The following is a 55,981-nucleotide window of genomic DNA, read 5'->3' as shown; positions in this document are numbered from 1 at the left end:
TGCCTTGCTGCGTGCCTTTGGCCTCAATGCTGAGCGAACTGCGCTGCTGCGTTCCGGCAGCCGTGCTGCTGGCCGCCGAGGCGGATTTTTCGCTGCGCACGGTGCCGTTGATGTTTTTCAGCAGGGCCGTCTGCATGGCGGGCAGGGCTGCTTGCGCCTGTTCTGCGCTGTCGAGCACGGCGCTGCCGATGGCGAAGGTATTGCCATCGACTTCGCTGGCCGTCATGGTCAGGCTGACTTTCTTGCCATCGAGATCGACCTCCCGCGTCAGCACGGCGGGCTTGCCTGGAAACAAGGCCGTGAACTGGGCGTCGGGGCTGCGATAGTCGCGCCAGTCGAACTTCGGGCTGCAGGCGGACAGGACGCTGGCGGCCGCGAGCGTAGCCAGAAAGAGGGCAATTGATGGTTTTTTCATCAGCAGATGGTAGCAGCGCCGCCCATCACGCGCAATCGTGCACGCGTGGCGTTCGCTGGCTGCCTTATATTTCACGCAGCACGCGCCGGTACTGGATCGCTTCGGCGACATGCGCCTGCGTGATGCCGGGGCTGTCCGCCAGGTCCGCGATACTGCGCGCCACGCGCAATACCCGGTGATAGGTGCGCGCCGACCAGTGCAGTCGCGCCATGGCGCCATGCAGCAGCTGTTCACCATGCGTTTCCAGGCGACAATGTTGTTCGATTTCCGTGCTGCTCAGGCGCTGGTTCGCTTTGCCCTGGCGTGCCAGCTGCAGGGCAAAGGCTGCCGCGACCCGCGTGGCAATAGCTTGCGTGCTTTCGCCGGCGCCTGCGTGCCGCCCCAGCGCCGCCGGCGGCATGGCGGCCACTTCAACCTGCAGGTCGATACGGTCGAGTAGCGGACCGGACAGGCGGCTGTGATAACGGAGCACGGCGTCCGGCGTGCAGCGGCAGCGTCCCGAAGCATGGCCCAGATAACCGCAGGGGCAGGGATTCATGGCGGCGATCAACTGGAAGCGAGCAGGAAACTCGGCCTGGCGGGCCGCGCGTGAAATGCTGATCACGCCCGATTCCATGGGCTGGCGCAGCACATCGAGCACCCGGCGCTGGAATTCGGCGATTTCATCGAGAAACAGCACGCCGCAGTGGGCCAGCGAGATTTCTCCCGGGCGCGGCACGTTGCCGCCGCCCACCAGGGCCACGCCGGATGCCGTCTGGTGCGGGGCACGGTAGGGGCGCCGTTTCCAGTGTTCCACCTTGAAGAGGCCGCCCAGCGAATGCACGGCGGCCGATTCCAGCGCCTCTTCGTCGCTCATGGGCGGCAGCACGCCGGGGAAGCGGCTGGCCAGCATGGTCTTGCCCGCGCCCGGCGGCCCCACCATCAGGACGTTATGGCCACCCGCGGCCGCCACTTCCAGTGCGCGGCGCGCCTGCTGCTGTCCTTGCACGTCGGCAAAGTCCGGATACGCAAAATCGGGTACGGCCAGCATGGGCTGGTGGCGTTGCAGGACGGTCCGGCTGGCGTGCGCGGCAAAATGCGCGCAGACCTCGAGCAGGCTGTGGGCAGGATAGATGCAGGCATCGCTGACGAGAGCCGCTTCGTCTGCGTTCGCCTGCGGCAGGATGAAGGCGCGTGGCGCGCCCGGCTGGCTGCGCTGCATGGCAAAGGTCATTGCCAGCGCGCCGCGGATAGGGCGCAACTGGCCCGACAGCGACAGTTCGCCCGCGAATTCGTAGTGGTGTAATTGGTCGCCCGGCAACTGGCCGGACGCGGCCAGGATGCCCAGCGCGATGGGCAGGTCGAAGCGCCCCGATTCCTTGGGCAAGTCCGCCGGCGCCAGATTGGCCGTGATGCGCCGCGCCGGCATTTCAAAGCCGCAGTTTTGCAGCGCGGCACGGACGCGGTCGCGCGATTCCTTCACTTCCGTATCCGGCAGGCCGACAATCGTAAACGAAGGCAAGCCATTGGCAAGGTGGACTTCAACACTTACCTCGGGCGCTTCCATGCCGGCCAGGGCGCGGCTTTTCAGGACGGCCAGACTCATCAGACTCCCCTGTGGCGCGGGCGCGGGCAGGATCAGTCTAGCGCGTGAAACGCCGTCAAGCTTGAGCTATGCCAGCAAGGCCGTCAATAACGGAGCCTTGCTGGCCGCACTTTACGCCTTGGTGTCGTTCAGGCGCGTTTCCAGCTCGATCAGGCGCAGTTCCAGTGCGTCCAGCTTGGCGCGGGTCTTGGCCAGCACTTGCGCCTGGATATCGAATTCCTCGCGCGTGACGAGGTCGAGGCGGGCGAAGCCCTGGGTCATCATCGATTTCACGTTTTTCTCGATATCCTTGGCAGGCGAGTTTTCGATGGCTTGATGGATCTTGCCTTGCAAGTCGTTAAAGAAGGTATTCATGTCCATGGTCAGTCCTTTTATGGTGCGGCCTGTGCATCGCACCATTGCGGTGCACAGCGGCGTTAATCTGGTGCGAAACTGGGCAAATTCACAATGCTTCAGCAGCCCGTACCCGCATGCCCAGAGGCTTGCAGGGTATGTATGGCCGGAAACGCACCTGTCAAGGTGGCAAGAGAGCTGGCACGTATTCTGCTAAAGAAGGTATGAACGCTTTGTGATCTCCAGCCAAGATTTTAAACCTCAACCGCTTTAAAAGTTCAATAAAAGGGAATCGCCATGAAGAATCTGTCCAAGAACATGACTTTAGCTGCAGCGTTGACGCTGGCCATGGCCGCCTTGTGCGGTAGCGCCATGGCCCAGGATGCAGTGGCGGCGCCTGCTGCAGCCGAAGCCGTACCTGATAACGTGGTGAGCTACAACGTGGCGCTGACCAGCGACTACCGTTACCGCGGCATCTCGCAAAGCCGCTTGAAACCGGCCATCAGCGGCGGTGCCGACTATACCCACAACCCGACGGGTTTGTACGTCGGCACCTGGCTGTCGAGCATCAAATGGATCAAGGACGGCGGCGGCGATACCAACCTGGAATGGGACATCTACGGCGGCAAACGGGGCGAGATCAGCAAGGATTTTACCTATGACGTAGGCGGCCTGTACTACTTCTATCCCTCGAATGGGCTGAGCACCAATGCCAACACCTTCGAGCTGTATGGCCAGCTCGGCTATGGCCCGGCCTACATCAAGTACTCGCACTCGACCACCAATCTGTTCGGCGTGGCCGACAGCAAGAACAGCGGCTACCTCGACGTGGGCGCGAATATCGATGTGCACGAAGGCTATCTGCTGAACCTGCATGTGGGCCGCCAGAAAGTCGAGCACAACGATTCCCTCAGCTACACCGATTACAAACTGGGCGTCACCAAGGATTTTGGCATGGCAACAGTCGCCCTGGCCTATGTCAAAGCCAACATCACGTCGCTGGCACCGAATGGCAAGAATCTGGCGAAATCCGGTCTCGTGCTGACCGTATCCAAAACCTTTTAAGCGAGACTGCCATGAAAATGATTACTGCAATCATTAAACCGTTCAAACTGGACGAAGTACGCGAAGCCTTGTCGGCTATCAATGTGCAAGGCATTACCGTTACCGAAGTCAAAGGTTTCGGCCGCCAGAAAGGTCACACGGAACTCTACCGTGGAGCCGAGTATGTCGTCGACTTCTTGCCAAAAACCAAAATCGAAGCGGCCGTCGATGACGCCATTGTCGACCAGGCCATCGAAGCGATCGAAGGTGCCGCGCGTACCGGTAAAATCGGCGATGGCAAGATTTTCGTCTACAACCTGGAACAAGTCATCCGCATCCGTACCGGTGAAACCGGCAACGAAGCGCTCTAAGGGGAATATTGATGCGTAAAAATATAACAAAATTGCTAGCTGGGTTTGCCTGTCTGTGTGCGTTTGGCGTCGCCGCGCCGAGCTTTGCCGATGCCCCCGCCAAGACGGAGGCGGCCACGACTTCGGCCGTCGCCGCTCCCGCCGTCACGCCGGTGCCTGACGCAGCAGCTCCGGCCGCCGCTCCGGCCCCGGCCGCCGCCGCGCCAGCCGCCGCGCCCGTTGCCAACAAGGGCGATACCAGCTTCATGATGATCAGCACCCTGCTGGTGATCCTGATGACCATCCCCGGCCTGGCCCTGTTCTACGGCGGCCTGGTGCGCTCGAAGAACATGCTGTCGGTGCTGATGCAAGTGTTCATGGTGTTCGCGCTGGTCATCGTGCTGTGGTGTATCTACGGCTACTCGATCGCCTTCACGGAAAAAACCGCCTTCTTCGGTGGCTTCGACCGCCTGTTCCTGAACGGTATCTGGGATCCGGCCAAGGGCACGTTTGCCGCCGCCGCCACCTTCAGCAAGGGCGTCGTCATTCCCGAGTTCGTCTTTGTCGCCTTCCAGGGCACGTTTGCCGCCATCACCTGCGCGCTGATCGTCGGCGCCTTTGCCGAGCGCGCCAAGTTTTCCGCCGTGCTGGCCTTCGTCGTGCTGTGGTTCACGTTCGCCTACCTGCCAGCGGCCCACATGGTGTGGTTCTGGACCGGTCCTGACCTGATCACCAACGCCGCCACTTCGGCCAGCGAAGCCCTGAAGGCTGGCTGGATCTGGCAAAAAGGCGCGCTGGACTTCGCCGGCGGCACCGTGGTGCACATCAATGCCGCCGTCGCCGGTCTGGTGGGCGCGATCATGATCGGCAAGCGCGTCGGCTACGGCCGCGAATCGATGGCGCCGCACTCGCTGACCATGACCATGATCGGTGCGTCGCTGCTGTGGGTGGGCTGGTTCGGTTTCAATGCCGGTTCCTCGCTGGAAGCGGGCGACGTGGCTGCGCTGGCCTTCGTCAATACGCTGTTGGCCACTGCCGCCGCTACCCTGTCGTGGGTATTTGGCGAGTGGATCAGCAAAGGCAAGCCATCGATGCTCGGTGGCGCATCGGGTGCCGTGGCCGGCCTGGTGGCGATCACCCCGGCGGCCGGCTTTGTCGGCCCGATGGGCGGCCTGGTCATCGGCTTGCTGGCCGGTGTCGTCTGCCTGTGGGGCGTGAACGGCCTGAAACGCCTGATCGGCGCTGACGATTCGCTCGACGTGTTCGGCGTGCATGGCGTGGGCGGTATCCTCGGTGCCTTGCTGACGGGCGTGTTTGCTGCACCACAATTGGGCGGCCAGGGCATCTTCGACTATGTCACCAACAAGATGTCGGCGGATCCGTACTCGATCGGCCACCAGGTGTGGGTGCAAGCGCAAGCGGTCGGCACCACCATCCTCTGGTCTGCCATCATTTCCGTCATCGCCTATAAACTGGTCGACATCGTCATCGGCCTGCGCGTACCGGAAGAAGAAGAGCGCGAAGGCCTCGATATCACCAGCCACGGCGAGCAAGCGTATCATGGCTAAATAATCACTATCTGGCATGCCAGCGTCCCGGCGCGGCATGTCCGGTGGAAAAGGCGCCTCATTGAGGTGCCTTTTTTTCGTTGTGGGATTGTAAAAGGTCTTTAAAACAAGGCTTTTGCCCCGATTTGGGGTACTTACACGGTAATATAGTCGGCAGTTCTGTGTGCTTTTTTGAATACTGCACATAATTTAAGGATGTAACTATGGTTCCCCATCTCGTCACGGCCCTGACCGGACCGCTGCTCGACCTCGAAAAAAAGATTCTGGCCGCGACGCCGGCCATTGAGCGCTGGTTTCGCATGGAGTGGCAAGAGCACACGCCGCCCTTCTATTGCTCGGTAGACTTGCGTAACGCCGGCTACAAGCTGGCGCCCGTCGATACCAATCTGTTCCCTGGCGGTTTTCATAACCTGGCCACGGAAATGCTGCCCCTGTCCGTGCAAGCGGCCATGGCCGCCATCGACAAGTATTGCCCGGACGCCCGCAACCTGCTGATCGTGCCGGAATTACACAACACCACGCCGCAGTATCTGCAAAACGTGGCGCGATTGATGCAGATCTTCCGCCAGACGGGGCTGCACGTGCGCTTCGGCTCCTGGTCGCCCGAGATTACCCAGCCGACACCGTTGGCGTTGCCAGATGGCAACATGCTCGTCATCGAGCCCCTCGTGCGCCTGAACAATGGCCGCCGCCTGGGCTTGAAGGATTTCGACCCTTGCACGATTCTGCTGAATAACGACTTGTCGGATGGCATCCCCGATATCTTGCAAAATATTCATGAGCAAAGCTTGCTGCCACCCTTGCATGCGGGCTGGGCCTTGCGCCGCAAGAGCAACCACTACACGGCTTACGATGAAGTGGTGAAAAAATTCGGCAAGATGATCGATGTCGACCCGTGGATGCTCAACCCCTTCCACGCCAAGTGCAGCGATGTGAATTTTCAGGAAGGCGAGGGCGAAGATGCGCTGGCCGCCAGCGTCGACGTGCTGCTGGCCAAGATCCGCAAGAAATACAAGGAATACGGCATCAAGGAAAAGCCGTTCGTCATCGTCAAGCCCGATGCGGGCACGTATGGCACGGGCATCATGACGGTGCGCGACGCCAGCGAAGTGCGCGACCTGTCGCGCAAGCAGCGCGAAAAAATGTCCATCGTCAAGGATGGCCAGCTGGTGACCGACGTGATCATCCAGGAAGGCGTGCCCACGTTTGAAAGCATCAAGGATGCCGTGGCCGAGCCCGTCGTCTACATGATCGACCGTTACGTGGTGGGCGGCTTCTACCGCGTGCATGCTGAAAAAGGCGTGGACCAGAACCTGAACGCGCCCGGCTCGCAGTACGTGCCGCTGGCGTTTGCCCAGCAGCATGCCGTGCCGGATTTGAAGGCCAAGCCGGGCACGGCCGCGCCGAACCGCTTTTATGTGTATGGCGTGGTGGCGCGCCTGGCCTTGCTGGCAGCGTCGCTGGAAATGGAGCGCACGGACCCGAATCCCGAGGTGTATTGATCCGTCAACGAGACTTGCCGGGCGCGGCGACTACCGCGCCTGGCGATCTCGGCTAGAATCAAGCATTCCTTATCCAGGCTCCCCGATTGGACGCACCATGAAAATTGCATTCCTTGCCGACCCGCTGGCAGGCTTCAAGACTTACAAAGACTCCACCTTCGCCATGATGCGCGAGGCGGCCAAACGCGGCCATGCCGTGTATGCCTTCGAACAGAAGGATATGGCGCTGGAAGAGGGCATCGTCACGGCACGGGTCAAACACATCGAGCTGACCGGCGACGAGCACGACTGGTACAAGGTGGTCTCCACCGAAGAAGTGCGCCTGTCTACCTTGGACGCCATCATCGAGCGCAAGGACCCGCCGTTCGACATGGAATACGTGTACGGCACATATCTGCTGGAACTGGCGGAAAAGCAGGGCGCTTGCGTCTTCAACAAGCCGTCCGCCATCCGCGACAACAATGAAAAGCTGGCCATTGCGCAGTTTTCCGAATTCACGTCGCCGACCCTGGTGACGTCGGACGAAGCGCGCCTGCGCGCCTTCCACGCCAAGCACCAGGATGTCATCTTCAAGCCGCTCGACGGCATGGGCGGCACGGGCATCTTCCGCGTCAAGGCCGATGGCCTGAATTTGGGCGCCATCATCGAGACGCTGACGGACAACGGCGCGCAGACCATCATGGCGCAGCGTTTCATCGCCGACATCGTCAAGGGCGACAAGCGCATCCTCGTCATCGGCGGCAAGCCGGTGCCGTTTTCGCTGGCGCGCATCCCGCAGGCGGGCGAAGTGCGGGGCAACCTGGCCGCCGGCGGCACGGGCGTGGCGCAGCCATTGACGGCGCGCGACCTGGAAATCGCAGAAAAGCTGGGCCCGATCCTGGCCGCGCGCGGCCTGATGCTGGTAGGATTGGACGTGATCGGCGACTATCTGACGGAAGTCAATGTCACCAGCCCGACCTGCTTCCAGGAAATCATGCAGCAAACGGGTTTTGACGTGGCGGCCATGTTTGTCGACGCCGTCGAGCATGGCGTTGCGCAAGCGCGGTAGCGCTAGAAGGTGAAATGACTATGGTAGGGATTTTGCTCATGACACATGCACCGCTGGGACAGGCGTTCATCGCCGCCTGCGCGCATGTGTTCCGGGGGCCAACGGAACGGTTTGAAGCCATCGACGTCGTCGCCGACCAGGACCTGATGGAAGTGCAGAAACTGGCGTCGGACGCCATCTGCCGCCTCGACGACGGTTCCGGCGTGCTGGTGATTACCGACGTGAAGGGCGGCACGCCGTCGAACTGCTGCAACAAGCTGGCCGATGCGGGCAGGGTGGAAGTCATCGCCGGCATCAGCCTGCCGATGCTGCTGCGCGCGATCACGTATCGCCGCGACACGCTCGACGTGGTGGTGGAGATGGCGCTGGCCGGTGCGCAAAGCGGCGCCGTGCGCGTCGATAACCGTATTCGCGTGGGCGAGTAGAGAGTGACATGGCCGCCGCCCTGAAGGCGGCGGGTTTTATAGCAGGGCTGGCAACAATGCAGTGCATTCAGGGATAGAGACCATACAAAAATGATTCAAAGAGAACTCGAAATCATCAACAAGCTGGGACTGCACGCACGCGCCTCCGCCAAATTTACCCAGCTCGCCGCCAAGTTCAAGAGCGACGTCTGGCTGACCCGCAACGCGCGCCGCATCAACGCCAAGTCCATCATGGGCGTGATGATGCTGGCCGCCGGCAAGGGCGCGAAAGTGACCCTGGAAGCAGAGGGCGATGATGAGCAGGCATGTGTCGATGCGTTGACCGCCCTGATTAATGACAGGTTTGGCGAAGGCGAGTAATGCCCGCCGAACGCAGCCGCAGCCGCATTCCGACAGGTCAACCCATGGCATCTTTCACGCTCCACGGCATCCCGGTTTCCCGCGGCATCGCCATTGGCCGCGCGCATCTGCTGGCGCCGGCCGCCCTTGACGTCAAACATTACCTGGTCGCCCAGGAGCAGATCGAAGCCGAAGTGCAGCGCCTGCAAAGCGCCATCGCCACCGTCCACAAGGAACTGCAAACCCTGTGGAACGAGCTGCCCAAGGATGCGCCCACGGAGCTGGGCGCCTTCATCGACGTGCATGCGCTCATCTTGTCCGATCCGATGATTTCCGAAGCGCCGCTCGACATCATCCGCAAGCGCCACTACAACGCCGAATGGGCGCTGCTGACGCAGATCGATGAATTGTCGGCCCAGTTCGACGAAATCGAAGACCCGTACCTGCGCGAACGCAAGGCGGACATCCAGCAGGTGGCCGAACGCGTCTTGAAAGTCTTGCTGGGCACGGAGCAGCTGCTGCCCAAGGCCGCGGCCGAAGACGAATTGATGGCGCAGATGATCGTCGTCGCCCACGACATCTCGCCGGCCGACATGCTGCAGTTCCGCGACCGCTCCTTCATCGGTTTCATTACCGACGTGGGCGGACAGAACTCGCACACGGCCATCGTCGCGCGCAGCCTCGATATTCCCGCCGCCGTCGGCATGTCGCAGGCATCGATGCTGATCGACCAGGACGACTGGCTGATCATCGACGGCGACGCCGGCGTGGTCATCGCCAACCCCAGCGCGCTGGTGCTGGAACAGTACCGCGAGCGCCAGGTGGCCATGCAGCGCGCGCGCAAGAAGCTGGGCAAGCTGAAAAAGACGCCGGCCGTGACCAAATGCGGCACGCCCGTCACCCTGCTGGCGAATATCGAATTGCCCGAGGATTGCCCGTTTGCGCTGGAATCGGGCGCCAGCGGCGTGGGCCTGTTCCGTTCCGAATTCCTGTTCATGGGCCGCGCCCACAAGATTCCCACCGAGGACGAGCAGTTCGAGGCCTACCGCAACACGGTGCAGTCGATGAAGGGCCGCGTGGTGACCATCCGCACGCTCGATATCGGCGCCGACAAGCCGCTCGACCAGGCCGACCATACGGCCTTGAATCCCGCGCTGGGCCTGCGCGCCATCCGTTACTGCCTGGCCGAGCCGCAATTGTTCCTGACTCAGCTGCGCGCCATTTTGCGCGCCTCCGCCTTCGGCAAGGTGCGCATCCTGATCCCGATGCTCGCGCATGCGTTCGAGATCGACCAGTCGCTGGCCATGATCGCGCAAGCGAAGGCCAGCCTGCGCGAGGAGGGCATCAAGTTCGACGACGAAGTCGAAGTGGGCGCCATGATCGAGATTCCCGCCGCCGCGCTGGCCTTGCCCATGTTCGTCAAGCGCATGGATTTCCTGTCGATCGGCACGAATGATCTGATCCAGTACACTTTGGCCATCGACCGGGTCGACTACGAAGTGGCGCATTTGTACAATCCGCTGCACCCGGCCGTGCTGCAACTGATCTCCATGACGATCGCCGCCGGCCACAAGGCGGGTATCGACGTGGCCGTCTGCGGCGAAATGGCGGGCGACGTGAAGCTCACGCGCCTGTTGCTGGGCATGGGGCTGCGCGAGTTTTCCATGCATCCGGCCCAGCTGTTGGCGGTCAAGCAAGAGATCCTCAACAGCGACCTGGGCCTGATTGCGCCACAAATGCGCAAAATTATGCGTTCCATGGAACCAAATGTGATCGCGGAAGCCGTCCAGCAGCTGCAGCTCATGTAAACTGTCACCTATCAGCATCAGGATACGTCGCGCGCGGCAAGAGGTGTCCTGATGCTAAAGTTGCAGCACCTATCATCGCGGTGCTGCATCGACCATGGCCCGTGGGGCCGCCCCCCTTTTATAAACCGACACACATGTCATCCATTGGAATCGTTTCGCCGCAAACCATGTATTTTGCGCAACCCCTGCAGCTGCAAAGCGGAGCATCGCTGCGGGACTATATGTTGATGTATGAAACCTACGGCACCCTGAACGCCGACAAATCGAACGCGGTGCTGGTCTGCCACGCCCTGAACGCCTCGCACCACGTGGCAGGCGTGTACGCGGACCAGCCGAAGAGCGCAGGCTGGTGGGACAATATGGTCGGTCCCGGCAAGCCGCTCGACACGGACAAATTCTTCGTCATCGGCGTCAACAACCTCGGCTCCTGCTTCGGTTCGACGGGCCCCATGCATACCAATCCCGCCACCGGCAAGCCGTATGGCGCCGCCTTCCCCGTCGTCACGGTGGAAGACTGGGTCAGCGCGCAAGCGCGCCTGGCCGATGAACTGGGCATCACCGAGTTCGCTGCCGTGATGGGGGGATCCCTGGGCGGCATGCAGGCGCTGGCGTGGAGCATCATGTTCCCCGAACGGCTGCGCCACTGCGTGGTGATCGCCTCGACGGCCAAGCTGTCGGCGCAAAACATCGCCTTCAATGACGTGGCGCGCCAGGCCATCCTGTCGGACCCCGATTACCATGGTGGCGACTTCTATGCGCACGGCGTGGTGCCAAAGAACGGCTTGCGCGTGGCGCGCATGGTGGGCCATATCACCTATCTGTCGAATGACGACATGGCGGAAAAATTCGGCCGCAAGCTGCGCGATGCGGCGCAGACGGGCGACTACAAGTTCGGCTTTGGCATCGACTTCGAGATCGAATCGTACCTGCGCTACCAGGGCGACAAGTTCTCCGAATACTTTGACGCCAACACGTATCTCTTGATTACCAAGGCGCTCGATTATTTCGATCCGGCGCGCGCGCATGGCGGCGACCTGGCCAAGGCCCTGTCGGGCACGAAGGCCAAGTTCTTCCTCGCCTCGTTTTCCACCGACTGGCGTTTTTCGCCCGAGCGCAGCCGCGAAATCGTCGAGGCGCTCGTCTGCAACCGCCGCCAGGTCACGTATGCCGAGATCGACGCGCCGCACGGCCACGACGCCTTTTTGCTGGAAGACGCGCGCTACATGAACATGGTGCGCGCCTATTATGGCCAGGTTTGGAACGACATCGGGGCGGGCGCGCCTGCCGCCGTACAGAACACCGCCGTCCGCCAGGGCGCGAAGGAGACCGCATGACTTTTGACGAATTGAGCGCGCTGCGCCCCGACCTGGCATTCATCGCCCACTGGGTGCCGAACAACGCGCACGTGCTGGACGTGGGCTGCGGCGAAGGCGTGATGCTGCAGTACCTGCAAAGCGACAAGGAATGCAGCGGCTACGGCATCGAGATCGCCGACGACAAGGTGCTGACCAGCACCCGCCGTGGCGTGAACGTGATCCAGCAGGACATGGAAAAGGGCCTGTCGATTTTTGGCGACAACAGCTTCGACACGGTGCTGTGCCTGTCGTCGCTGCAGATGATGAAGCAGGTCGAGCCGCTGCTGCGCGACATCGTGCGCGTGGGCGCCGAGGCCATCGTCTCCTTCCCCAACTTCGCCTACTGGCCGCACCGCGTGGCGCTGCTCAAAGGCCGCATGCCCGTGTCGAAATCGCTGCCGTACCAGTGGTACGACACGCCGAACGTGCGCTGCGCCACCATCAACGACTTCCGCGAACTGGCCGAGGAATGCGGCCTGGAAGTGATCGAATGCGTGGCCCTGGCCGAAGGCAAGATGGTCTCCGTGCTGCCGAACCTGCGCGGCGACCTGGCCGTCTTCCGCCTGCGTAAAAAAGCGGTGCATTGATGAGCAAAAGCCCGGCGCCTGGCTGGCGTTCCTATGCCAACGGCCGCATGCTGGCCGTGCTGGTGCTGGGCTTCAGTTCCGGCCTGCCCCTGTTCATCCTGCTGTACCTGCTGCAGGCATGGCTGGCCAAGTCGGGCTTGAACGTCAAGGCGCTGGGGCTGTTTGCGCTGGTGCAGTTCCCGTACATCTGGAAATTCCTGTGGGCGCCCCTGATGGACCGCTACCGCATCCTGGGACTGGGACGGCGGCGCGGCTGGATGGCGCTGACGCAAGTGGCGCTGTTCTTTGCCATCGGCGGCATGGGCATGCTGGACCCGCTCACGCAGATCGGCCTGATCGCGGCGGCTGCCGGCGGCGTGGCCTTCCTGTCTGCCAGCCAGGACATCGTCATCGACGCCTACCGGCGTGAAATCCTCAGTGACAACGAGCAGGGCCTGGGCGCCGCCGTCATCGTCAACGCGTATAAAGTGGCGGGCATGGTGCCGGGCGCGCTGTCGCTGATCCTGGCCGACCGCATGCCGTGGCAACCCGTCTTCTGGATCACGGCCGCCTTCATGCTGCCGGGGTTTGTCTGCACCCTGCTGATCAAGGAGCCGACCGTGTACGGCTCGCCGCCGAAGACCATGCGCGAAGCGATCATTCTGCCGTTCCAGGAATTCATCGCGCGCGATGGCTGGCGTAACGCAATGTGGATACTCGCCTTCGTACTACTCTACAAAATCGGCGACAGCATGGCCACGGCGCTGGCGACGAAGTTCTATCTGGACCTGGGTTTTTCCATGACGCAGATCGGCCTGGCCGCCAACACCACGGGTTTCTGGGCCAGCCTGGCCGGTGGCGTGGTCGGCGGCATATGGATGCTCAAGCTGGGCATCAACCGGGGCCTGTGGGTGTTTGGCGCGCTGCAGGCGGTCGCCATTCTCGGATTCGCCTGGCTGGCGCAGGTGGGGCCGAATACCATGCTGCTCAGCGCCGTGATCGGTTTTGAAGCCTTTGCCAGCCTGGGCCTGGGCGCGGCTGCCTTTGTCGCGTTCCTGTCGCGCAGCACGGACCCGCGCTACACTGCCACGCAATATGCCTTGTTTTCCAGCCTCAGCGCCGTGCCGCGCACCCTGATCAATGCCTCGGTGGGCTTTCTGGTCGCCGAGCTGGGCTGGTTCTCGTTTTTCATCGTGTGCTTCTTCCTGGCCTTCCCGGCCATGATGATGCTGCCTAAAATCGCTCCATGGAGGTCTGCCAATGGCACCAATATCCCTTAAACGTTACGCCGTCCTGGCCAGCCTGTGCGCGGCCACCGCGCTGTCGTCCCTGTCCGCCCACGCCCAGCAGGCGACGGTCCAGGATGGCATCAAGGTACGCCCCCTGTCGACTTCGCGCATCTTTGCCGGCGGCGCCGACTTCAATGAACAATCGAAGCAGCAATATACGCAGCTGGTCAACGAGGCGAAGGAAAAAAATGCGCTGGTGCCCGACAGCGATCCGCAAGTGAAACGCCTGCGTGCCATCGCCCAGCGCATTATCCCGTTCGCCACGCGCTGGAACGAGGCGTCGGCCAACTGGAACTGGCAGGTCAACCTGCTCAATTCCGACCAGGTCAATGCCTTTTGCATGCCGGGCGGGCAGATCGCTTTTTACAGCGGCATCATCACCAAGCTGAATCTGACCGACGACGAAGTGGCCATCGTCATGGGCCATGAGATTTCGCACGCCTTGCGCGAGCACTCGCAGGCGCAGGCCGGCAAGGGCAACCTGGCCGCCGTCGGTGCCAAGCTGGCCGGTGCCGGCCTGTCGGCCTGGCTCGGCGTCGATCCGAGCATCACCAGTACCGCCACGAATATGGCGGCGCAGGGCGTGATGCTGAAATTTTCGCGCGACGATGAACGCGAGGCGGACCTGATCGGCATGGACCTGGCCGCGCGCGCCGGCTTCGACCCGCGCGCCGGCGTCATCCTGTGGCAGAAAATGGCGGCCGTGAGCAAGGGCGCGCCGCCGGAATTCCTCTCGACGCACCCGTCGGGCAAGGACCGGATCTCGCAGATGAACAGCCACATGGCGCAAGTGCTGCCGCTGTACGCGCGCAGCAAGGGCGTCAGCGTCGACGCTTTGCCGCCTTACCGCAGCAACGCCATCGCGCAGCGCTAGGATGCCGGCCCGTCACGCCGCCGCACCCTTGCCCATGCGCGACGGCGTGGCGCCCAGCTATCTGTGGCTGCCCGAAGGGCAGTGGCCGGACATGCTGTCCTTCCTGCTCGAGCGCTATCCGCAGATCAGCGCCGCGCAATGGCTGGACCGCATGGCGCGCGGCGAAGTGGTCGATGGTGACGGCGCCGTGCTGGGCCCCGGCAGCGCGTACAAGCGTGGCATGCGCATTTTTTACTACCGCGAGCTGGAACGCGAAACGCCGATCCCCTTCCAGGAAGAGATCCTGTTCCAGGACGAACACCTGGTGGTGGTCGACAAGCCGCACTTCCTGCCCATGACGCCGGGCGGGCGCTTCGTGCAGGAGACCTTGCTGACGCGCCTGAAGAAAAAGCTGGACTGCGCCGAGCTGACGCCGATCCACCGTCTCGACCGCGAGACGGCCGGCGTGGTGATTTTTTCGCGCCAGGTAGCCAGCCGCGGCGCCTATCAGTCGCTGTTCCAGCGCCGCGAAGTGCGCAAGACGTACGAGGCGCTGGCGCCTGTGCTGGCGGGCCGCGATTTTCCATTTACCTACCGCAGCCGCATGGTCGAGGGCGCGCAGTTTTTCCTCATGCGCGAGGAGGTGGGCGAGCCGAATTCGGAAACCATCATCGAGTTGATCGAAGAGCGCGGCGGTGTGGCCCTGTACCGGCTGCAGCCGCACACGGGCCGCAAGCACCAGCTGCGTGTGCACCTGGCCGCGCTGGGCATCCCCATCGTCAACGATGCGTTTTATCCCGTGGCCCTGCCGTGCAAGGAAGACGACATGTCGCAGCCCTTGCAACTGCTGGCGCGGGCCATCGATTTTACTGACCCGCTAACGGGCGAGATGCGCCATTTCGAAAGCCGGCGCATGCTCGGGTAAGCCGACGCCACCACTGGCGACGCCAACAATGTTGCCGGATGACGGCCCTGCGGCCCTCGGCGACCCCACCTGATCCGACCTGCGGCTGTTTGTGCCCGGGTGGCGATGTCGGAGCAACTTAGGTCGGGTTAGCGCGAAGCGCGTAAGCCGACATTGCCAATGACGCGCCAACGATGTTGTCGGATTACGGCCCTGCGGACCTAATCCGACCTACGGCAGATTCGGTGCAGGCCGACGCACGTCGGCGTAGGTCGGCTTAGCGCGCAGCGCGTAAGCCGACACCACCCGCGACGTGTCAAAGATCAGCCCTTGATCGTGTAATCGATGATCAACGGCGCGTGGTCGGAAAAACGCTCGTCCTTGTAGACGCTGACCGTATGCGCCTGGGCTGCGATGCCGGGGGTGGCGACGTGGTAGTCGATGCGCCAGCCCACGTTTTTCGCGTAGGCTTGTCCGCGGTTGCTCCACCACGTGTACTGGTCTTCGCGCTTGTCCAGGCCGCGGTGCACGTCGACAAAGCCCACTTCGTCGAAGACGCGCGTCAGCCATGCCCGTTCCTCGGGCAGGAAGCCGGAGTTCTTCTTGTTGCCCTTCCAGTTCTTCAAGTCGATTTCATGGTGGGCGATGTTCCAGTCGCCGCAGATGACCACTTCGCGGCCCAGCGCCTTCAATTCGAGCAAATGCGGCAGGAACAGTTCCATGAAGCGGAACTTGGCTTCCTGGCGTTCGGGGCCGGACGAGCCGGACGGGCAGTACACGGAAATGACGGAGAGGTTGCCAAAATCGCAGCGTACGTAGCGGCCTTCGGCATCGAATTCAGGGCTGCCGAAACCGATGTGCACGGCGTCCGGTTCGACCTTGCTATACACGCCCGTGCCCGAATAGCCTTTTTTCTCGGCATAGTGGAAATGGCCATGGTAGCCGTGCGGGTTGAGGAATTCCGGCGTCATGTCGGGCAGCTGCGCCTTCAATTCCTGCACGCAGATGAAATCGGCCGTCTGCGTGCCCATCCAGTTGAAAAAGCCTTTTTTGGCGGCGGAACGGATACCGTTCAGATTGGCGGAAATAATTTTTGGCATAGGTCGAGAGTGAAAGGGCGTTGTACGGGGCCGGCGGGCGCTGCATGGCGATTGTCTCGCCGGTGCGCGCGGATTAAAATACAGGCACTTTTAAAAAATGAGGCTAATGTGAATAATTTACGCCAGCAGTTTATCGCGTTTTCAGTATCCAAGGGAGTCTTGCGGTTCGGCGAGTTCACCACCAAGGCCGGACGTCAGTCGCCGTACTTCTTCAATGCGGGCCTGTTCCATGACGGCGCCACCCTGGCCGAGCTGGCGCAGTTCTACGCACAAACCCTGCTCGACTCGGGCGTGGAATTCGACATGCTGTTCGGCCCCGCCTACAAGGGTATCACCCTGGCGTCGGCCACCGCCGTGGCGCTGGCCGGCAAGGGCCGCAACACCTCGTTCGCCTTCAACCGCAAGGAAGCCAAGGACCATGGCGAAGGCGGCACCATCGTCGGCGCCAAGCTGCATGGCAAAGTCGTCATCATTGACGACGTGATCTCGGCCGGCACTTCGGTGCGCGAATCGGTGGACATGATACGCGCCGCCGGCGCCGAGCCATGCGCCGTGCTGATCGCCCTGGACCGCATGGAGCGTTCCGGCCCGGACGGCCAGCTGTCGCCAAGTTCGGCCGTGCAGGAAGTGTCGAAACAGTATGGCATTCCCGTCATCTCGATCGGCAACCTGGACGATCTGTTCGGCTACCTGAATGGCGCGGGCGCCGATCCGGAACTGCTCAAATATAAAGAGGCTGTTTCCGCGTACCGCAATCGGTATGGTATTTAAGTAGTTCTCTCCAGCAGCGTCCGCAGCCGCGGGTCGCTGCAGGCAGTGGCAGCTTGCGGGTGGCATTGCAACAGCCGCCGCAACAGTGCGCCGCCGATGCCGCGCCGGCGGAATGGCGGTTTCACGAACAGCATGTTCACCGTCACTTCATCGGCGTGTCGGCTGATGTCGAGCATGGCCACCTGCTGGCCGTCGATCCACGCGCACAGCGCGCTGTCTCCTTGCCAGTCGATCTGCATCACGCCAGCCATGGTTTGACCGCCGCATGCAAGCCCAGGGCGAACAGCCCCGCAAAAAAGCACCGCTTGAATACCTGCTGCGCGATGCGCCCGCGCAGCCATTGACCGGCCAGCATGCCGGCCAGCGCGGGCAGCAGCGCATACGCGGAAGCGCCGGCCGCGCCCAGGGTGAAGTCGCCGTGCAGGGCCAGGCTGGCCGCCAGCGCCACGGTCGATGCCGTAAACGCCAGGCCGAGCGCCTGCACCAGCGCATCGCGCGCCAGCCCCAGCCCCTGCAGATACGGTACGGCGGGGATGACGAAGACGCCCGTGGCGGCCGTCACCAGTCCCGTCACTGCGCCCGCCACGGGCCCCAGCCACGCTTCGTGCCGCGCCGGCACGCGCAGCTGCAGCGATAACAATCCCGCCAGCGCATACACCATCAGCGCCACGCCCAGCGCGACGACGGCCCAGGCGCCGCTGTCTTGCGGCAGCAACGCGCCGCCCGCCAGAGTGCCGGCCATGACGGCCGCCAGCATGGGCCATAGACGGCGCAGCAGGGTGCGCAGGCCGGGGCCGGCCGCCAGCTGCCACACGTTCGTCACCATCGATGGCACGATCAGCAGGGCGGCCGCCTGCACGGGCGGCATGACAAGGCTGAGCGTGCCCATGGCCACCGTCGGCAAGCCCAATCCGACTACGCCCTTGACGAAGCCAGCGGCGAGGAAGCTGGCGCCGACGGCCAGCAGGAATGAGGTCTCCATCTTTTTTATCCACAGTGAACTGCGTGGATTCTGCGCTTGCCAGACACTTTCGCCAAGGCGGATTATTTTGAGTCAGCCTTAGTCAAATACGAAGGCTGGTAAGATGGCGAAAAGGAGAGCCGCCATGCGCTTTGATCTCGTCGATTTGCAGCTGTTTGTCAACGTGGTGGAGGCGGGCAGCCTGACGGCGGGCGCCGCGCGCAGCCACCTGGCATTGGCGTCGAGCAGTGCGCGCGTGCGCGGCATGGAAGAGATGCTGGGCATGCCCTTGCTGCTGCGCGGGCGGCGCGGTGTGGAGCCGACACCCGTGGGCCAGACCTTGCTCCATCACGCGCGCCTGGTGCTGCTGCAAATGGAGAAAATGCGCGGCGAACTTGGCGAATTTGCGCGCGGCTTGAAAGGGCAGTTGCGCCTGTTGTGCAATACGGCCGCGCTCAGCGAATTCTTGCCCGAGGCGCTTGGCGCTTTTCTCGACCGCCATCCGAACCTGACCATCGACCTGGAAGAGCGCCTCAGTTACGATATCGTCAAGGCCGTCTCGGAAGGGCTGGCCGACATGGGCATCGTGTCCGACTCGGTCGACATGCGCGGCTTGCAGACGTTTTTGTTCCGCCCCGACCGGCTGGTGGTCATCGCGGCAGCCGATGGCGTGCACCACCGTGCCCTGGGCCAGGATGGCGTGGTCGATTTTGCCAGCGTGCTCGATCACGATTTCATCGGTCTGGCCGACGACAGCGCGATGCAGCAATACCTGGGCATGCATGCGGCGCGCCTGGGGCGCCCATTGAAGGTGCGCGTGCGCCTGCGCAGCTTCGATGCCGTCTGCCGTATGGTGGCCAGCGGCGTGGGCATCAGCGTGGTGCCGCTGGCGGCGGCCAGCCGCTGCCAGCAGACGATGGCGCTGCGCTGCCTGGAATTATCCGATCCCTGGTCGGTACGCAATCTCACGATCTGCGTGCGCCAGTTCAGTGAATTACCCCTGTATGCGCGCCAGTTGATCGATCATCTGAAGGCGTGACAGGGCATGACAGGAGCAACGATGCGTTTTTCGGAAGACAAGATGGCCAGCCTGCTGTGCAGCGACCAGGTCGAGCGGCCGATCCACATCTGGCAGCCCGAGCATCCACGTGCCGTGATCCTGGCGATCCACGGCGGCATGGCGCATGCGGGCGACTACGTCACGCCGGCGCTGACCTTCCGCCAGCACGGTATCGCCACCGTCTGCTTCGACATGGTGGGCCACGATGGCAAGCGCAAGGTGGACATTCCCTCGTTCGACGCCTTCCTCGACGACGAGGAGCTGTTCCTCGCCTGGGTCAAACAGACGTATCCGGGCTTGCCCGTGTTCGTCATGGGCCACTCGATGGGCGGCCTGATCGCCACGCACCTGGGGTTGCGGCGCTTCGCGGGCGATGCGGCCATCAAGGGGTTTGTGATTTCATCGCCGTATTACGTGAATGCGATACCCGTGCCGAAGGTGCTGCAGATACTGTCGGGCTGGCTGGCGCGGCGCTTCCCCACGATGAAGGTGCCGCTGGGGAACCTGACCATGCTGCTCACGCACGATCAAACCATCACCGCGCGCCATTTCCAGGATGAGCGCGACGGCATCCGTGCCAGTGCCGCATCGGTGCGCTTTGCCCATGCCTTGACGTCGGCGCAAAAGGAACTGGCGGGCGGCTTGTCGGACTGGCGCTTCCCCCTGTTCGCCGTGGTGGCGGGCGACGACAAGCTGGCCGACAGCCGCGCCACGGAAAGCCTGCTGCGCAGCGTGCCCGATGGCTTGCTCGACTATCACTACTATCCGGCCAATTATCACGAGAACTTCAATGAAGTGAACCGCGATGTCATCTTCGCCGCCATCCTGGCCTGGATGGAAAAACTGCTGGCACCCGTGCCGGCGTGAGACGCCAGTATCGTTATAATCGGTTTAACTGAATTTACCGCCGGCGCATGCCGGCCCGGTCCCCGCGGCACAGGGGAATACTCAAGGAACGAACGATGCGCTTGCTGATTGCCCTGTTACTCCCGTGGCTGACCTTTTTCACGATCGGTCGCCCGATCGCCGGCATCATTTGCCTGATCCTGCAAATCACCCTGATCGGCTGGCTGCCAGCGACGATCTGGGCCGTATATGCGCTGAGCCAGTACAAGACGGACCAGAAGATCGCCGAGGCCATGCGCCGGCGCTAAGCTAAGACTGGCCTAAGCTGCGCTTCCTATCTTGATTCAACCGACATGAGGAGAGTGAGATGGCACCAGACAGACGCGGTACCTTGACCCTGGCGGCGGCAATGCTGGCCGCCGGGCTGTTGCTGGGAAGTGCGGCGCAGGCCCAAGCCGACAGCGCGCTGCCGCCCGTGCAGAAGAGCGGGACGGTGGAATACCTGAGCGGCGGCATCGGCCTCGATGAATCGACGGCCATCAAGAGCGCCAGCCGGCATTGGCCCTTGAGCCTCGTGTTTTCCGTGCAGGCGGCGGGCAAGGCGGAATTTGCCTCCGACGTGAAGCTGGAAATACGCGACGCCAAGGGCGCGCCGGTGCTGGAAACGACGGCCAGCGGACCGTTCCTGCTGGCGAAACTGGCACCGGGCAGCTACAGCTTGCGTGCCACCCTGGCCGGCAAGACGCTGGAACGCAAGGTGCAGGTCAAGGCAGGCAGTTCCGCGCGGGTGGAGCTGGTCTGGCCGGCGGGAACGAATCAAGGTAAATCCTGATGCCTGGCGACGGCAAGGCGCCTGAACAGGGCTTGTCGGCGCGGGGTTTGTCGGCGCATATACTGCCCACGTCGGCGACGATGGTCGGCGTCTGCATGACGGTGCTGTCGATCGGGCACCTGGCGCCGCGCGGCGAGGTGCGCGTGGCCATCGACAAGCTGCTCGCTGTCGACGCCATCGTCTTTCTCGTCAGCGCCGTGCTGTCGTTCATGTCGCTGCGCCCCGGCCAGTCGCGCTTGCGCTACGAATGGTGGGGCGAGCTGCTGTTCATCTGCGGCCTGGCCCTGCTGGCGCTGGGCGCCGTGGTGCTGGCCTTTGTCATCAACTGAACCCGAGATCAACTGACCTTGAGCACGCGCCCTTCGGCGGCGCTTTGCAGCGCCAGTTCGATCAGGCGTATCGTCGCCGCCGCATCTTCGGCCGCCACAGGCGCCGCTGCGCCGTGGCGGATGGCGTCGGCCATGCCCTGGTAAAAGTCCTGGTAGCGGCCCGCCTGCATGTCGAGGTGTTCACAATGTCCGTCCGGCTGCGTGCCCAGGTGCAGCGCGCCGCGCACGGCATCGACGCCCCAGCCAGGCTGGCCCGGCCTGCCGCCCGCCTTCAGGGCGTCTTCCTGCGGGTCGAGGCCAAACTTCACGAAACTGCCCTTGTCGCCATGCACGGCGAAGCGCGCCGTCGGCGCCTTCACCAGGCAACCCGCTTGCAGCACCACGCGCAGCCGGTCGTAGTACAAAACGATGTGCATGTAGTCGACGGCTTGCGCGCCATCACGCTGCAGGACGATATCGGCGTACAGCTTTTCCGGCTGGCCGAACAGCTGCATGGCCTGGTCCAGCATGTGCGGGCCCAGGTCGTACAGCAAGCCGCCGCCCGGCGCGGCGGACTCGCGCCAGCGCTGGCGGATCTCGGGGCGGAAACGGTCGAAGTGCGATTCGACGCTGGCGATGCGGCCCAGGGTGCCCTGCGCCAGCAGCGTTTTGAGGGTCAGGAAGTCGCCATCCCAACGGCGGTTGTGGTACACGCTGAGCACCAGCTTGCGTTCTTTCGCCAGCGCGATCAGGCTCTGCGCCTCGGCACTGGAAATGGTGAACGGCTTGTCGACCACCACGTGCTTGCCGGCCTGCAGGGCCGCCTGCGCCAGGCTGAAATGCGCTTCGTTGGGCGCGGCGATGACGACCAGTTCGATGGATGGATCGGCAAACAGCTGCGCGGGTTCCGCATACACGGTGGCGTGCGGCCAATCCTTGTGCACGAGTTCCGGCTTGCTCGAGGCGATGGCCGTCAGTTCCAAGGCATCGATGGTGGACAGGACGGGAGCGTGGAAGGTGGAGCCGGCAAAGCCGTAGCCGACGAGGCCGGTTTTGATCTTGTTCATGGCGTGTTCACAGGTGCGTGGAAGAATCCATGATCATACCCGCAAGCGGGCGGCGGCAGCGCTGTTGCGATGTTGCTGCGCTGCCGTCGCCCGGACATTACTTCAGGCGCCAGACGTATTGCACCTTGACGCTGGCGCTGACAGGCTTGCCGCCGGCGAGGGCCGGCTTGAACGTGCACTTGGCGATGCCGCTGCGCGCCGCCTCGTCGAGGGCCGGGTGGCCGCTGCTTTTGACGACGCTCGAACCCGTTACCTTGCCGGCGGCATCCACGTCGAAGGACATGTTGACCGTGCCCTCTTCCTTCGCCTGCCGCGATGAGGCTGGCCAGACCGGTTTGCCGCAGACGCCAAAGTCGACGATGGGGCGGCGCTCGAGCACGGGCGCGCTGTCGGCGGCGACGGCCTGGCCGTAGATGCCGAGGCAGGCGCCGGCCAGGGCCAGCAGCGGCACGGCCGCCTTCCAGTTCAGGGTTTGTGGTGCGGGGCGCAGCAATCGTTTGATACGTGACATGAGATCTCCTCCGTTGGCCGCCTGGGCCAGGTGGTGGGTTGAGAACTGGAGGCGTTCCAGTTCCGAGAGTGCAAGAGCCAGACGCCGCGGTTCGCCCAGTTGTCTTGCTGCGAAATCATCTGCAATATGTTCGCGTTCGAGGCGCACGCCGCGTGAAATCCACCAGACGGCAGGGTGGAAGAACAGCAGCGCCTCGATGGCGTTTTGCAGCAGGTTGATCAGATAATCGTGGCGCCGGATGTGTGCCAGTTCGTGCGCCAGCAGCGCGTCGAGCAGGTGCGGCGGCATGCCGGTCAACAGCGCGGCGGGCACCAGCACCATGGGTCGCCAGATGCCGGCCGTGAGCGGGCTGGCGATGCCGTCGAGCACGCGCAGCCGCACGGGCCGCGTCAAGCCCGCATCGTGCGCCATGCGCGACAGCCTGGTCTGCAGTGGTCCATGCGTGGCACCCGTGTTCCTGGCGCTGCGCTCTATCCACAGCATGCCCAGTGCCATGCGCACGGCCAGCACGGCGGCGCACAGCGCCCACACGCCGACGACGGCGCGCAGCATCAGGTCCAGGTCGGGCAGGCTGTCGGGCGCCAGCAGGGCGGCCGGCAGCAAGGCGCTGGAGTACAAGGCGCCCGTGATATCGCCGCCGGCCAGGCGCAGATACAAGCCCGCCGCCGGCCATGCCAGGCAGGCCAGCAGGGCGCCGCAACCGACGGCGTAGCGCGCTTCAGGACGCGCATTTCGCAGGGCTGTCCACGCCAGCGCCGTGGCGCAGCCGATCAGCAAGCCTTGCCACAGGAAGTGCAGCAGGGTCCAGCCCAGCGCCGGCACGAAGCCGCTCATGACTGATCGTCCTTGAGCATTTTTTCGATCTCCTCGCGTTCGGCACGTGACACGCCCGTGCGCAGCGCCGCCAGCACCAGCGCCTTGGCCGAACCGGCAAAGGCCTTCTGCATCAATTCCTTGAGCAGATTCGTCTGCAGGCTGTCCTGCGCCTGGGCTGGCGCATACACGTGCGAGCGCTGGCTTTCGTCGCGGATCAGCAAGCCCTTGCCGTGCATGATCTGCATCAGGCGCAGCACGGTGCCATACGTGATGGCCGGCTTGGCCATCGCCATCGCCTCGTGCACCTGCTTGGCCGTGGCGGCGCCCAGCGGCCACAGCGCCTGCAGCAGATCGAGTTCGGCTGCCGTCGGTTTCGGGATGTCGTGCGTCTTGGCCATGCGGTTTTCCTCTTGCCTGAAATTCAATATGGCTAGATTAAACCGTGTAGACAAAAATGTATACTTTAATTTTAATAGGCCTTCAAACGCCTTTCAGCGCGGAGGAAAAGTCTAGACAAGGCTGTTTATGCGCGATGTATACAGGCGAAAAAAAAGACGCCGCAGCGTCTTTTTTTTTTGGCAGGTGAATTATCCCGCCAGCTTGGCCTTCAGCAGTTCCGTCAGCTGGGCCGGGTTGGCCTTGCCTTTGGAGGCTTTCATGGCCTGGCCGATCAGCGCGTTGATGGCCGCTTCCTTGCCGGCGCGGTACTGCTCTACCGACTTGGCGTTCGCCGCCAGCACTTCATCGACGATGGCTTCCAGGGCGCCAGTATCCGAAATCTGTTTCAGGCCCTTGGCGTCGATGATGGCGTCGACCAGGTTCTCGTCGCTGGACTTCGCTTCCCACATGCCGGCGAAGACTTCCTTTGCCGCCTTGTTCGAGATCGTGCCGTCGGCGATGCGCTTGAGCATGGCGGCCAGCTGCGCGGCGGAGACGGGTGCGTCGTCCAGGTCCACGCCTTCGCGGTTCAGGGTCGACGACACGTCGCCCATCAGCCAGTTGGCGGCGGCCTTGGCGTTTTCCTTGCCGGCCTTGTCGACCACGGCGACGAAATAGGTGGCCATGGCTTTCGACTGCGTCAGCACCAGCGCATCGTAGTCAGGCAGCGCGTATTCGCTGATGAAACGGGCGCGCATGGCGGCCGGGAGTTCCGGCATCGAGGCCTTGACCGTGGCGATCCACTCTGGCGAGATGACCAGCGGCGGCAAGTCAGGGTCCGGGAAGTAGCGGTAATCCTGCGCGTCTTCCTTGCTGCGCATTTCGCGCGTTTCCTTGCGGTCCGGATCGTACAGGCGCGTCGCTTGCACGACCTTGCCGCCGTCTTCGATCAGCTCGATCTGGCGGCGCACTTCCACGTGCACGGCTTCTTCGATGAAGCGGAAGGAGTTCAGGTTCTTGATTTCGCAGCGGGTGCCGAATTCCTTCTGGCCGACAGGGCGCACGGAGACGTTGACGTCGCAGCGGAACGAGCCTTCCTGCATGTTGCCGTCGCAAACGCCCAGCCACATGACCAGCGAGTGCAGGGCCTTGGCGTAGGCCACGGCTTCGGCGGCGCTGCGGATTTCCGGTTCCGAGACGATTTCCAGCAGCGGCGTGCCGGCGCGGTTCAAGTCGATGCCGCTCATGCCCGCGTAGTCTTCGTGCAGCGATTTGCCGGCGTCTTCTTCCAGGTGGGCGCGCGTCAGGTTGACCGTCTTGGTGACGAATTCGCCATCCTTTTCGTAGCCGAAGGTCAGGGCGCCGCCGATGACGACGGGGTCTTCGAACTGGCTGATCTGATAGCCCTTCGGCGAATCAGGGTAAAAATAGTTTTTGCGCGCGAAGACCGAGTGCGGCGCGACGGTGGCGCCCACGGCCAGGCCGAAGCGGATCGCGCGGTCGACGGCCTGCTTGTTCATCACGGGCAGTACGCCTGGCAGCGCCAGGTCGACGGGGCTCGCTTGTGTGTTGGCGTCGGCGCCGTACTTGATTGGCGAACCGCTGAAAATTTTGGATTCGGTCGTGAGTTGCACGTGGTTCTCAAGACCGATGACGACTTCCCATTGCATAGTGTTCTCGCTTATTTTTTGGTGGCGCCGCCTGGGCGGCGCGTCTGTTCTTATTAAATACCGGCAGGGCTGCGCGTATGCCAGTCCGTCACTTGCTGGAACTGGTGGGCGACGTTCAGCAGCCTGGCTTCGCCAAAATAATTGCCGATGATTTGCAGGCCGACGGGGCGCTTGCTGTTTTTCTCGCCTTCGCCGAAGCCGCAAGGTATCGACATGCCGGGCAGGCCGGCCAGGCTGGTCGACAGGGTGTAGATGTCGGCCAGGTAGTTCGCCACCGGGTCGTCCGTCTTGTCGCCCAGGTCCCAGGCGACGGTCGGCGCGACCGGTCCCATGATGACGTCGCAGACGGCGTTCGGGCCATTCAGGACGGCGTCGAAATCCTGCGCGATCAGGCGGCGGATCTTTTGCGCCTTCAGGTAGTAGGCGTCGTAATAGCCGTGGCACAGCACATAGGTGCCGACCATGATGCGGCGCTGCACTTCCGGGCCGAAGCCCTGGGCGCGCGACTTCTTGTACATGTCCTGCAAGTCCTTGTACTCGGTGGCGCGGTGGCCGTAGCGCACACCATCGTAGCGCGACAGGTTCGACGACGCCTCAGCCGGGGCGATCATGTAGTAGGCGGGAATCGACAGGGCCGTATTCGGCAGCGAGATGTCGACCAGGGTGGCGCCCAGCTTTTCATACTGCGCCAGCGCGCCGCGCACGGCCGCTTCCACGTCCTTGGCCAGTCCTTCGCCGAAGTATTCGCGCGGCACGCCGATGCGCAAGCCGGTGAGCGGTTGATCGAGGTCGCGCGAAAAATCTTCCGCCACGCCGCCTTGTTCCGGCGACAGGCTGGTCGAATCGCGCTCGTCGAAGCCGGCCATGGCACTCAAGAGCAGGGCGCAGTCTTCGGCCGAGCGGGCCATCGGGCCGCCCTGGTCCAGCGACGAGGCAAAGGCGATCATGCCGAAGCGCGAGACGCGGCCATACGTCGGCTTGATGCCGGTGATGCCGCAAAAAGCGGCAGGCTGGCGAATCGAGCCGCCCGTGTCGGTGCCGGTGGCCGCCGGCGTCAGGCCGGCCGCCACGGCGGCGGCCGAGCCGCCCGACGAGCCGCCCGGCACGGCGTGCTTGTCCCACGGATTCTGTACGGCGCCGAAGGCCGAGTTCTCATTGCCGGAGCCCATGGCGAATTCATCGCAATTGACCTTGCCCAAGGTGACCATGCCGGCCGCCTGGAATTTTTCCACCACGGTGGCGTCAAACGGGCTGGCGTAGTTGGCCAGCATTTTCGAGCCGGCCGTCGTGCGCCAGCCTTTTGTGACGAACAAGTCCTTGTGCGCGATCGGCACGCCGGTCAATGGCGTGGCCGTGCCTGCGGCGATGCGTGCATCCGCTTCGGCAGCTTGCGCCAGGGTCAGGGCACGGTCGACGTGCAAAAAAGCGTTCGAGGTGTCCGCTTCGATGCGGTCGAGGAAATGCGTCGCCAGCGCAACGGCGGAAATTTCCTTGTTCTGCAAAAGCGTGGACAGCTGTTTGATGGATTTTGTATGCATGGCGTTTCTATTTTGATATTCGACGGGAAGGCAACAGCATGGAGCGGCGCAGTTACTCGATGACCTTGGGGACGAGATACAGGCCATCCTGTACCTTCGGCGCCACGGCCTGATAGGCGTCGCGGCGGTTCTGTTCCGTGGCCAGGTCTTCGCGCAGGCGCAGGGCGATATTGTCCATGTGGGCGGCCAGCGGGTGGCTCAGGGGCGCCACGCCATCGGTATTGACGGCTTGCATTTGTTCTGCCAGTGCAAAAATCTTGTTCAATTGGGCCAAAGACGTGACGGCCTGGTCGTCGGCCATTTCAAGTTGGGCCAGGTGGGCGATGCGTTTTACGTCGGAGAGTGTCAGGGACATGGCGAATGGCGCGGAGTGCCGCGCATTAGTATTAAGTTGGCGTTTTGATAAAACGCGGGTATTTACTGCTATTTTGCTCACAAAAATCGAGGAATGCCGCGTAACTCGCGGCTGCAAGAGTCGCACTTTTCCATGGTTTTTGAGCAAATCGCATTCAAATTATAAGGTAGAATGGCGGGTTAATGCGTTGCCGGCGCTGATGGACCGCTGCCGCAGCATAGAAAAGATTGCGCAAGCGCCAAGCGAAACCCGAAAAAATCGCCTCCACGGATTTTCAGGGTGCCTGAAAGCGCCCGCTTTGAAACTCCCCATAAACAGCTTTTGCGCAGCTCGATGCGCTACAGGACACTCATGTTTGGTTTTTTACGCAGGTATATCTCCACCGATCTGGCCATTGACTTGGGCACGGCCAACACCCTTATTTATGTACGCGGCCTCGGTATCGTCCTGGACGAGCCATCCGTCGTCGCCATCCGCCAGGAAGGCGGTCCGAATGGCAAGAAGACCATTCAGGCAGTCGGCAAGGAAGCCAAGCAGATGCTGGGCAAGGTGCCGGGCAATATCGAAGCGATTCGTCCGATGAAAGATGGCGTGATCGCCGACTTCACCGTGACCGAGCAAATGCTCAAGCAATTCATCCGCATGGTGCACGACTCGAAATTCTTCCGTCCATCGCCGCGCATCATCATTTGCGTGCCTTGCGGTTCGACCCAGGTCGAACGCCGCGCGATCCGCGAATCGGCCCTGGGCGCCGGCGCCTCGCAGGTGTACCTGATCGAAGAACCGATGGCAGCGGCCATCGGCGCGGGCTTGCCCGTGTCCGAAGCGACCGGCTCGATGGTGGTCGACATCGGCGGCGGCACCACGGAAGTGGGCATCATCTCGCTGGGCGGCATGGTCTACAAGGGTTCCGTGCGCGTGGGCGGCGACAAGTTCGATGAAGCCATCGTCAACTACATCCGCCGCAACTACGGCATGCTGATTGGCGAACAGACGGCCGAAGCCATCAAGAAAGCCATCGGTTCGGCTTTCCCTGGTTCGGAAGTGAAGGAAATGGAAGTCAAGGGCCGCAACCTGTCCGAAGGCATCCCGCGCTCGTTCACCATCTCCAGCAACGAGATCCTCGAAGCGCTGACCGACCCGCTGAACAACATCGTCTCGGCCGTGAAAAACGCGCTGGAACAGACGCCGCCGGAACTGGGCGCCGACATTGCCGAAAAAGGCATGATGCTGACGGGCGGCGGCGCACTGCTGCGCGACCTGGACCGCCTGCTGATGGAGGAAACCGGCCTGCCGGTGCTGGTGGCCGAGGACCCGCTCACCTGCGTGGTGCGCGGTTCCGGGATGGCACTGGAACGTATGGACAAGCTCGGCTCGATCTTCTCCTACGAATAATCTGACAGAAGGGCCGGAAACCAATCCGGCCTTTTTTTGGTTTTGGCGCCGGCGTTTGACCGGGGCCTGCACGTTGGCGCACTGCGCCTGGCCTGATCATTGGAAGTCATGGAATACAGTCCTCCGCCACTTTTCAAACAAGGCGCCTCCGCCCGCGTCAAGATGATGGTGTTCGCCGGCATTTCTATCGCCCTGCTGCTGGTCGATTCGCGCATGCACGCGCTGACGGCCGTGCGCCAGGCAGTCGGCACCGTGCTGTATCCGGTGCAGATGGCGGCGCTGGTGCCGCGTGATGTGGCGCTTGGCGTCGGCAATTACTTTTCTTCGCTGTCCGCCCTGGAAAAACAGGTGCGCGACCTGAAGCACGAACAGATCGCCTCGGCGCAGATACTGCAGCAGGCGCAGCTCAACATCGTTGAAAACAACCACTTGCGCAAGCTGATGGAAGCGCGCGAGCGCGTCCCCGTCAAGACCATGATGGCCGAAGTGCTGTACGACACGCGCGATTCGGCCACGCGCAAGATCGTGCTCGATCGCGGCATCCAGCATGGCGTGGAACTGGGCCGCCCCGTGATCGACAACCTCGGTGTGGTGGGACAGGTCACGCGCGTGTTCCCGTTTACCTCCGAAGTGACCTTGCTGACGGATGAAGAGCAGGCCATTCCCGTGCAGCTGCTGCGCAATGGCGTGCGCAGCGTGGCCATCGGCCGCGGCAAGTCCGGCACCATGGAATTGCGCTTCACGGCCCCCAGCGCCGACATCCAGATCGGCGACATCGTCATTACCTCGGGCCTCGACGGCCTGTACCCGGCTGGCCTAGCCGTGGCGCGCGTGACCCTGGTCGAGCGCAATGCGCATGGCCCGTTCGGCCGCGTCGTGTGCCAGCCGCTGGCCGGCATCGAACGCAACACCCAGCTGCTCATCCTGATGACGTCGCCCGAGATTCCGCCGCGTCCGCCCGCTGAAGATATCAAGACGGGCCGCAAGATCGCCGGCAAGATGGCGCCGATCAAGGACCCTGCCAAGGAGGCTGCCGCCGCGGCAGCGCCTGCCGCCAAGCCGCCTGCCGCCAACGCGGCTGCGCCCGCGCCCGCAAAACCTGCGACGCCAGCGCCCGCACCTGCCGCCGTGCCACCGAAGGAAGCGACACGATGAACCGCCCGCATTACATCCTGCTGCCGGTCAGCCCCCTGTTCATCGGCTTTTCCCTGCTGTGCGCTTTTCTGCTGAACCTGCTGCCATGGGGGCAGTTCGTCGGCGTACCCGATTTCGTCGCGCTGGTGCTGGTCTTCTGGGGCATCCACCAGCCGCGCAAGGTCGGCATCGGCGTGGCCTTCTTCATGGGCCTGATGATGGACGTGCACGACTCGACCCTGCTGGGCGAGAACGCGCTGGCCTACACCTTGCTGTCGTATTTCGCCATCATGATGCACCGGCGCGTGCTGTGGTTCCCCATCATGACGCAGGCGCTGCACGTGCTGCCGCTGCTGCTGCTGACGCAGGCGCTGCAATTGCTGACGCGCTTGATCGTCTCGGGCCGCTTCCCCGGCTGGCTCAATTTCATCGAGAGCTTCGTCGCCGTCGCCCTGTGGCCGATTGTCACGTGGATTCTGCTGGCACCGCAGCGCCGCGCCGTGGACCGCGACCATAACCGGCCGATCTGACGAGCGCCTGCCATGACTGAACTCAAGAACACCGAGCGCGAACTGCATTTTTTCCGCATGCGCCTGACCATTCTGGGCGCGCTCGTCTTCGTCTGCTTTTCGCTGCTGCTGGCGCGCTTCATCTGGCTGCAGGTGATCAAGCACGAAGACTATGCGACCAAGGCTGAAGACAACCGCATCGCCGTGGTGCCCATCGTGCCCACGCGCGGCCTGATCCTCGACCGCAACGGCGTGGTCCTGGCGCGCAATTACTCGGCCTACACCCTAGAAATCACGCCGTCGAAATTGAGCGCCAGCCTCGATTCCGTGATCGACGAGCTGTCGACCCTGGTGCAGATCGACATCAAGGACCGCCGCCGCTTCAAGAAGCTGCTGGAAGAATCGAAGAACTTCGTCAGCGTGCCGCTGCGCACGCGTTTGACGGACGAGGAAGTGGCGCGCTTCACGGCGCAGCGTTTCCGCTTCCCCGGCGTCGAGGTGCAGGCGCGATTGTTCCGCCAGTATCCGATGGGTGAAGTGGCCTCGCACGTGGTGGGCTTCATCGGCCGCATCAACCGCAATGAAGCCAAGGGGCTGGAAGAGGGCGAGGACGCGGCCAACTACAACGGCACCGACCATATCGGCAAGGAAGGCCTGGAAAAAAGCTACGAAAAGCAGCTGCACGGCACCACCGGCTACGAAGAAGTGGAAGTGTCGGCCGGCGGGCGCGCCATGCGCACCTTGTCGCGCACGGCGGCCACCCCCGGCAACAACCTGATCCTGTCGATCGACATCGAACTGCAAAAAGTGGTCGAGGAAGCGTTCGGCGAATGGCGCGGCGCGGCCGTGGCCATCGACCCGGCCACGGGCGACATCCTCGCCTACGTGTCCAAGCCCGGCTACGACCCCAACCTGTTCGTCGACGGCATCGACCAGCAAAGCTGGAACGAACTCAATACCTCGCTGGACCGGCCGATGGTCAACCGTCCCCTGTCCGGTACCTACGCGCCCGGCTCGACTTTCAAGCCTTTCATGGCGCTGGCCGCGCTGGAACTGGGCAAGCGCACGCCGAGCCAGTCGATTTCCGATCCCGGTTTCTTCATGCTGGGCGGGCATATGTTCCGCGACGACAAGGTGGGCGGCCATGGCACGGTCGACATGCACAAATCCATCGTCGTCTCGTGCAACACTTATTATTATCAGCTGGGCCGCGACATGGGCATTGACGCCATTCACGACTTCATGAAGCCGTTCGGTTTCGGCCAGCTGACGGGCATCGACCTGAATAACGAAAAGACGGGCGTGCTGCCGTCGACGGAATGGAAGCGCAACCGCTTCAAGACGCCGCAGCAGAAAAAATGGGTGGGCGGCGACACGATTTCGGTGAGTAACGGCTCCGGCTACAATTCCTATACGCCGCTGCAGATCGCCCACGCGACGGCCAACCTGGCCAACAACGGCGTGGTGATGAAGCCGCATCTGGTGAAGATCATCGAGGATGCCGCCACGCGCGCGCGTACCCTGACGGTGCCCAAGGAAAGCTACCGCATTCCGCTCAAGCAGGAAAACATCGACACCATCAAGCGCGCCATGGTGGGCGTGACGAGCGAGCAGGGCGGCACGGCCGCGCGCATCTTCACCGGCGTGCAGTACACGGTGGGTGGCAAGACGGGTACGGCGCAGGTGGTGGGCATCAAGAAAAACGAGAAGTACAATGCCAAGCTGCTGGCTGAGCGCCTGCGCGACAACGCCCTGTTTACGGCCTTCGCGCCGGCCGACAAGCCGCGTATCGCGATCGCCATCGTGGTGGAAAACGCGGGCTTCGGCGCCGGCGTGGCCGCACCGATCGCGCGCAAGGCGCTCGACTACTACCTGCTGGGCAAGCGTCCGAGCGACAAGGAAAGGGACACCACCAAGGTGCCCAAGGAAGATGTCGACGAAGTGCGCACCCTGGAAGAAATCACGGACGAGCAGGCCGCCCCGGCACCTGCCAGGCAATAAGGAAGCACATGCCCATTAACGAGAGGCGCTCGCTGTGGCGGCGCGCCAAACCCTACCTGGCGGTGTTCGATCCGCCGCTGATGATCATCATCCTGATGCTGCTCAGTACCAGCTTGCTGACCCTGTATTCGGCCAGCATCGGCATTCCCGGCAAGATCGAGGATCACCTGCGCAACATCCTGCTGTGCTTTTTCGTCATGTGGGTGGCGGCCAATGTCACGCCGCAGATGATGATGCGCATCGCCGTGCCCGTGTACACGGTATCGGTGATCCTGCTGGTAGCCGTGGCGCTGTTCGGCACCATCAAGCTCGGTGCGCGGCGCTGGCTGCATATCGGCGTGATCGACATCCAGCCGTCCGAATTCCTGAAGATCGCCACGCCGCTGATGCTGGCCTGGTTCTTCCAGCATAATGCGGGCGCCCTGCGCTGGAAGTCGTTCCTGATGGCGGCCGTGCTGCTGCTGGTGCCCGTCTACCTGATCGCGCGCCAGCCCGACCTGGGCACGGCGCTGCTGGTGGTGGCGGCCGGCTTTACCGTCATCTTCCTGGCCGGCCTGTCGTGGAAGGTGCTGGCCGGCTTGCTGATCACCTTTGTGTCCTGCCTACCGATCGCCTGGTCGCACCTGCATGATTACCAGCGCGACCGCGTGATGATGCTGATCGACCCGACCAAGGACCCGCTGGGCAAGGGTTTCCATATCATCCAGTCCATCATCGCCATCGGTTCCGGCGGCATGACGGGCAAGGGTTGGACGCACGGCACGCAGGCCCACCTGGAATTCGTTCCGGAGCGCACGACCGATTTTATTTTTGCCGTATATTCCGAAGAATTCGGCCTGGTCGGTAACTTGATCCTGATGCTGATGTATTTGCTGCTGGTGGGACGGGGGATGATGATCGCCGCCAACGCCCCCAGTTTTTTCACTCGCCTGCTGGCAGGAGCGATAACTATGATTTTCTTTACGTATGCCTTTGTCAACATGGGCATGGTCAGCGGCATCGTGCCGGTGGTCGGCGTCCCCCTCCCATTCCTCAGCTATGGCGGCACCGCGCTGCTGACCCTGGGCGTGGCAACCGGTATCCTGATGAGTATTCAGCGCCACCGCAAGCTGGTGCAGACCTGATGCGGGCGCCTTTCGACACCTTCGCCATGCGCGGATTGAGCCTGGCGGTCTTGCTGACCCTGGCCGCCTGCGGCACCACGCCGCAAAAGTCCGCATCGAATAACGTGCCGCTGCCGTCCGGCGGCAAGGTCAAGGTGCCCGTGCGCCAGGATCCCACCTTGCCGGTATTGCCGGCGGCCGGCTCCGGGCGCGGCGGCTACTACAAGGATGACGGTCCCGGCGACAATCCGCCGGCCAACCTGCGCGACGTACCCGACGCGGAAGTGCGCAACGAGCCGTATTCGACGCGCTCGAACCGCCCGTATGTCGTCTTCGGCAAGACCTACACGCCGATCACCGACAACGAACCGTTCAAGCAGAAGGGCACGGGCACCTGGTATGGCAAGAAGTTCCATGGCCAGCGCACCTCGTCAGGCGAAATCTACGATATGTACAAGATGACGGCGGCCCACCCGACCTTGCCGATTCCATCGTATGCGCGCGTGACGAGCATCGACAGCGGCGAGCAGGTGATCGTGCGCATCAACGACCGCGGCCCGTTCCACGCCACGCGCGTCATCGACGTGTCCTATACGGCGGCGCTGAAACTGGGTTTCCTGGGCAAGGGCAGCCACCAGGTGGTCGTCGAACGCCTGCTGCCGGCCGATATCGACGCCATCCTGGCCGCTCGCGCGGCGCCGAAGCCGGTGCCGTCGGTGGTGGCCAGGTCGATCGATACGCCGGCCGACAGCGAACCGGAAATGGGCGCCGTGGTGCAGCCTGAAATCACCGCGCTGTCAGCGGTCGATGCCACTGTGGCCGCGCCCGCGCCAGCGGCGCTGGCCACCGGCTTCTACCTGCAGCTGGGCGCCTATTCGCGTGCGGACAATGCGGAAGCGGGCCGCGCGCAACTGGCGCCGTATGCGCAAACGCTGGGCAATCTCGATGTGGTGCCGGCCGGCCCGTTGTTCCGCTTGTACGGCGGACCGTTCACGAGTCGCACCGATGCGGCGCGCGCGGCGGCCAGCCTGCCGGCGTCGGCGGGTGTCAAACCGATCGTCATCGAGAGATGAACGTAGGTCGGATTAGGCGCAAGGCGCCGTAATCCGACGCGATTGTCAGCAGTTATTTACAGGTGCGCAGTTCCTGCTCCGGGAACTGCGCCTTGATTTTCTCCAGCCGCGCGCGCGTGGCCGCGTCGAGGTCGCGGAACTGGTAAGCGAATTGCTTGCTGGCGCTGTAGCGCGGCGCGATGCGGGCGCTGTGCACGCCCTGTTTGTTGAGCATTGCCAGCTGGCTTTGCGCGCTCGTTTCCGACTTGAACACGCCCAGTGAAATGCCCCAGCGCAGCGGGCTGCTTTCATTCATGATGAAGTAGTTCGTCACGCCCAGCTGTTTCAATTCGCCGGCCTTGCGGTCGGCGCCTTCCTTGCTGCCCTGCGGCGGGATGTACACCATGTAGCTGGAAATATCCTGGCCGGCCACGTTGCGGCGCGACTGGCGGTCGCCCAGGTCCAGCGTCGCCACTTGCGCTTCGAAGCGGCGGCCATCGGCCAGCAGGAAATTGCCCACTTCCGTGCACGCATACGATGGCGCCGCCGTTGCCGTTGCCGCTGTCGCTGTCGCGCCCTCGGTGGCCGGCGGCGCGGCGGGCGCCGTGGCCTGCTCCTGCGTCAGCAAGGTGAGCTTGCTCGCCTGAAGCTGGTTTTTCAGGCGCGCCGGTTCGCGCATCTCTGTGCGAAAACTGCCCAGATAACCCTGGCCGATGGCCAGCACCAGCAGGTTGACGCCGGCCAGCAGCCAGAAGACGAATTTCAGCATACGTGGTTTCCTTGTGTTCCTGCGGCCCCGGCGCGCGCGGCCGCCTGCAGGCCGATCATGACGATATTGTCGACCAGGTGCAGCGGCACCGCCAGCGCCAGGGCCGGTGCGATGCGCGGCGCGGCGCCGCCCGACAGCAGGCATGCGCTGGCGCCGTGCATGCGCACGGCCCGTTCGATGGCGCCCGCCTGGGCCGCCAGGCAGCCGGAGAGGATGGCGTCGTCCGTGTTGTCGGCAAAGCCGGCCGGCAGCATGGCGTCGCTGGCGATTTGCGGCAGCTGCGCCGTGTTGCGCGCCAGCGAACTGGCCATCAGTCCCAGTCCCGGCAAGATCATCCCGCCGAGGAAAACGCCGTCGGCCGTGACGGCGTCAATGGTGGTGGCGGTGCCGCAATTGGCGACGATGACGGCCTGGCCAGGCGCCAGCGCCTGCGCGCCGATAGCGGCGGCAAAGCGGTCGCACCCCAGCTGCGACGGCGCGCGGTAGCCGTTCGTGAGGCCCGCCAGCTGTGGCAGCGAGACAAAGTCGCGGGCAACGACGGGCAGCATGGCGCGCAGGCGCGTGCCGATGACGGCGCCGGCCACGTTCGACAGCAGCGCCTCATGGATGGCCAGTTGCGCCCATTGCGCAGCCAGGGTGTCGATCTGCGCATGCGCGACGGCGCCGCTGGCCAGCCAGCCACCGGCGGCACTGTCGGCCGCCACGAGTGCCCATTTGATGCGCGTATTGCCGGCGTCGATCAGCAGCAGCATGTGCTTACTCCCCCAGCAGGCGCAAGGACACGTCGCCGGACATGACTTCCTGCAGGCCGCCATCGGTGCGCAGCAGCAGGCGGCCCAGGTGATCCACGCCGGCCGCCACGCCTTGCTGCAGCAGCTGGCCGTTGTCGAGGATTTTCACGTGCTGGCCCTGCCAGGCGTGCAGCAGGTTCCAGCGCTCTGTAAACGGCGCAAAGCCCGTGTCGTCGAATTCGGCCAGCACGCCGGCCAGGCGGCTCAAGAGCGCGGCCACCAGGGTATTGCGTTCCATCTGCGCGAGCCAGGGCACGGCCGAGACGCTGCGGCCGATCTGCCGTTCCAGCGCGTCGGGCATCAGCAGATTGATGCCGCAGCCGATGACAGCCCACACGCCGCCGTCGGGCGCCTGCTGCGTTTCGACGAGGATGCCGGCCAGTTTATGGCCATCCTTGAGCAGGTCGTTCGGCCACTTCAGCTGCACCGGCACCCCCAGCGAGGACATGGTTTCGGCCAGTGCCACGCCGACGGCCAGCGGCAATCCCACCAGCTGATGCAGCGGTCCCTTGAAGCGCCAGGCCAGCGAGAACATCAGGCTGGCGTCCGCCTGCGACACCCACGGCCGTCCGGCGCGCCCCCGTCCGGCCGTCTGCTGGCCGGCGATGCGCAGGGTGGGGCCTGCCAGGGTGGCGCAGCGCGCCAGCAAGTCGGCGTTGGTCGATCCCGTTTCGTCGACCACCTCTATGCATACGTGGGCGGCGCCCGTGGCGCAATGGGCGGCGATGGCCGCGCTGTTCAAGTCTGAGTGCTTCGTCATGGTGATAGGGTCAGTTGCGCGCCTTGTGCGGCGCATTCGCGAAGGCCCGGTCGTAGACGGCATTGGGCAGCGCGCGCAGCAGCTTGGCGACGACGCCCATCTGCCACGGGATCACGCGGTAGCTGTCGCCGTCGGCGATGGCGCGCGCGGCGCGCACGGCGAATTTTTCGGCCGGCATCAGGAAAGGCATGCGGTAGGCGTTGTGGCGCGTCATCGGCGTGTCGATGTAGCCGGGCGTGATGGTGACGACCTTGATGCCCGCCGGTTTCAATTCCAGGCGCAGCGATTCGCAGTAGCTGATGACGGCCGCCTTCGAGGCGCTGTAGGCTTCGGCACCGGGCAGGCCGCGAATGCCGGCCACGCTGCCGATGCCCACCAGGCGTCCGCTGCCCTGGCTTTTCATGGCGGCGATGAAGGGCGCGAAGGTGGCGACGGTGGCCGTGACGTTGATGGCCATGAGGCGCGCGAAGGCGTCGAGGTCTTCCGCGTGTTCGCTCAGGGTGCCGTACGACACGCCGGCGCTGGCGATGACGATGTCGATGCCGCCGGCATGGGCGATGAAGTCATCGGCCGCGCTTTTCAGGGCGGCGTGGTCGCACACGTCGACGGCATAGGCGCGGTGGCGTTCAGGGTGGGGCAGGGAAGCGATCAGTTGCCGCAGCGTGTCGCCGCGGCGGGCCAGCAAGCCCAATTGGGCGCCCTGGCGCGCGTACTTTAGCGCCAGGGCGGCGCCCAATCCGCTCGACGCGCCCGTGATGAAAACGCGTTGCATCAGGCGATGCCCGGGCGCGCCAGGGTAGTGGCCATGCTTATTTCTTTTCCGCTTTGGCTTTCGCGACCAGCACGTCCATCACGGTGAGCGCCTGGGCGTTCAACTGCTCTTCGTTCTTGGCCGACTTGCTGCCCTGATCGGCTTGCGAAGGCGACGTGATGTAGCGGCCGTCGATGGCGATCATGGGCCAGAACGTCACGTTATAGCCCTGCATCATGGCATCCGCACGGCGCACGCGGGCCGAAATGCCCATCGAACGGTAGGTGTCGATGAATTTCTGGCGGTCCACGCCCTGCTTGGCGACGAAATCGAAGACGGCATCGTCGGTGTTCAGGCGGTTGCGTTCCACATGCATGGCGTGGAAGACGCTGGTGTGCAGCTTGTCGACCAGGCCCATGGCTTGCAGGGTGAAGAACAGCCGCTGCTGCGGCGCCACGCTCTCATCGCGCGACACGTGCACGCGCTTGAAGACGATGTTGTCGCCCTGTTTCTTGACCCAGGCCGCCAGTTGCGGCTCGAGCACGTTGCAATGCGGGCAGTAATAGGCGAAGAATTCCGTCACTTCGATTTTCTTGCCCGATTCCGTCGCCTGCGGCGTGGGCAGGGTTTCGTATTCGACGCCGTTCTTCGGGTCGGCCGGCGAGGCCGATGCGCCCATGGCGGCGGTGCACAGTGCGGCGGCGATCAGGATGTTCTTCAGAAAACGCATGCTGGTTCCTTATTTTTGGTTGCGGACGACGGCGACGTCGATGCCGTTTTCAGACAGTTTGGTGCGTGCGCGGTTCATCGCTTCGAGCTGGTTGAACGGCCCGATGCGCACGCGGTGCAGCACGCCGGCGTCGGTGCTGCGGTCGCTGATGGCCGCTTCGAAGCCGAGCAGCGCCAGTTTGCCGCGCGTGCTTTCGGCGTCCGACATGTCGTGGAAGGCGCCGGCCTGCAGATAATAAATCCATTTGTCGCTGGCTGCATCGGCCTTCGCCTCTTTCACGTCGGCCTTCGCTTGCTGTGCTGGCGCTGCCGCCGGCGTTTTCGGCGCCGGCTTGTCCTTCAATGTACCGATCAATTCCTGCAGCGCGTCCGGCGGCGGCGCCTTCGGCTGCTGCGCGGGAGCTGGCGCCGGTGCGGCCGGCTGCGTCGGCGTGGCGATCTCGCGTGGCTCCTTGGAGAAGTCGCGCGCCGCTTCCTTGGCCGCTTCCTTGTTGCCGTACATCGGCTTGTTCGGGTCGGCGATCTGGCCGGCCGTCGGTTCGGCCGATTTGCCGGCCTTGCCCGACTTGTCGGTGAACGGCGAGGCGCCCTTGGTGATCACCAGGGCGACCACGACGGCGATGCCCAGGCCGATGACCAGGCCGATGATGATGCCGACCAAGGTGTTGCCCTGCTGGCGCCGGGGCGAAGAGAAGCGGGAAGCGTGATTCATTGACTGTTTGACCTTCGCGATTACATTTTGTTTGGCGCGGATACGCCGATCAGTGCCAGGCCGTTGCGCAGTACCTGGCGCGCGGCGATGACGAGAGCCAGGCGGGCCATCTTGACGGCTTCGTCCTCGACCAGCACTTTTTCGGCGAAGTAGAAGCTGTGCAGGTTGGCGGCCAGGTCGCGCAGGTAGAAGGCGACTTGATGCGGTCCCAGTTCCGCTTGCGCGCGCGCCAGCATTTCCGGGTAGGCGGCCAGGGTCGCCAGCAGGGTCGCTTCCGTCGGCGCCGTGAGTGGGAACAAATCAACGCCGGCAACCGCGCTTTCATCGCCGCCCCAGTTTTCCAGGATGCGGCAGATGCGCGCATGCGCATACTGCACGTAATAGACGGGGTTTTCATCGGTGGTTTTCAGCGCCACGTCGACGTCGAAGACGAATTCCGTGTCGGCCTTGCGCGAGATCAGGAAGAAGCGCACGGCGTCGCGGCCCTTGGCGATGTCGCCGCCGCCCGACCATTCGATCAGGTCGCGCACGGTCACGTAGGAGCCGGCGCGCTTGGAGATCTTGACTTCTTCGCCGTCTTTCATGACGGTGACCATCTTGTGCAGCACGTAGTCGGGGTAGCCTTGCGGGATGCCCATGTCGACGGCCTGCAGACCGGCGCGTACGCGGGCGATGGTGCCGTGGTGGTCGCTACCCTGGATATTGATGGCCTGCACGAAGCCGCGCTGCCATTTCACCAAGTGGTACGCGACGTCCGGCACGAAATACGTGTAGGTGCCGTCCGTCTTGCGCATCACGCGGTCCTTGTCGTCGCCGAAGTCGGTGGTGCGCAGCCACAGCGCGCCATCCTGCTCGTAGGTGTGGCCGGCCTTGATCAAGGTTTCCACGGCGTTATTGACCTTGCCGTCCGCGTACAGCGACGATTCCAAGTAGTAATTGTCGAACTTCACGCCGAACGCCTGCAAGTCGATGTCCTGTTCGTTGCGCAGGTAGGTGACGGCAAACGGGCGGATCGAATCGATGTCTTCCACGTTGCCGTTGGCCGTGGCAGGCTGGCCATCGCTGGCCGAGACGGTCTTGCCGGCCTTGAAGTCGTTGGCGATGTCGGCGATGTAGTCGCCGTTGTAGGCGGACTCGGGCCATTCGGCGTCGCCGGGCTTGAAGCCGCGCGCGCGCGCCTGCACGGAATTGGCCAGGGTCTGGATCTGCACGCCCGCGTCGTTATAGTAGAACTCGCGCGTCACTTGGTAGCCTTGCGCGTCGAACAGCGAGGACAGGGCGTCGCCCAGGGCCGCCTGGCGGCCGTGGCCCACGTGCAGCGGACCGGTCGGGTTGGCCGAGACGAATTCCAGGATGACTTGCTTGCCGGCGCCTGCCGTGCTGCGGCCATAGCTGTCGGCCTCGCCCAGGATGGTTTTCACCACGGCCTGCTTGGCGGCGTTTGACACGCGCACGTTGATGAAGCCGGGACCGGCTATTTCCACTGCCTCGACCAGGCCCTTGCCGGCCGGGTTGGCCAGCACGGCCGTCACGATGGTTTGCGCCAGTTCGCGGGGATTCTGTTTCAGCTGCTTGGCCAGTTGCATGGCGATATTGCAGGCGACGTCGCCATGCGATGCATCGCGTGGTCGCTCGAGCACCACGGTAGGCTCAAGCGTAGTGCCGGCCAGGACGGGAGCGAGGGCGGCCTGGAACAGGGCGATGATTTCTTGTTTCTGTTGGGCGAGCATGAGCAGGATGGCGGTGGAACCGCGTTAAGAATGAATAGAATGAATCAAAAAGCAAAACGGACGGCAAGTACACAAGCCGCCCAGACTGCGTTAATTATACTGGTTTGCTGCCGGGAACAATACGCCAGCCGGCAGTGTTCCCGTGCTGGCGCGTTTCACGATATTATCAGGACAGCATGCCCATGTTGGTGCGCGAAAACATCAGCATGGTGCATTCTGCTTGTATATATGCAGTTTTTTGCCGCAATTTACAGGTATCGCTGCAATCGCTTGGGCCAGAGGGCGCCACAAACGCTACAATCGACCCTTTATTGATGACGCGCGGCCGCGACTTTGCCTCCATGCAGCCCGCCGCGCGCAGCCACACCGGATAACTATGAACAAGCGCCCCACGCTGAAATTGAAAACCAAGCCGGCGCCAGGCCAGGCTCCTGCCGTACCGAAATTGCGTCCCAGCTACCATCCCGACCTGAAACCGGTCTTGCAGCCAGGCTTCCAGCCCGATTTGCGCGCCGACTCGCTGGCGTTTTGCCTGCTGGGCGCGGCCAATGCCGTAGCGCAAGTGCGCACGGGCACGGCCCTGCCGCAGGCGCTGGCCAAGGTGTTTACGCAATCGAACGCCAGCCCGCAGGCGCGCGGCGCCATCCAGGATATTTCCTACCGTACCATGCGTCAGCTGGGCCGCAGCGAAACCCTCGTCGGCCTGATGACGTCGAAGGCGCCCGAGCCGCCGATGCTGGCCGCCTTGCTGTGCTGCGCGCTGTCCTTGATGTCGGCCGAGCCGGGCGAGCAGCCATACGAAGAATTCACGGTGGTCGACCAGGCGGTCACGGTCGCCACGTCGCACCCTGACCTGGCGCACGCCAAGGGCATGGTCAACGCTGTCTTGCGCCGTTTCTTGCGCGAGCGCAAATCCTTGCTGGAAGCGGCCCTGCAGCAACCGTTGGCGCAATGGAATTATCCGCAGTGGTGGATCGACTCGCTGCGCCTGGCCTATCCGCGCGACTGGCAAGCCATTTTGACGGCCGGCAATGCCGTGCCGCCATTGACCTTGCGCGTGAACCGCCGCAAGAGCAGGGTGGAAGCGTATCTGGCCGTGCTGCAGGAAGCGGGCATCGCCGCGCGCCAGGTGGGACCGTTCGCCGTGCGCCTGGACAAACCGATCGGCGTGGCCCTGATCCCCGGCTTCGAGCAGGGCGTCGTTTCCGTGCAGGATGCCGGCGCGCAACTGGCCGCACCGCTGCTGGACTTGCAGGACGGCATGCGCGTGCTCGATGCCTGCGCGGCGCCGGGCGGCAAGACCTGCCACATCCTGGAACTGGCCGACGTGCACGTGACCGCCATCGACGCGGACGCCAAGCGTTTGCCGCGCATCGCGGAAAACCTCGAGCGCCTGGGCCTGGACGCCACCTTGAAGGCGCAGGATGCGCAATCGAGCGCGTGGTGGGACGGCCAGCAGTACGACCGTATCCTGGCTGACGTGCCGTGTACGGCCTCGGGCATCGTGCGCCGCCATCCCGATATCCGCTGGTTGCGCCGCAAGGGTGACGCGTTCCAACTTGCAACACTTTCATCCAAAATTCTGGACAACCTGTGGCAGATGCTGCGCCCCGATGGTAAATTGCTGTTCGTGACATGTTCATTGTGGCCGCAGGAGTCCGAGGCACAGGCGGCGGCATTTGCGGTGCGCAATAATGCGACCCGATTGACAGCGCCTGGCCAGCTGTTGCCGACCGGCAGCGCGGAGCAGGACCACGACGGTTTGTTCTATGCGCTATTCCAAAAAAATGCGGCTTGAGCGATTCGTCGAACCTTATTCTACGGACTACACCGGCACACTTGTGACAACACGACTCTTCCGACTCCTGGCCCTGCTGCTGATGCTGGCATGTACCATGCCACGCGCGCATGCCGCCGATATGGTCGAGATCACCCGTGCCTACATCGAGTCTAGCGAAGAGGGCTACAAGCTGGCCGCCACATATTCCTTCGAGCTCAATCATGACCTTGATGATGCCGTGCAGCATGGCGTGCCGCTGTTTTTCACGACGGAAATCGAACTGACCCGGCCCCGCTGGTACTGGTTCGATGAAAAGGCCATCGTGGCGCGCCAGACCAGCCGGCTGTCGTACAACGTGCTCACGCGCCAGTACCACGTGTCGGGCGGCGGCTTGCAGCAAAGCTTTGCCACGCTCGACGATGCGCTGTTCCTGATCCGCCGTCCCAGCCGCTGGCTGGTGGCGCGTCGCGGCGAACTGAAAGTGGGGCAGACGTATAACGTCACCTTGCGCATGGGCATGGACCGCGACTACCTGCCCAAGCCGATACAGGTCAATGCCTTCAATAACAGCGACTGGCGCCTGGCTTCGAATAAAAAAACCTTTTTGTATACGGCGGAGTAGTGAGTCAAGCATTGCGCTATCTGCTGGTGGTGGGCGGCGGCATTGTCAGTATCCTGCTGTTCCTGCTGGCGTCGGCTTCCGACAATTCCGGTTTTTTCGACCGTTACTACACCTGGCTGCTGGGCCTGAACGCGGCCGTCGCCGTGTCCCTGCTGGCGCTGGTGGGCATTTCCCTGGCCCGCCTGTACGCGCGCTACAAGAGCGGCAAGTTCGGCTCCAAGCTGATGACGCGCCTGGTGATGCTGTTCGCCGCCGTCGGCATCCTGCCGGGCCTCGTGATTTTCCTTGTCTCCGTGCAATTCGTCTCCCACTCCATCGAATCCTGGTTCAACGTCAAGATCGAAGCGGCGCTGGAATCGGGGATTGAGCTGGGCCGTGCCGGCCTCGATGCGGCCCTGGTCGAGCTCGATCACCGGGGCCACAAGGCGGTCGAAGAAATGGGCGCCGACCCGGTGGCCGGCCCGGCCGTGCTGACCAGCCTGTTGCGCGAGGAGGGCATGCAAAACGCCATGCTCGTCAGCGGCGACGGCGTGCTGCTGGCCAGCGCCGGGCCGCACAGCGCGGCCGACTTGCCGACGCCGGCCATGCTGGTGCAGGCGGCCTCGCCGGCAGGCTATGCCTCGGCCGAAGGGGGCTTGGAATTGCACGATGATGGCACGGAGTCGGGCGGCGGCGGTTTCCGCTCTGGCCTGCCGGCGTCGCTGGAAACGGCGGCCAGCCTACGGCTGCGCGTGCTGGTGGCCGTGCCGGGCCCCTCCGTCTCGCCCCGCTACCTGCAACTGCTGCAGGCGGTGCCGCCCAAGCTGGCGACGAATGGCGAAGTGCTGCGCGCCGCCTACAGCGAATACAAGGAACGTTTCGTCGCGCGCGTGGGTCTGCGCAAGATGTACATGGAAATCCTCACTTTGACCTTGCTGCTGGCCATCTTTGGCGCCATCGGCAGCGCTTTCCTGATCGCGGGCAACCTGGCCCAGCCCCTGCTGCTGCTGGCCGAAGGCACGCGCGCCGTGGCCGAAGGCGACCTGTCGCCGCGCCCCATCGTCGCCACCAAGGATGAACTGGGTACCCTGACGCAGTCGTTCAACATCATGACGCGCCAGTTGCTCGATGCGCGCACGGCCGTGGAAAGCAACCGCGCTGCGCTGCAAAACGCCAAGGCCCACCTGGAATCGGTGCTGGCGAACATGTCGGCCGGCGTGATGGTGCTCGACGGCGACTTCAAGCTGGTGACCTGCAATGAATCGGTCGAGCGCATCCTCCAGCATTCGGGCACGAGCATGGTGGGCCAGCCGCTGGCGCATATTGCTGGAATGGAAGAATTTGGCGGCGCCATCATCAGCGCCTTCACGGCGCAAAGCGCGCAATCGGCGTCGGGCCGCAACCAGCAGCGTCTGCACTGGCAGCGGCAGATCGAGATTCCGCGCCGCCTGGGCAGCAGTGCCGACGAGCATGACATCACCCTGCTGGCGCGCGGTTCGCGCCTGCCGCTGGAGTCCGGCAGCGGCTACATCGTCGTGTTCGATGATATTTCCGACGTGATTTCCGCGCAGCGCTCGATCGCCTGGGGCGAGGTGGCACGCCGCCTCGCGCATGAAATCAAGAATCCGCTCACGCCGATCCAGCTGTCGGCCGAGCGCCTGCAGATGAAGCTCGAAGGCAAGCTGGAGCAGCCCGATGCGGATCTGCTCAGCCGCGCCACCACCACCATCGTCAAGCAGGTCGATGCGATGAAGCGCATGGTCGACGACTTCCGCGACTATGCACGCACGCCGCCGGCCGTGCTCACGCCGCTGCGCTTGAACGAGCTGATCGAAGAGATACTGAACCTGTACCTGCGCGGCGACGATGGCGACATCATCCACCCGCTGCTGGCGCCGAATCTGCCGATGGTGATGGGCGATCCGACCCAGTTGCGTCAGGTGATTCACAACCTGCTGCAGAACGCGCAGGACGCCATGGCCGACCTGCCGCCGGACTCGCCGCATCCGCGGATTGACGTGAGGACGGAAGCAATTCATTATCGCAGTGCGGACGGCGGCGTGAATATCGCCGTGCGGCTGGCCATCACGGACAATGGTCCTGGTTTTGCACCCAAAATCCTGGCGCGCGCGTTCGAGCCGTATGTGACCTCGAAGGCCCGCGGCACGGGATTGGGCCTGGCGATGGTAAAGAAAATTATCGATGAACACGGCGGACGCATCGATATCGAGAACCGGGTCGACGGCAATGGCGCTTCGGTGGTCATTTTGCTGTTAAAGTTAGCTCCCGACGCTCCTGCCCAGGAATTCCTGGCGTGAGGGTCTGGTTTAGTATTTAAAACACTAATAAAATCATAGTTGTCCGCCGCGTGCATCTTGTGCGCGACGGCCGGCGAAATGAGGAAGGCAAGACACGAATGGCAAACATACTCGTAGTGGATGATGAAATGGGTATCCGTGAGTTGCTCTCGGAAATTTTGGGCGACGAAGGACATGCTATCCAGCTGGCCGAAAATGCGCAGCAGGCGCGCGAAGCGCGTGCCGCCGGTGCGCCGGATCTGGTATTGCTGGATATCTGGATGCCCGACACCGATGGCGTCACCTTGCTCAAGGAGTGGCAGCGCGATGGCTTGCTGACCATGCCGGTGATCATGATGTCGGGCCACGCCACCATCGATACGGCGGTCGAGGCGACGCGCATCGGCGCCATGAACTTCCTGGAAAAACCGATTGCCCTGCAAAAACTGCTGAAGGCGGTCCAGCAAGGCTTGACGCGAGCCCAGGAAACCGTGCGCGCGCCGAGCGTGGCGCCGCGTCCCGTGGCGCCCGTGGTGGCCGAGGAAAGCAGCCATCCCGTGCCCAGCTTTGGCGGCAGCGCGCCGCAACAGCTGATGGTGCGCCCAGGCATCGCCGTACCGGCGGTGGCCGAAGGCCATGGCTATAACCTGTCGTTCGACTTGCCGCTGCGCGAGGCGCGCGATGCGTTCGAGCGCATGTATTTCGAACACCACCTGGGCCGCGAAGGCGGCAGCATGACCCGCGTGGCGGAAAAAACGGGCCTGGAACGCACCCATCTGTACCGCAAGCTGAAACAGCTGGGCGTTGAACCGGGCAAGCTGGCCAAGAAAGGCCTGTGACGTCAGCCGTACGGCGTCCGACGCCGCTGACCCTGGTCAGCGGTGGTTGCGCCGCCGAGCGCGAGGCGGCCATCGCGCAAGCCTTGCAGCCTGGCCACGCGACCGCCGTGATCCTCGAGGGTCTCGCCGACGGCAACGCCATCCTGGCCGACCTGGCCGAAGAAATTTCCCCTTCCTCATCGTTTCCATTGCAACTGTTGCGCATCGCGCCCGGTTGCCTGTGCTGCAGCGGCAATCTCGTATTGCGTGTAACATTAAATCGTCTGCTGCGCCATCCACCCGCGCGCCTGTTCATCAGCCTGGCCGATGCCTCGCATATCGAACAGCTGCGCACCTGGCTGACCGCCAGTCCCTACGATGTCCTGCTGGCGCCGGAAGCAGACTTGATTGTTTCCTCAACGTAGCTTCCTGATCGTCTTACCGCAGTCGCAGTTTGCATCTCGTTACAACTCTGTAGCCCGCAGGGTGGCATTGCCGCTTGAAATGGCGGCGTGGGAACCCCACCTCTGTCCTGAAACCGCAAGAGTTTCTCTTGCTTGAGCGAAGGATGCAAAATGAACCTGATCTATAACAGCGAACAATATAGCGTCGTGGAATTCGGCGTCGATGGCGACCTGGAAGCCCTGCGCTTTGGCGGCTATGAAATCGTCGACAAGGGGGGCAAGCGGGAAACGTTTATCGCCGGTATCCTTGCGCAAAACTTCCGCCGCGACGTCACGGAATTGATCGCCAGCGAACCTAGCATGGAAGAGATCGATGAATTCTTGGGCAGCTACGATTCCCTCATGAGCCAGCCCGTCCTGTTGCACTGATGTGATGGCCATCGCCCCATACCAATCCGCCAGACGGCGTGGTATGGTGGCCGTGTTATCCAGCTGCAAACAGACCATGTGCCAACTTCTCGGAATGAATTGCAATGTCCCCACGGACATTGTCTTTAGTTTTACCGGCTTCGCCATGCGCGGCGGCCATACCGATACCCACCATGATGGCTGGGGCATCGCCTTTTTCGAGGGCGCCGGCGTGCGCCATTTTGTCGACCACCAGGCGGCCATCGCCTCGCCCGTGGCCGAACTGATCAAACGCTACCCGATCAAGTCGCGCAATGTCATCGCGCATATCCGCAAGGCCACGCAAGGCCAGGTGGCGCTGGAAAACTGCCACCCCTTCGTGCGCGAACTGTGGGGCCGCTACTGGGTCTTTGCCCACAATGGCGATTTGAAGGATTTCAACCCCGTGTTGACGGGCAGTTACCGTCCCGTTGGCTGCACCGACAGCGAACGGGCTTTCTGCTACCTGCTGCAGGAATTGCACGCGCGCTTTGGCGACGCCCCGCCGGCCTTGCCGCAACTGCATGCGGCGCTGGCGGACTTGTTGCCCAGCATCGCGGCCCACGGCACGTTCAACATGATGCTGTCGAGCGGCGAGGCGCTGTTTGCCCATTGCTCGACCAGCTTGCACTATCTGGTGCGACAACATCCGTTTCCAACTGCTAAACTCTCCGATGAAGACCTGAGCGTGGACTTTTCCCAGGTGACGACGCCCCAGGACAGAGTGGCCGTGATCGTTACCCAGCCGCTGACGACGAATGAACAATGGACGGCGTTTGTGCCCGGCGAATTGAAATTATTTGTCGACGGGATGGTGCAAGACACGCCAGTGGCCTAATTTGTTGACGACAATACGCTGGATTGCTGCCAAAATACCCACAGCGCGGGCGGAATTCAGCTAAAGTATTGTCAATAGTGAACCTTGATGCGGGCGCGGCGCGGCCGGTGTCACTCGACGTGATTGATGAAGAGTTAATGATCGATATTTCCAGCAACGACATCACCCCGAAACCCTTGCGCGTGCGCGAGTTCTATCTGGGTCGACAACCTATCCTCGACCGCAACCAGGCCCTGTTCGGCTATGAGTTGCTATTCCGCAACGCTCCGGTCGGCCCCGCCAACATTACCAGCGACCTGTCCGCCACGGCGTCCGTCATCGCCCACGCTTCCCAGCTGGGCATGGAAAAGGTCATCGGCGACGCGCTCGGTTTCGTCAACGTCGATGCCGACGTGATCATGAGCGACATCTTCGTCTTCCTGCCGCGTGAAAAAGTGGTGCTGGAAATCGTCGAATCGATGCCCGTCACGCCGGAAGTGCGCGCGCGCATCAGCGAACTGGTGGGCCATGGCTTCACCTTCGCGCTGGAAAACGTCGTCTCCGATACGGCGCAAGTGCAGGAACTGCTGCCGCTGGTGCAGTACGTCAAGATGGACATGAGCACGGTCGACCCGAAAGTGCTGGCGGCGCTGGCGCCCCGTTTCAAGCGGGAAAACAAGAAACTGGTGGCGGAAAAGGTCGAGACACGCGAAGAATTCAAGTCGGGCCTGGACCTGGGCTTCGATTACTTCCAGGGTTATTACTTTGCCAAGCCGGCCATCATGACGGGCAAGAAGTTGTCGCCGTCGCAACTGGCCGTCATGGAACTGATGACCCTGGTGACGTCGGACGCCGACAACATGGATATCGAGCGCGCCATCAAGCGCGACGTGTCCCTGGCCCTGAACCTGCTGCGCCTGGTCAATACGCCGGCCGTGGGCGCGCGCCAGCGCATCGACTCGCTGAGCCAGGCCGTCACCGTACTGGGCCGCCGCCAGCTGCAGCGCTGGCTGCAAATCATGCTGTACGCGGAACCAAGCAAGCGCGGCCATAGCATGACGCCGCTGCTGATGCTGGCCACCACGCGCGGCCGTTTGCTCGAATTGCTCGCACATAAACTGCGCCCGAACCACGCCCACTCGGCCGATATCGCCTTTACGGTCGGCATCATGTCACTGATGGATACCCTGTTCGGCGTGCCGATGTCGGAAATCCTCAGCCAGATCGAAGTGATCGACGAGGTGGCTGAAGCGCTGCTGTCGCGCGAAGGCTTCTACGGCGACCTGCTGCGCCTGGCCGAATGCATCGAGCGCATCGAAGACATGGAAGGCGAGATCGTACCGACCCTGCGCGACCTGGCCATGTCGCCGGACGACCTGGTGGAGCTGGAAATGGCCGCTTACGAATGGAGCGACAACGTCGTCCGCTACGCACTGTAGGTCGGATTAGCGCGGCCGCCAGGCCACGCGTAATCCGACAACATTGTTGGCGCGTTCTCAAAAGCCCTGCACGGCGCCGCCGTAGCAGGGCTTTTTTACGCCGCTACGCTGCCGCCCCGGGCCAGTGCTTGTGCAGCTCGGGGTCGGTGCGCAGTTCCCACAGGGCCAGCACGACGACGGCGATACCGACGAGAAGTTCGTTCCACATGACGACGGGCTGATCGGCCAGCCGCAGGATCCACGGCGAGGCGGCGACCCACACGCCGACAAGCAGGTTGACGACGACGGCCCAGAAATAGGTCTTGTACAGGTCGAAGGCGGCCAGCACGGCGATCACCAGGCCCGAGACAAGGGCGTTGATCATCTGCGGCGAGCCTTCGGGATAGGAAAAGGCCCAGGGCGAGACGACCAGCCATAAGCCCAGCAACAGGATCACTTGGTCCTGCCAGCGTTTCAGTTTGAAGTTGGTTGCCATATATCCTCCTTAGCCAGTCAGGGAACGGGCCGGAGCGGGCATGCAGCATGCCGGCCGGCATACTGCGTTAGTGCGCTGCGGCGCGCGGAAAGTTCCGCGCGCCTTGTGCTTAAATTATGACAGATTGGGCGCCAGCCAGCGTTCCACGTCCTCGATATTGGCGCCACGGCGTTTGGCCATGTCTTCCACCTGGTCCATGCCGATCTTGCCGACGACGAAGTATTTCGACTCCGGGTGGGCAAAATAGAAGCCGGACACGGCCGCGCCGGGGAACATGGCATACGATTCCGTCAGCTGCATGCCGATTTCCTCGGCCTGCATGACCTCGAACATCTGTTTCTTGACCGTGTGCTCGGGGCAGGCCGGGTAGCCGGGCGCCGGGCGGATGCCGACATATTTCTCGGCGATCATGTCGTCGTTGCCCAGGTGCTCGTCCGGCACATAGCCCCACAAATCCTTGCGCACGCGCTCGTGCAGGTATTCGGCAAACGCCTCGGCCAGGCGGTCCGCCAGCGATTTCAACATGATGGACGAGTAATCGTCGTGCGCATCCTCGAAGCGCTTTTCGTACTTTTCAATGCCCAGGCCGGACGTCACGGCGAACATGCCGATGTAATCCTTCACGCCCGATGCCTTCGGCGCAATGAAGTCGGCCAGGCACTGGTTCGGCCGCTGCACGCCGTCGACCACGGGTTTGACGCCTTGCTGGCGCATGCCGTAGTAGGTAAATGCCACGGTACTGCGCGTATCGTCCGTGTACACCTCAATATCGTCGTCATTGACGCTGTTCGCTGGCAGCAAGGACACGACGCCGTTGGCCGTCAGCCAGCGCCCATCGATGAGTTTTTTCAGCAAGGCCTGGCCTTCCGCGTACACCTTGGTGGCCGCGTCGCCTACCACTTCATCGGTCAGAATGGCGGGGAAGGGGCCGGCCAGGTCCCAGGTCTGGAAGAACGGGCCCCAGTCGATGTAGTTGGCCAGGGTGGCCAGGTCGACATTTTTAAACACGCGCCGGCCGATGAACTTCGGTTTCACGGGCGTGCAGGCGCCGTCGAACGGCACGACCATGCGGTTGGCGCGCGCTTGCGCCAGCGGCAGGATGGGCAGGGCCTTCTTGTTTGCGTGCTGCTCGCGGATGCGTGCGTAGTCGAGTTCGATGTCTTCCACGTATTTGTCGCGCTGCTCCGGCGTCAAGAGCGACTGCGCCACGGACACGGAACGCGAGGCGTCCGGCACGTAGATCACGGGGCCTTCGTAGTTGTGGGCGATTTTCACGGCCGTGTGGGCGCGGCTGGTGGTGGCGCCGCCGATCAGCAGGGGAATCTTGAGCATGCGGAAATGCTCGTCGCGCTGCATTTCCTTGGCGACGTACGCCATTTCTTCCAGCGACGGCGTGATCAGGCCCGAGAGACCGATGATGTCCGCGTTTTCCACCTTGGCGCGGGCGAGGATTTCCGAGCACGGCACCATCACGCCCATGTTCACCACTTCGAAGTTATTGCACTGCAGAACGACGGTGACGATGTTCTTGCCGATGTCATGCACGTCGCCTTTGACGGTCGCCATGATGATCTTGCCTTTCGGCTTGGCGACGATGCCCGTGCGTTTTTCTTCCAGCAGCTTTTCTTCCTCGATGAACGGAATCAAGTGGGCCACGGCCTGTTTCATCACGCGCGCCGATTTCACCACTTGCGGCAGGAACATCTTGCCTTGGCCAAACAGGTCGCCGACCACGTCCATGCCGGCCATCAAGGGGCCTTCGATCACGTGGATGGGGCGCCCGCCATTGTGCAGCAGTTCCTGGCGCGCTTCTTCCGTGTCTTCCACGATGAATTGCGTGATGCCGTGCACCAGCGCGTGCGACAGGCGCGCCTGCACCGTGCCTTCGCGCCAGGCCAGGGTTTGCGCTTCGGCCTTGCCGCCCGCCTTCAGGGTGCCGGCAAATTCGATCATGCGCTCGGTCGAGTCTTCGCGGCGGTTCAGCACCACGTCTTCCACGCGCTCGCGCAGTTCCGGGTCGAGGTTGTCGTACACGCCCACCATACCGGCGTTGACGATGCCCATGGTCATGCCAGCCTTGATGGCGTGGTACAGGAAGACGGTATGGATGGCTTCGCGGGCTGGATCGTTGCCACGGAAACTGAACGACACGTTTGACACGCCGCCCGAGATCTTCGCGTAGGGCAAGTTTTCCTTGATCCAGCGCGTGGCGTTGATGAAGTCGACGGCGTAGTTGTTGTGCTCTTCGATACCGGTGGCGACGGCAAAGATGTTCGGATCGAAAATGATGTCTTCGGGCGGGAAGTCCAGCGCATCGATCAGCAGGTGGTAGGCGCGCGCGCAAATTTCGATCTTGCGCTCGAAGGTGTCGGCTTGCCCTTTTTCATCGAAAGCCATGACGATGACGGCCGCGCCGTAGCGGCGGCACAGTTTCGCCTGGCGCAGGAATTCCTCTTCGCCTTCCTTCATGGAAATCGAGTTGACGATGGCCTTGCCCTGCACGCATTTGAGGCCCGCTTCGATGACCGACCATTTCGACGAGTCGACCATGATGGGCACGCGCGAAATATCGGGTTCCGAGGCGATCAGGTTCAAAAAGCGCGTCATGGCGGCCAGCGAATCGAGCATCGCTTCGTCCATGTTGATGTCGATCACCTGTGCGCCATTTTCCACCTGCTGGCGGGCAACGGACAGCGCTTCGTCGTATTGCTCGTTGAGGATCATGCGCGCGAACGCCTTCGAGCCCGTGACGTTGGTGCGCTCGCCCACGTTGACAAACAGCGACGCGTCATTGACGACGAACGGTTCCAGGCCGGCAAGGCGCAGGTCGTGCGATGGGGCCGGCACCGTGCGCGGCGTGTTTTTCGACAGCAATTGGCCGATGGCGGCGATGTGCTCGGGCGTGGTGCCGCAGCAGCCGCCCGCCATGTTCAAGAAGCCCGCGTCGGCAAATTCACGCAGCAGGGCGGACGTGTCGGCTGGCAACTCGTCGAAACCCGTGTCGCTCATGGGGTTGGGCAAGCCCGCGTTCGGGTAGATGCACACGAAGGTGTCGGCGATCTTGGCCAGCTCTTCCGCATACGGACGCATCAGGGCGGCGCCCAGCGCGCAGTTCAGGCCGATGGTCAGCGGTTTCGCGTGGCGCACGGAATTCCAGAAGGCGGGTACGGTCTGGCCCGACAAAATGCGTCCCGACGCATCCGTCACGGTGCCGGAAATCATCAGGGGCAGGCGCACGACAGTCGGGTTTTGCTCGTAGAACAGGTCGATGGCGAACAGGGCCGCCTTGCAGTTCAAGGTATCGAAAATGGTTTCCACCAGCAGCACGTCGGCGCCGCCTTCCACCAGGCCCTGCGTCTGCTGCAGGTAGGCGGCCACCAATTGGTCGAAGGTGACGTTGCGCGCGGCCGGGTCGTTCACGTCGGGCGAGATCGACGCCGTCTTTGGCGTCGGTCCCAGGGCACCGGCGACGAAGCGCGGTTTGTCCGGCGTGGAATATTTGTCGCAGGCGGCACGCGCCAGCTTGGCCGCCTGGACGTTCATTTCATAGGCCAGGTGGGCCATGTGGTAATCGTCTTGCGCGATGGTCGTGGCGCCGAAGGTATTCGTTTCGATCAGGTCGGCGCCGGCCGCCAGGTAGCGCTCGTGGATTTCCTGGATGATGTGCGGCTGCGTCAGGGTCAGCAGTTCATTGTTGCCCTTGACGAACAGTTCGCGCGCGCCACTGTCTGCCGGCGCGGCGAAATCGATGAAGCGGCCGGCGGGACCGCCACGGTACGCTTCTTCGTCGAGCTTGTATTGCTGGATGATCGTGCCCATGGCGCCGTCGAGGATCATGATCCGCTGCGCCAGGATGGCGCGCAAGGTGGCTTCGGTCGGGGACATGGCGGGGATCACGGTATCGTTCATTTCATGCTTTCAATAGGCAAACGGGCGGCGGCGCGGCGACAAGACTGTATGAGGCGGTTGCGGGTCAGCAGGATCAGCTGACGGAGTGTGCCGGCGGGGTAGGGCTGGCAGAAGGTGGCAATCGCCTGATTTCACCGGGTCTAAAATTATACGGCATCAGGCTGCTTTGGTTTTAAGCAAAAGCGGCTGTTCGCCCCACAGCAGGCCAGGTTGCAACACATTGCAACACATCAGCTTGCGCCGCGCCTGCTTCTGAAAATTACATTCCTGAAAATCTTACTCAAAACGTTAATTCTTCCGCCAAACTTGGCAGGAAGGCACGGCGTCTAGGCTGTGGAAAAATTTCCACATTATTTGCGCACTGTCAGAATCTTTTTAATGAATTGAATGGCAATAGCTGTAAAGGAAAATAATTTTGATTTAAGACAAGACAGAGTGAAGCGAATAATTCTTAGAATAAATCTTTCCAAGTCGATACTTTAACTATTATCAAAACCAATTGAATCAAAAGCATTAATAGTTGTCCTTGGGAATCGAATTAACCCATAATATGGGTTCTTCGAAATTATATTCTCACCAAAAGTCACCAATATGTCACATTTCTCCCGTGTCCTCCCAGGCATCGCGCTGCACCAACATGGTTGCCAGCCATGAAAAACCATCTGCTTGTAGCATTGTTTGTCGTGCTGGGGCTGTCCGCTTGCGGCGGAGGCGGCGGAGGCGGTGGTGACACGGTGGTGGCGACCACCTCGGGTACGCCAGTGCTGGTTCCTGCCGTGACGGCCGTCTCGGCGGCGAATGTCGCCGTGGGTGGCAGCCTGGTGGTGACGGGCACGAATCTGAGCCGCGTGACGGCTTTTCAGGTGGGCGGCGTGAACGTTGCCGCCAGCGCCAGCAGCGACAGCAGCGTAACCCTGGCCATGCCGGGCGTGCCCGTCACGGGCGCCTTGAGCCTGGTCAGCGCCAGCGGCACGGCGACCACCAGCTATAACGTGAACGTGTACCTGCCGCTGAGCGTGAGCAGTGTCGCACCGGCAACGGGCGGCGTCGGTTCCAGCGTGACGATCGCGGGCGGCGGCATGGGCGCCGTGACGGCGGTGCAGTTCGGCAATGGCGCGGCGGCAACGCCGCAAAGCCAGACGGCCGGCAGCGTGACGGTGGTGGTGCCTGCGGGCGCGGCGACAGGCGCGCTGACGGTGCGCGGTCCCTACAACGATGTGGCCAGCAGCGACACGTATACGGTCTTGGCAAACGTGGCAGTGACGTCGATCGTGTCGGCCGTCAACGGCGCGACCTTGTCGGTGACGCTGCAGGGCAGCAATCTCGACCAGGTCAGCTCGGCCACGGTGGGCAGTACGCCAGCCGCCATCGTCAGCGCCAGTGCCAGCCAGCTGGTGCTGTCCGCGCCAGCGTCGGCAACGGGCAGCGTGATGCTGTCGGCCGCTTCGCGCATCGCCGTGAATGCGGGCACGGTGTCGGCCTTTACCTTGGGCAGCATTGATTTCGCGCAGGTACTGAATTTGAATGCCAGCGATGCAGCCTTGCGCCTGACGCGCGGCAAGCCGGCCGCCGTGCGCGTGTCCGTGCTGGCCACGCAAACAGGCCAGGCCAGCCCGGCCGTGACCTTGAATGCGACGGCTGCCAATGGCAGCAACCTGGGCAGCATCACCATGAGCGGCCCGTCGGTCTTGCCGACGTCGAAAAGCGATTACAGTTTCAACGGCAATTTCAGCGCCATCCTGCCGTCCGGCTGGGTTCTGCCTGGCGTGCGCGTGCGCGTGACGGCCGTGGGCAATGACGGCGTGCAAGTGAGTCAGGAAGCGGCGCCCGTGGTGGCCAGCCTGGCCAGGATCCGTCTGGTGCTAGTACCGTTGAGCACCGATGATGGCGTGGCGCAACTGCCTGACGCCGAGGTGATCCGTGCCGCGCTGCTGCGCGTGTATCCGTATGCGGCGGAAAAT

At 63.0% G+C, this 55,981-nt stretch carries 55 protein-coding genes (2 of these 55 cut by a window edge); 34 read left to right on the top strand and 21 right to left on the bottom strand.

Translation table 11 applies throughout. The annotated features are described in order from the left end of the window. The 3 genes from SKZ59_RS26840 to SKZ59_RS26830 form a co-directional block, all read right to left on the bottom strand. A protein-coding gene (locus SKZ59_RS26840; RefSeq protein ID WP_219330374.1) for a hypothetical protein crosses the window boundary here: on the bottom strand, positions 1–415 show its 5' portion. Its footprint begins 131 nt before the window's first position; only the first 415 of its 546 coding nucleotides appear in the window; its start codon is at positions 413–415; the stop codon falls past the left edge of the window. Between the two features lie 64 nt (positions 416–479). After that, entirely contained in the window at positions 480–2,000 is a 1,521-nt protein-coding gene (locus SKZ59_RS26835) for a YifB family Mg chelatase-like AAA ATPase (protein ID WP_319993454.1), read from the bottom strand. A gap of 111 nt (positions 2,001–2,111) precedes the next feature. After that, entirely contained in the window at positions 2,112–2,360 is a 249-nt protein-coding gene (locus SKZ59_RS26830; protein WP_034749434.1) for an accessory factor UbiK family protein, read from the bottom strand. Positions 2,361–2,630: 270 nt separating this feature from the next. Here SKZ59_RS26830 and SKZ59_RS26825 point away from each other — a divergent pair, with 270 nt between their 5' ends. The 13 genes from SKZ59_RS26825 to SKZ59_RS26765 all read left to right on the top strand — a co-directional run bounded on the left by SKZ59_RS26825 (position 2,631) and on the right by SKZ59_RS26765 (position 15,405). After that, entirely contained in the window at positions 2,631–3,398 is a 768-nt protein-coding gene (locus SKZ59_RS26825) for a TorF family putative porin (protein ID WP_034749431.1), read from the top strand. An 11-nt stretch (positions 3,399–3,409) separates the two neighbouring features. Further along, complete coding sequence (locus SKZ59_RS26820) at positions 3,410–3,748, top strand: P-II family nitrogen regulator (protein WP_010393464.1); 339 nt, start codon at positions 3,410–3,412, stop codon at positions 3,746–3,748. Between the two features lie 11 nt (positions 3,749–3,759). After that, on the top strand, positions 3,760–5,295 hold the full coding sequence (locus tag SKZ59_RS26815; protein WP_034749427.1) for an ammonium transporter: 1,536 nt from the start codon (positions 3,760–3,762) through the stop codon (positions 5,293–5,295). Positions 5,296–5,498: 203 nt separating this feature from the next. Beyond that, a complete protein-coding gene (gene gshA / locus SKZ59_RS26810) occupies positions 5,499–6,797 on the top strand; it encodes a glutamate--cysteine ligase (RefSeq protein WP_034749425.1) in 1,299 nt (432 codons plus the stop codon). Between the two features lie 97 nt (positions 6,798–6,894). After that, entirely contained in the window at positions 6,895–7,845 is a 951-nt protein-coding gene (gshB, locus tag SKZ59_RS26805; protein ID WP_219330372.1) for a glutathione synthase, read from the top strand. Positions 7,846–7,865: 20 nt separating this feature from the next. After that, on the top strand, positions 7,866–8,270 hold the full coding sequence (locus tag SKZ59_RS26800; RefSeq protein ID WP_034749419.1) for a PTS sugar transporter subunit IIA: 405 nt from the start codon (positions 7,866–7,868) through the stop codon (positions 8,268–8,270). A gap of 90 nt (positions 8,271–8,360) precedes the next feature. Further along, entirely contained in the window at positions 8,361–8,630 is a 270-nt protein-coding gene (locus SKZ59_RS26795) for an HPr family phosphocarrier protein (RefSeq protein ID WP_034749416.1), read from the top strand. A gap of 44 nt (positions 8,631–8,674) precedes the next feature. Next, on the top strand, positions 8,675–10,417 hold the full coding sequence (gene ptsP / locus SKZ59_RS26790; RefSeq protein ID WP_219330371.1) for a phosphoenolpyruvate--protein phosphotransferase: 1,743 nt from the start codon (positions 8,675–8,677) through the stop codon (positions 10,415–10,417). 134 nt (positions 10,418–10,551) lie between these two features. After that, complete coding sequence (gene metX / locus SKZ59_RS26785; protein WP_072456630.1) at positions 10,552–11,751, top strand: homoserine O-succinyltransferase MetX; 1,200 nt, start codon at positions 10,552–10,554, stop codon at positions 11,749–11,751. Further along, a complete protein-coding gene (gene metW / locus SKZ59_RS26780; RefSeq protein WP_319993453.1) occupies positions 11,748–12,359 on the top strand; it encodes a methionine biosynthesis protein MetW in 612 nt (203 codons plus the stop codon). Before metX ends, metW begins: the two co-directional genes overlap by 4 nt. Continuing rightward, on the top strand, positions 12,359–13,618 hold the full coding sequence (locus SKZ59_RS26775; protein WP_034749407.1) for an AmpG family muropeptide MFS transporter: 1,260 nt from the start codon (positions 12,359–12,361) through the stop codon (positions 13,616–13,618). Before metW ends, SKZ59_RS26775 begins: the two co-directional genes overlap by 1 nt. Beyond that, the gene (locus SKZ59_RS26770; RefSeq protein WP_034749404.1) at positions 13,599–14,501 is read left to right on the top strand and encodes a M48 family metallopeptidase; all 903 of its coding nucleotides are present in this window, start codon (positions 13,599–13,601) and stop codon (positions 14,499–14,501) included. Before SKZ59_RS26775 ends, SKZ59_RS26770 begins: the two co-directional genes overlap by 20 nt. A gap of 1 nt (position 14,502) precedes the next feature. Beyond that, positions 14,503–15,405: an RluA family pseudouridine synthase gene (locus SKZ59_RS26765; protein WP_319993452.1), complete on the top strand. Its 903-nt coding sequence runs from the start codon at positions 14,503–14,505 to the stop codon at positions 15,403–15,405. Positions 15,406–15,707: 302 nt separating this feature from the next. Here SKZ59_RS26765 and SKZ59_RS26760 read toward each other — a convergent pair whose 3' ends face one another. Further along, positions 15,708–16,484 carry an exodeoxyribonuclease III gene (locus SKZ59_RS26760; protein ID WP_034749399.1) on the bottom strand — a complete coding sequence of 259 codons (777 nt, stop codon included), beginning with the start codon at positions 16,482–16,484 and terminating at the stop codon, positions 15,708–15,710. Positions 16,485–16,592: 108 nt separating this feature from the next. On the opposite strand from SKZ59_RS26760, the gene pyrE reads away from it, so the two are divergent. Continuing rightward, positions 16,593–17,255, top strand: coding sequence for an orotate phosphoribosyltransferase (gene pyrE / locus SKZ59_RS26755; RefSeq protein ID WP_010393161.1), 663 nt, complete (start codon positions 16,593–16,595; stop codon positions 17,253–17,255). On the opposite strand, the gene SKZ59_RS26750 is transcribed toward pyrE, so the two are convergent. Both SKZ59_RS26750 and SKZ59_RS26745 read right to left on the bottom strand, forming a co-directional pair. Continuing rightward, positions 17,252–17,494, bottom strand: a complete 243-nt coding sequence (locus tag SKZ59_RS26750; RefSeq protein ID WP_319993451.1) for a GNAT family N-acetyltransferase — start codon at positions 17,492–17,494, stop codon at positions 17,252–17,254. The genes pyrE and SKZ59_RS26750 overlap by 4 nt on opposite strands. After that, positions 17,494–18,237 carry a sulfite exporter TauE/SafE family protein gene (locus tag SKZ59_RS26745; protein WP_319993450.1) on the bottom strand — a complete coding sequence of 248 codons (744 nt, stop codon included), beginning with the start codon at positions 18,235–18,237 and terminating at the stop codon, positions 17,494–17,496. The genes SKZ59_RS26750 and SKZ59_RS26745 overlap by 1 nt, the downstream gene beginning before the upstream one ends. 124 nt (positions 18,238–18,361) lie before the next feature. On the opposite strand from SKZ59_RS26745, the gene SKZ59_RS26740 reads away from it, so the two are divergent. The 5 genes from SKZ59_RS26740 to SKZ59_RS26720 all read left to right on the top strand — a co-directional run bounded on the left by SKZ59_RS26740 (position 18,362) and on the right by SKZ59_RS26720 (position 21,283). Further along, a complete protein-coding gene (locus SKZ59_RS26740; protein WP_034749390.1) occupies positions 18,362–19,255 on the top strand; it encodes a LysR substrate-binding domain-containing protein in 894 nt (297 codons plus the stop codon). A gap of 21 nt (positions 19,256–19,276) precedes the next feature. Further along, positions 19,277–20,143: an alpha/beta fold hydrolase gene (locus tag SKZ59_RS26735; protein ID WP_319993449.1), complete on the top strand. Its 867-nt coding sequence runs from the start codon at positions 19,277–19,279 to the stop codon at positions 20,141–20,143. A 95-nt stretch (positions 20,144–20,238) separates the two neighbouring features. After that, complete coding sequence (locus SKZ59_RS26730) at positions 20,239–20,430, top strand: YqaE/Pmp3 family membrane protein (RefSeq protein ID WP_034749384.1); 192 nt, start codon at positions 20,239–20,241, stop codon at positions 20,428–20,430. 59 nt (positions 20,431–20,489) lie between these two features. Next, positions 20,490–20,954, top strand: coding sequence for a carboxypeptidase regulatory-like domain-containing protein (locus tag SKZ59_RS26725; RefSeq protein WP_319993448.1), 465 nt, complete (start codon positions 20,490–20,492; stop codon positions 20,952–20,954). Continuing rightward, a complete protein-coding gene (locus SKZ59_RS26720) occupies positions 20,954–21,283 on the top strand; it encodes a hypothetical protein (protein ID WP_319993447.1) in 330 nt (109 codons plus the stop codon). Before SKZ59_RS26725 ends, SKZ59_RS26720 begins: the two co-directional genes overlap by 1 nt. A gap of 8 nt (positions 21,284–21,291) precedes the next feature. On the opposite strand, the gene SKZ59_RS26715 is transcribed toward SKZ59_RS26720, so the two are convergent. From SKZ59_RS26715 to gatC, 6 genes are all read right to left on the bottom strand, one after another. Next, positions 21,292–22,329, bottom strand: coding sequence for an oxidoreductase (locus SKZ59_RS26715; RefSeq protein WP_319993446.1), 1,038 nt, complete (start codon positions 22,327–22,329; stop codon positions 21,292–21,294). A gap of 97 nt (positions 22,330–22,426) precedes the next feature. Continuing rightward, complete coding sequence (locus tag SKZ59_RS26710; RefSeq protein ID WP_319993445.1) at positions 22,427–23,674, bottom strand: M56 family metallopeptidase; 1,248 nt, start codon at positions 23,672–23,674, stop codon at positions 22,427–22,429. Continuing rightward, on the bottom strand, positions 23,671–24,054 hold the full coding sequence (locus SKZ59_RS26705) for a BlaI/MecI/CopY family transcriptional regulator (RefSeq protein WP_319993444.1): 384 nt from the start codon (positions 24,052–24,054) through the stop codon (positions 23,671–23,673). The genes SKZ59_RS26710 and SKZ59_RS26705 overlap by 4 nt, the downstream gene beginning before the upstream one ends. A gap of 189 nt (positions 24,055–24,243) precedes the next feature. Further along, positions 24,244–25,719, bottom strand: coding sequence for an Asp-tRNA(Asn)/Glu-tRNA(Gln) amidotransferase subunit GatB (gene gatB, locus SKZ59_RS26700; RefSeq protein ID WP_319993460.1), 1,476 nt, complete (start codon positions 25,717–25,719; stop codon positions 24,244–24,246). A 38-nt stretch (positions 25,720–25,757) separates the two neighbouring features. After that, the gene (gene gatA, locus SKZ59_RS26695) at positions 25,758–27,242 is read right to left on the bottom strand and encodes an Asp-tRNA(Asn)/Glu-tRNA(Gln) amidotransferase subunit GatA (protein ID WP_319993443.1); all 1,485 of its coding nucleotides are present in this window, start codon (positions 27,240–27,242) and stop codon (positions 25,758–25,760) included. 52 nt (positions 27,243–27,294) lie between these two features. Further along, positions 27,295–27,597 carry an Asp-tRNA(Asn)/Glu-tRNA(Gln) amidotransferase subunit GatC gene (gene gatC, locus SKZ59_RS26690; protein WP_034749369.1) on the bottom strand — a complete coding sequence of 101 codons (303 nt, stop codon included), beginning with the start codon at positions 27,595–27,597 and terminating at the stop codon, positions 27,295–27,297. Between the two features lie 351 nt (positions 27,598–27,948). Here gatC and SKZ59_RS26685 point away from each other — a divergent pair, with 351 nt between their 5' ends. The 6 genes from SKZ59_RS26685 (at position 27,949) to SKZ59_RS26660 (ending at position 34,812) form a co-directional block, all read left to right on the top strand. After that, positions 27,949–28,992, top strand: coding sequence for a rod shape-determining protein (locus SKZ59_RS26685; protein WP_010393186.1), 1,044 nt, complete (start codon positions 27,949–27,951; stop codon positions 28,990–28,992). Positions 28,993–29,100: 108 nt separating this feature from the next. Then, the gene (gene mreC / locus SKZ59_RS26680; RefSeq protein ID WP_034749357.1) at positions 29,101–30,147 is read left to right on the top strand and encodes a rod shape-determining protein MreC; all 1,047 of its coding nucleotides are present in this window, start codon (positions 29,101–29,103) and stop codon (positions 30,145–30,147) included. Further along, complete coding sequence (gene mreD / locus SKZ59_RS26675) at positions 30,144–30,656, top strand: rod shape-determining protein MreD (RefSeq protein WP_034749354.1); 513 nt, start codon at positions 30,144–30,146, stop codon at positions 30,654–30,656. The genes mreC and mreD overlap by 4 nt, the downstream gene beginning before the upstream one ends. Before the next feature lie 12 nt (positions 30,657–30,668). Continuing rightward, a complete protein-coding gene (mrdA, locus tag SKZ59_RS26670; RefSeq protein ID WP_034749351.1) occupies positions 30,669–32,636 on the top strand; it encodes a penicillin-binding protein 2 in 1,968 nt (655 codons plus the stop codon). An 8-nt stretch (positions 32,637–32,644) separates the two neighbouring features. Beyond that, complete coding sequence (gene rodA / locus SKZ59_RS26665; RefSeq protein WP_034749348.1) at positions 32,645–33,760, top strand: rod shape-determining protein RodA; 1,116 nt, start codon at positions 32,645–32,647, stop codon at positions 33,758–33,760. Beyond that, on the top strand, positions 33,760–34,812 hold the full coding sequence (locus tag SKZ59_RS26660; RefSeq protein ID WP_319993442.1) for a septal ring lytic transglycosylase RlpA family protein: 1,053 nt from the start codon (positions 33,760–33,762) through the stop codon (positions 34,810–34,812). Before rodA ends, SKZ59_RS26660 begins: the two co-directional genes overlap by 1 nt. 52 nt (positions 34,813–34,864) lie before the next feature. Here SKZ59_RS26660 and SKZ59_RS26655 read toward each other — a convergent pair whose 3' ends face one another. The 7 genes from SKZ59_RS26655 to argS are packed head-to-tail and all read right to left on the bottom strand — an operon-like array spanning position 34,865 to position 41,033. Continuing rightward, positions 34,865–35,560 carry an SPOR domain-containing protein gene (locus tag SKZ59_RS26655; RefSeq protein WP_319993441.1) on the bottom strand — a complete coding sequence of 232 codons (696 nt, stop codon included), beginning with the start codon at positions 35,558–35,560 and terminating at the stop codon, positions 34,865–34,867. Further along, positions 35,554–36,312, bottom strand: coding sequence for a type III pantothenate kinase (locus tag SKZ59_RS26650; RefSeq protein WP_319993440.1), 759 nt, complete (start codon positions 36,310–36,312; stop codon positions 35,554–35,556). The genes SKZ59_RS26655 and SKZ59_RS26650 overlap by 7 nt, the downstream gene beginning before the upstream one ends. 4 nt (positions 36,313–36,316) lie before the next feature. Next, positions 36,317–37,111: a biotin--[acetyl-CoA-carboxylase] ligase gene (locus SKZ59_RS26645; protein ID WP_072456674.1), complete on the bottom strand. Its 795-nt coding sequence runs from the start codon at positions 37,109–37,111 to the stop codon at positions 36,317–36,319. Between the two features lie 10 nt (positions 37,112–37,121). Next, positions 37,122–37,883 carry an SDR family oxidoreductase gene (locus SKZ59_RS26640; RefSeq protein WP_072456677.1) on the bottom strand — a complete coding sequence of 254 codons (762 nt, stop codon included), beginning with the start codon at positions 37,881–37,883 and terminating at the stop codon, positions 37,122–37,124. Between the two features lie 37 nt (positions 37,884–37,920). After that, positions 37,921–38,592, bottom strand: coding sequence for a thiol:disulfide interchange protein DsbA/DsbL (locus tag SKZ59_RS26635; RefSeq protein ID WP_034749335.1), 672 nt, complete (start codon positions 38,590–38,592; stop codon positions 37,921–37,923). Positions 38,593–38,601: 9 nt separating this feature from the next. After that, positions 38,602–39,303 carry an SPOR domain-containing protein gene (locus SKZ59_RS26630; RefSeq protein ID WP_072456680.1) on the bottom strand — a complete coding sequence of 234 codons (702 nt, stop codon included), beginning with the start codon at positions 39,301–39,303 and terminating at the stop codon, positions 38,602–38,604. A gap of 20 nt (positions 39,304–39,323) precedes the next feature. Continuing rightward, the gene (argS, locus tag SKZ59_RS26625) at positions 39,324–41,033 is read right to left on the bottom strand and encodes an arginine--tRNA ligase (RefSeq protein WP_319993439.1); all 1,710 of its coding nucleotides are present in this window, start codon (positions 41,031–41,033) and stop codon (positions 39,324–39,326) included. A 376-nt stretch (positions 41,034–41,409) separates the two neighbouring features. Here argS and rsmB point away from each other — a divergent pair, with 376 nt between their 5' ends. The 8 genes from rsmB to SKZ59_RS26585 all read left to right on the top strand — a co-directional run bounded on the left by rsmB (position 41,410) and on the right by SKZ59_RS26585 (position 49,636). Next, positions 41,410–42,831 (top strand): 16S rRNA (cytosine(967)-C(5))-methyltransferase RsmB, encoded by a 1,422-nt coding sequence (rsmB, locus tag SKZ59_RS26620; RefSeq protein ID WP_319993438.1) that lies wholly within the window; start codon positions 41,410–41,412, stop codon positions 42,829–42,831. Between the two features lie 97 nt (positions 42,832–42,928). Further along, positions 42,929–43,435 carry a DUF4390 domain-containing protein gene (locus tag SKZ59_RS26615; RefSeq protein ID WP_235194189.1) on the top strand — a complete coding sequence of 169 codons (507 nt, stop codon included), beginning with the start codon at positions 42,929–42,931 and terminating at the stop codon, positions 43,433–43,435. Then, on the top strand, positions 43,435–45,732 hold the full coding sequence (locus SKZ59_RS26610) for a sensor histidine kinase (RefSeq protein WP_070301613.1): 2,298 nt from the start codon (positions 43,435–43,437) through the stop codon (positions 45,730–45,732). Before SKZ59_RS26615 ends, SKZ59_RS26610 begins: the two co-directional genes overlap by 1 nt. 98 nt (positions 45,733–45,830) lie before the next feature. Beyond that, positions 45,831–46,550: a response regulator gene (locus tag SKZ59_RS26605; RefSeq protein ID WP_034749318.1), complete on the top strand. Its 720-nt coding sequence runs from the start codon at positions 45,831–45,833 to the stop codon at positions 46,548–46,550. Further along, positions 46,547–46,954 carry a GTPase gene (locus SKZ59_RS26600; RefSeq protein ID WP_319993437.1) on the top strand — a complete coding sequence of 136 codons (408 nt, stop codon included), beginning with the start codon at positions 46,547–46,549 and terminating at the stop codon, positions 46,952–46,954. The genes SKZ59_RS26605 and SKZ59_RS26600 overlap by 4 nt, the downstream gene beginning before the upstream one ends. A gap of 150 nt (positions 46,955–47,104) precedes the next feature. After that, complete coding sequence (locus SKZ59_RS26595; protein ID WP_034749313.1) at positions 47,105–47,362, top strand: DUF3567 domain-containing protein; 258 nt, start codon at positions 47,105–47,107, stop codon at positions 47,360–47,362. A gap of 76 nt (positions 47,363–47,438) precedes the next feature. Further along, positions 47,439–48,218, top strand: a complete 780-nt coding sequence (locus SKZ59_RS26590; RefSeq protein WP_080698502.1) for a class II glutamine amidotransferase — start codon at positions 47,439–47,441, stop codon at positions 48,216–48,218. 137 nt (positions 48,219–48,355) lie between these two features. Continuing rightward, on the top strand, positions 48,356–49,636 hold the full coding sequence (locus tag SKZ59_RS26585) for an EAL and HDOD domain-containing protein (protein WP_034749309.1): 1,281 nt from the start codon (positions 48,356–48,358) through the stop codon (positions 49,634–49,636). Between the two features lie 103 nt (positions 49,637–49,739). Here the strand turns inward: SKZ59_RS26585 and SKZ59_RS26580 are convergent, their stop codons facing one another. After that, a complete protein-coding gene (locus SKZ59_RS26580) occupies positions 49,740–50,111 on the bottom strand; it encodes an SPW repeat protein (RefSeq protein ID WP_051990989.1) in 372 nt (123 codons plus the stop codon). Positions 50,112–50,225: 114 nt separating this feature from the next. Then, on the bottom strand, positions 50,226–54,020 hold the full coding sequence (gene metH, locus SKZ59_RS26575; RefSeq protein ID WP_319993436.1) for a methionine synthase: 3,795 nt from the start codon (positions 54,018–54,020) through the stop codon (positions 50,226–50,228). A gap of 650 nt (positions 54,021–54,670) precedes the next feature. Between metH and SKZ59_RS26570 the strand changes: the two genes are divergently transcribed. Continuing rightward, positions 54,671–55,981 carry the 5' portion of an IPT/TIG domain-containing protein gene (locus tag SKZ59_RS26570; protein ID WP_319993435.1) on the top strand. The gene runs 1,167 nt beyond the window's last position, so 1,311 of the gene's 2,478 nt are visible here — the first part of the coding sequence; the start codon lies at positions 54,671–54,673; its stop codon lies beyond the right edge, outside the window.

Origin of the sequence: Janthinobacterium sp. GMG2, from assembly GCF_033949445.1 — a bacterium.
GTDB classification, from domain to species: Bacteria; Pseudomonadota; Gammaproteobacteria; order Burkholderiales; family Burkholderiaceae_D; genus Janthinobacterium; species Janthinobacterium aestuarii.
The sequence above is the reverse complement of the archived record's forward strand: the minus strand, read 5'-3'. Positions and strand labels throughout refer to the sequence as shown.

Coding starts and splice junctions, on each gene's coding strand:
- SKZ59_RS26590 (WP_080698502.1), top strand. CDS start 47,439: ATGTGCCAACTTCTCGGAATGAATTGCAATGTCCCCACGGACATTGTC.
- SKZ59_RS26580 (WP_051990989.1), bottom strand. CDS start 50,111: ATGGCAACCAACTTCAAACTGAAACGCTGGCAGGACCAAGTGATCCTG.
- SKZ59_RS26685 (WP_010393186.1), top strand. CDS start 27,949: ATGTTTGGTTTTTTACGCAGGTATATCTCCACCGATCTGGCCATTGAC.
- metW (WP_319993453.1), top strand. CDS start 11,748: ATGACTTTTGACGAATTGAGCGCGCTGCGCCCCGACCTGGCATTCATC.
- SKZ59_RS26655 (WP_319993441.1), bottom strand. CDS start 35,560: ATGCTGAAATTCGTCTTCTGGCTGCTGGCCGGCGTCAACCTGCTGGTG.
- argS (WP_319993439.1), bottom strand. CDS start 41,033: ATGCTCGCCCAACAGAAACAAGAAATCATCGCCCTGTTCCAGGCCGCC.
- SKZ59_RS26830 (WP_034749434.1), bottom strand. CDS start 2,360: ATGGACATGAATACCTTCTTTAACGACTTGCAAGGCAAGATCCATCAA.
- rsmB (WP_319993438.1), top strand. CDS start 41,410: ATGAACAAGCGCCCCACGCTGAAATTGAAAACCAAGCCGGCGCCAGGC.
- SKZ59_RS26770 (WP_034749404.1), top strand. CDS start 13,599: ATGGCACCAATATCCCTTAAACGTTACGCCGTCCTGGCCAGCCTGTGC.
- SKZ59_RS26760 (WP_034749399.1), bottom strand. CDS start 16,484: ATGCCAAAAATTATTTCCGCCAATCTGAACGGTATCCGTTCCGCCGCC.
- SKZ59_RS26660 (WP_319993442.1), top strand. CDS start 33,760: ATGCGGGCGCCTTTCGACACCTTCGCCATGCGCGGATTGAGCCTGGCG.
- SKZ59_RS26650 (WP_319993440.1), bottom strand. CDS start 36,312: ATGCTGCTGCTGATCGACGCCGGCAATACGCGCATCAAATGGGCACTC.
- SKZ59_RS26735 (WP_319993449.1), top strand. CDS start 19,277: ATGCGTTTTTCGGAAGACAAGATGGCCAGCCTGCTGTGCAGCGACCAG.
- gshB (WP_219330372.1), top strand. CDS start 6,895: ATGAAAATTGCATTCCTTGCCGACCCGCTGGCAGGCTTCAAGACTTAC.
- metX (WP_072456630.1), top strand. CDS start 10,552: ATGTCATCCATTGGAATCGTTTCGCCGCAAACCATGTATTTTGCGCAA.
- SKZ59_RS26710 (WP_319993445.1), bottom strand. CDS start 23,674: ATGAGCGGCTTCGTGCCGGCGCTGGGCTGGACCCTGCTGCACTTCCTG.
- SKZ59_RS26730 (WP_034749384.1), top strand. CDS start 20,239: ATGCGCTTGCTGATTGCCCTGTTACTCCCGTGGCTGACCTTTTTCACG.
- SKZ59_RS26745 (WP_319993450.1), bottom strand. CDS start 18,237: ATGGAGACCTCATTCCTGCTGGCCGTCGGCGCCAGCTTCCTCGCCGCT.
- gatC (WP_034749369.1), bottom strand. CDS start 27,597: ATGTCCCTGACACTCTCCGACGTAAAACGCATCGCCCACCTGGCCCAA.
- SKZ59_RS26605 (WP_034749318.1), top strand. CDS start 45,831: ATGGCAAACATACTCGTAGTGGATGATGAAATGGGTATCCGTGAGTTG.
- SKZ59_RS26720 (WP_319993447.1), top strand. CDS start 20,954: ATGCCTGGCGACGGCAAGGCGCCTGAACAGGGCTTGTCGGCGCGGGGT.
- SKZ59_RS26615 (WP_235194189.1), top strand. CDS start 42,929: ATGCCACGCGCGCATGCCGCCGATATGGTCGAGATCACCCGTGCCTAC.
- rodA (WP_034749348.1), top strand. CDS start 32,645: ATGCCCATTAACGAGAGGCGCTCGCTGTGGCGGCGCGCCAAACCCTAC.
- SKZ59_RS26740 (WP_034749390.1), top strand. CDS start 18,362: ATGCGCTTTGATCTCGTCGATTTGCAGCTGTTTGTCAACGTGGTGGAG.
- SKZ59_RS26795 (WP_034749416.1), top strand. CDS start 8,361: ATGATTCAAAGAGAACTCGAAATCATCAACAAGCTGGGACTGCACGCA.
- SKZ59_RS26750 (WP_319993451.1), bottom strand. CDS start 17,494: ATGCAGATCGACTGGCAAGGAGACAGCGCGCTGTGCGCGTGGATCGAC.
- SKZ59_RS26725 (WP_319993448.1), top strand. CDS start 20,490: ATGGCACCAGACAGACGCGGTACCTTGACCCTGGCGGCGGCAATGCTG.
- mreC (WP_034749357.1), top strand. CDS start 29,101: ATGGAATACAGTCCTCCGCCACTTTTCAAACAAGGCGCCTCCGCCCGC.
- SKZ59_RS26715 (WP_319993446.1), bottom strand. CDS start 22,329: ATGAACAAGATCAAAACCGGCCTCGTCGGCTACGGCTTTGCCGGCTCC.
- ptsP (WP_219330371.1), top strand. CDS start 8,675: ATGGCATCTTTCACGCTCCACGGCATCCCGGTTTCCCGCGGCATCGCC.
- SKZ59_RS26640 (WP_072456677.1), bottom strand. CDS start 37,883: ATGCAACGCGTTTTCATCACGGGCGCGTCGAGCGGATTGGGCGCCGCC.
- SKZ59_RS26815 (WP_034749427.1), top strand. CDS start 3,760: ATGCGTAAAAATATAACAAAATTGCTAGCTGGGTTTGCCTGTCTGTGT.
- metH (WP_319993436.1), bottom strand. CDS start 54,020: ATGAACGATACCGTGATCCCCGCCATGTCCCCGACCGAAGCCACCTTG.
- gatA (WP_319993443.1), bottom strand. CDS start 27,242: ATGCATACAAAATCCATCAAACAGCTGTCCACGCTTTTGCAGAACAAG.
- SKZ59_RS26825 (WP_034749431.1), top strand. CDS start 2,631: ATGAAGAATCTGTCCAAGAACATGACTTTAGCTGCAGCGTTGACGCTG.
- SKZ59_RS26820 (WP_010393464.1), top strand. CDS start 3,410: ATGAAAATGATTACTGCAATCATTAAACCGTTCAAACTGGACGAAGTA.
- SKZ59_RS26705 (WP_319993444.1), bottom strand. CDS start 24,054: ATGGCCAAGACGCACGACATCCCGAAACCGACGGCAGCCGAACTCGAT.
- gshA (WP_034749425.1), top strand. CDS start 5,499: ATGGTTCCCCATCTCGTCACGGCCCTGACCGGACCGCTGCTCGACCTC.
- SKZ59_RS26775 (WP_034749407.1), top strand. CDS start 12,359: ATGAGCAAAAGCCCGGCGCCTGGCTGGCGTTCCTATGCCAACGGCCGC.
- SKZ59_RS26635 (WP_034749335.1), bottom strand. CDS start 38,592: ATGCGTTTTCTGAAGAACATCCTGATCGCCGCCGCACTGTGCACCGCC.
- SKZ59_RS26630 (WP_072456680.1), bottom strand. CDS start 39,303: ATGAATCACGCTTCCCGCTTCTCTTCGCCCCGGCGCCAGCAGGGCAAC.
- SKZ59_RS26800 (WP_034749419.1), top strand. CDS start 7,866: ATGGTAGGGATTTTGCTCATGACACATGCACCGCTGGGACAGGCGTTC.
- SKZ59_RS26595 (WP_034749313.1), top strand. CDS start 47,105: ATGAACCTGATCTATAACAGCGAACAATATAGCGTCGTGGAATTCGGC.
- mrdA (WP_034749351.1), top strand. CDS start 30,669: ATGACTGAACTCAAGAACACCGAGCGCGAACTGCATTTTTTCCGCATG.
- SKZ59_RS26645 (WP_072456674.1), bottom strand. CDS start 37,111: ATGACGAAGCACTCAGACTTGAACAGCGCGGCCATCGCCGCCCATTGC.
- SKZ59_RS26835 (WP_319993454.1), bottom strand. CDS start 2,000: ATGAGTCTGGCCGTCCTGAAAAGCCGCGCCCTGGCCGGCATGGAAGCG.
- SKZ59_RS26585 (WP_034749309.1), top strand. CDS start 48,356: ATGATCGATATTTCCAGCAACGACATCACCCCGAAACCCTTGCGCGTG.
- mreD (WP_034749354.1), top strand. CDS start 30,144: ATGAACCGCCCGCATTACATCCTGCTGCCGGTCAGCCCCCTGTTCATC.
- SKZ59_RS26765 (WP_319993452.1), top strand. CDS start 14,503: ATGCCGGCCCGTCACGCCGCCGCACCCTTGCCCATGCGCGACGGCGTG.